The following is a 47,677-nucleotide window of genomic DNA, read 5'->3' as shown; positions in this document are numbered from 1 at the left end:
TCAACCTCCAAACTTTATTTTTAAAAATTTCTTCTTAAATATTAATCCGTTTTTCAGTATGTTTCTTAGAACGTTTTCGCTGTTGCGGGTGCAAAAGTAGCACCTTTATTCAATTACACAATACCTTTTACCAACTATTTTACTAACTATTTTTTAACAACCTGATAACAAAGCTTTTCTATTTTGAAGCTTTTTATGTTTGTAGGAATTTGGAAGGTTTTAAATCGATTTAGACACAAAGGACGCAAAGAAACCACGAAGCCTGATAGCTACCGAGATGCTTCTAACAAAAAAGAGACCAAAACAGTTTTCAACCATTAAAGTCTCTTAATCTATTTAAACAAAACTCACCTAATCGAAACGTATCGCTTTAACCGGAGTAATTTTAGTAATAATATAAGAAGGAATCAATAAAACCAGAAAACAAACAGCAACCGTCAACACATTCAACAATATTATATAAAAGACATTTATATAGACCGGTGCCTCGTTTACATAATAATTTTCAGGATTAAGATGAACAACTCCAAAATACTTTTGAATTAACAAAATACCTATACCTATTAAATTCCCCCAAAACAATCCGCGATAAATTAAATAAGACGCATTATACAAAAACGTTTTTCTAATAGACCAATTACTCGCACCCAAAGCTTTTAGAATCCCAATCATTTGTGTTCGTTCCAAAATAAGCACTAATAAAGCTACTACCATATTTATGGTTGCCACCAAAATCATCACAATAAGAATTACCACAATATTAAAGTCAAACAACTGAAGCCATTCGAATATATAACTATATCTTTCGACAATTGTTTGAGAATCCAAAGTTGAACCGGAATGTTGATAAACCTGCTCTCCAACCGTTTTTATATTATCAAAATCATTTACAAAAACCTCAAAAGCTCCTACCTGATCCGTTTTCCACTTATTAATCCTCTGAATATGCCTGATATCTCCCAAAACAAAAGAAGCATCAAATTCCTGGAAACCGGAATTAAAAATACCCACAATTTTAAATCGTCTAACATTTGGCAATTTACTTTGCCCCTCTTTCATAAAAAAGGTATTAAAACCATCTCCAACTTTTAATTTTAACCTATTAGCCAAATATTGAGAAATAACCACTTCAGGATTTAATTGCCCCGAAACATCTGGCAATCTTCCGGAAACCAAATACTCCTTAATATTATCCCACTTATAATCTGTCCCTACACCTTTAAAAACTATTCCTTCAAAAGCTTCGGCGGTTCTAATAATCCCAGCTTTACTGGCAACAGCCTGAATATGGCTTACCTCAGGGACCGAATTAAACTTAGGGTAAAATTTTTGATTTTTAGAAACAGGAACTAAAGTAGCATCGGACTGATTATTGTCATAATTAGCAATAATGATATGCCCGTTAAATGCCGATATTTTCTCTCTAATCTTTTGCTGCAGTCCAATTCCTGTTGCAACAGAAACAATCATCATAACCATACCGATAGAAATTGCCGATATAGCAATTTTTATAATAGGTGCCGAAATACTGCTTTTATTATTTTTAGCAGTAATGAGACGTTTCGCAATGAAGTATTCTAAATTCAAGTGATTTAATTTGAAAGTTGAAGCTCAAAAATACAGTTTTATTATTGCTTTTACCAACAAGCCTTTACTACTTATTCTAAAAAGACAACACACTATTTAATTACAAAGGTAATTTTCGTTTCATTTCCTCCACAATGTTATAAACAGCCGGACAAACAGGAATATTTTTTAATGTAATATCAGTAATCTGCTGAAACTTTTTTCTGTCAGTATGCGGAAACTCTCTACAGGCTTTTGGTCTGACGTCATAAATAAAACAAGTATTATCAGTATCTAAAAAAGTGCAGGGTAATTTTTGTAAAACACAATCATTATCCTCATCAATACGCAAATACTGATCAATAAATTGCTGTGGTTTTTGTCGCAAATGTTTTGAAATCCGTTCAATATCGGCAGAAGTAAACAACGGACCGGTCGTTTTACAACAATTTGCACATGATAAACAATCTGTTTTTTTAAATTCGGCATCATGCAAATCCTGCATGATATAATCTAAATTCTTAGGTGTTTTCTTTTTAAGCTTATCAAAATACTTTTTGTTTTCAACTTGCTTATCTTTGGCTAATTTTCCGAGTTCGTTTAAAGAAGGCTTGAGCATTTATGATTTTTGCTAATAATTAAAACAACAGCACAAAATTACTCAAATCAGGAAACAAATTATCATCAAAGCTAATAAACATTATGAAAGACCTATTTGGCAAAGCTATTCTTGATTATCAAACCAACAATAAACCCGAAAATCTTATTACTGAAACTAACATTTCAGAAGAAGATGAAATGAGTGTTGCTTATTTGTTTCGAACTTTTGAAGAAATGCCTTCTATAGAACAAAAAGCTCTGGAATTAGCTAAAGGAAAAACTTTAGATGTGGGTTGCGGTGCAGGAAGTCATAGTTTATATCTCCAAAATAAAAAGCTACTTGATATAACTGCGATTGATATTTCATCAAACGCAATCAAAGCATGTGAACTCAGAGGTATTCAGAAAGTAAAAGTTCAGGACATTTTAACTTTAGAAAACGAAAAATTCGATACCATTTTACTTCTTATGAATGGAACCGGAATTTTTGGCACGCTGAAAAACACCCCAAAATTTCTGCAAAAGCTAAAATCTCTATTAAATCCAGGAGGACAAATTTTAATTGACAGTTCCGATATCATTTATATGTTTGACGAAGATGAAGATGGCGCCTTTGAAGTTCCGGCAAATTCTTATTACGGAGAGTTAGAATTCACAATTCAGTACAAAGGTGAAACCGAAGACAGTTTTCCCTGGCTTTATTTAGATTACAACACTTTACAAAATGCTGCTATTGCCAATGGATTTCAATGCGAATTGATTCTAGAAGGAGAACATTATGATTATTTAGCCAAACTTAGCTTCTAAATAAAAACACAAAAACAAAACAATTCTAGTTTTTGCTTTTGTGTTTTTTTATTATACTCCCCCAATCGACAAAGGACAAGAATAAAGCACTTTAATTGGTTTACCATCTTTAATTCCAGCTTTCCATTTACCCTGAGTTGTCTTTAAAACTCTAATTAATTCTTCTGCTGCTCCATGCCCTATATCTTGAACAATATTAAAATCACCAATATTTCCGTTCTCATCAATGACAAAATTAACAACTACCTTACCTTTCAAACCTCGCACATCAGGAACACGATAGTTTCTCCCAATATATTCATATAACTTAGTTCCTTTGGTAGAAATAGGAACAACATCCATCTTTTCTTTATTAACTAAGAAATTATTATCTTGTTCTGTTTCTTGCCCTAAAGAAATTTGACTAAAACAAATAAAAACAATTAAAAATAATATTTTATTCATAACTAAGGAATATTTAAATACTTATGTGTTTGTAATGAAACCCTCCATTTTGGATTATTCATAACATAATCAACAATCAACGGAGTCATTTCTTCCTTTTTACTCCATTCCGGCTGTAAAAACAATTTAGCTTTTTTATTTACTTTTTCCGCTTGTTCTTCCGCAAAAATAAAATCATGCTTGTTATAAATAATCACTTTTAACTCATCCGCATTTGCATAAACGGTATCAGTAGGTAATTTATTCTTTTTAGGCGAAAGACAAATCCAATCCCAGGTTCCCGACAAAGGATAAGCTCCGGAAGTTTCAATGTGTACCTTTAAATTTTTCTCTTTCAAACTTGAAGTTAACAATCCCATATCCCACATCAAAGGCTCACCACCGGTAATCACAATCGTATCGGCATATTTAGCTGCATTATCAACAATCTGATTAATTTTTGTAGGAGGATGCAATTCGGCATTCCAGCTTTCTTTGACATCACACCAATGACATCCCACATCGCAACCTCCAATTCTAATAAAATAAGCAGCGGTTCCTGTATGAAAGCCTTCCCCCTGAATCGTATAAAACTCTTCCATCAAAGGCAACATAGCCCCTTTATTTACTTCTAATTGAATTTCTTTTGCTAACATTTTGATAATTTAGGCTGCAAAGATAACTAATTTGTAAAGAGATTACTCAATTTATCATTAGCTTAACAAAAGCCCATAAAAAAAAGCCGGCAAAAACCGGCTTTTTATTCTATTCTATCATTCAATTATTGAAGCGTTTTCAATGCCTGAATTGCATATTGATTGGCAGGATCGATAGCAAGAGCTTTATTAAAATGTTCAATCGCTTTTGCTTTATCAAAGTTAGCATAACCTGCCCCCATAGTGCTATAAGCCTCAACTAATTTAGCTTTTACAGTAGGCTTAGCCAACTCTTCAGCTCCTTTAGCAGTAACATGATCAATGTATTCCTGATAGTATTTAATCATTGCCTGATCATCTTCTAACAAACTATTTGTTCTTGCACGTGACACATAAGCATCAACTGTTTCAGGAGAAGCTTCTAATACATTTCCATAAGCAATATCAGCTTTTTTCAATGCAATAGTATCTCTTTCAGCTACAGGTTTACCAGCGTTATCAAAATAAATTGAATTCCCTAAATAATAGTTATCAATTAAGAATGTTCTGCTTTCTTTGTAAGAAGTTGCAATTTCTAAGATTGCTGCAGCCTCTTTGAACATTTTTTTCTCATAGTATTCTTTTCCTAAATCACCTAAACCATCAGCAACAGAAGGCTCTAATTCAACCGCTTTTTTAATAAGTGCAACCCCTTCAGCATACAAAACAGGGTCAATTGCAGTTCCATCGTCAATAGTTCCTTTTTTGATTTTAGCCTTACCTAAATACAAATAATCTAAAGAGATAACTTTATTCGCTGGATTATCGATAAATTTTTGCAAAGAAGCTATAGCATCCTCATTATGTCCATTTTCAAAAGCAGCATAACCTAAATAACGTAAAATTCTAGGATTAACATTATCCAATTCTTTCATTTTATTGGCCTCAATTTCTAATGCTTTATAATCTTTAGCCAAGATTAAGAAATCAGCATGACGCATACGGGAAGCTAAAGAATAATCAGTCTTTGACATGTATTTTTCATAATAAGACAAGGCTTCCTTGATATATTGATCATAACGTCCAGGAACATTTAATGCCCAGTAATAATAGGTTTCAGCTAATTCTCTATAAACCGGCGCATAATTTGGATTTAAAGCAATTACCTCATTGTAAGCATCAACAGCTTCTTTATAAGCTTTTGCTCCTTTCAATAAAACTCCTAACTGCACTTTCGCTCTAAGTAAAGAATTGTCAGCCTGAAATGCATTACGATATGAGATAAATGCCTGATTTTGATTTTTATCACCATAGTAAGCATCTCCAAAAGCTAAAAGCACCTGTGGTTCAGAACCATTCTTCTCTTTTGCTAATTCCAAAGTTGCCAAAGCTGCTTTGTAATCAGGATGGGAATTATTCATATAAGCTCTTGCAATATATACATACTCCTCGAAATCTTTCTTACGCATTTCACTTTTCACTGATTCAAACTTAGCCTTTGCAGCCGCTAAATCATTTTTCTCTAAATCAATTTGCCCTAATCCAATGTTATTAAAATAAGCATCGTCCTTAGCTTTCAAACCTTGGTCATATGTAATTTTAGCCGAATCGATTACACTTTGATTCAAATAAATATTACCTAAAAGAAAATAAGCTTTTCCCTCAGAAGGGTTTGATTTTATAATTGATTTTAAAGAAGTCTTAGCATTTTGAAATTGTTCTGCATCAATTTGCTTCTTAACTTCATCAATACTTTGCGCCTGCAAAACAGAAGCGGAAGCAAAAAATGCAACACTTAAAATTTTAAATTTGTTCATTGTAACTTTATTTAATTGATTCATTTTCATTAATTCGTTTCTCTTAACTATTTTATCCTACTTTTAATCATGATTTTTCTACTTGGCATTGTCGAAGGCAACATTCCCGATTTCAAAACAATTCTTTGACCAATTTCACCGGCTAAAAAAGAAGAGAATCCCATCCCTAAACCGGAAGACCCCTGACAATTTATAATAAACAAATCACGTGCCAAAGGGTATGTTCCCTCAGCCAGGTTGTTCTGAGTTGGCGCAAAATAAGCATTTTTATCCAAACCTTCAACGCTTAATACGTTAATATTAGTTAAATATTTTCTAATATTTTCTGTAGGTTGCAACAACCAATTAACACCTACTACCCCAATCATCCCTTCATTTTCCGAAACAAACTTGACCACTTCTTCATTCGATTTAAAAGAATAAACACCGGTTTGAGGCAGCTCATTAATTTTTGCAAGCTGTGTCAAATAACGAACCGTACTTGAATTAGGATTATCAAATACTAAAGCTTTTATTTTCGAATCAGCTCCTCCCTTTAAAAAAGAAATCACTTCTTTTAAAGCAACCAAAGTATCCGAATCTTTCTTGTTCGAAATAAAGGTTATTGCATCGGTAGCAAATTTTGTAGTTCGAGGCTTGATTTTAGATTGCTCAAAATATTTTGTCTCACTTTCATCTAATGGTCTTGACAAAACCACCACGCCCGAAGTATCTTTTAAAAACGATTGCAACAGCTCTTTTTCAGATTTTGCCACAAGGGTAATTTTAGCATTATAGGTACTTTCAAAAACAGCAATCTGATCTTCAATTAAAGGTTTTACGGTTTCATCTACTAAAAGAGTAACCTTTCCTTTAAGAATAGTCTCCTTATCTTTTTTTAGGCTTGAATCTTTGCAGGAAATAAAAAAAATAACCGCAAAAAAACTAAAGACAAACGAGAACAAAACTATTTTTTTCATAATTATTCTTTATTATCATTAATGATTCTAACACAACGAATGAAAGCATACACAATTAAAAGAATTCCAAAAGCAATTCTGTAATTCATTGGCATACGGATTGGGAAATTTTTCATAAAGATGACAATTAACCCCAAAACAAAATAAAGCATAAAAAACAATATGCCTATAAAAAGAAGAAATCGCTCTTTAAGCGATTTCTTCTGAATATTTGTAATAAATTTTCTTAGCATTAGTCTGCACTTTGAATTGAAATCGGTAAAGAGTAAAGTACCCTTACTGGTTTTCCGTTTTGAATACCCGGATTCCATTTTGGACATTTCTGTAATACTCTTATCGCTTCTTTTCCGGTTCCGTAACCAATATCTCTTAATACTTTAATATCAGTTAACGATCCGTCTTTTTCAACTACGAAGGTAACATATACTTTCCCTTTCAAACCTTCTTCTTCAGGTGTACGGTAGTTTTTACCCACAAATGAATAAAATTTCTCCATACCTCCAGGGAATTCCGGTTTTACTTCGATACCGGCAGTGTTGTAAACCTGATCATCAGATTCTTCAACTACCTGGCTGGTTTTAGGACCTGTTCCAGCTGGCGCTACAGTTAACACCGCATCCGGATCACCTTTGATAGTTTGAGCACCGATCTTTTTATCCTTGATTTCTTCAATCTTAGGCGGTTCTTCAACTACCTCTTCCGCTTTTGCTACCACCGGTTTTACAAATTTCACCTGATCCACTTTTGGAGGTGGTGGCGGTGGTGGCGGAGCATATTTTTTAGGCTCTTCCAGTTTCTTAGGAGGCAACTTAATTTTAGTAAGCTTTACTTCTCTAATAGCATTGTCTTCCTCGTTTTCTGCTTTAGGAATCAAACTGATTATCAGAGGAGCGCTAACTGCCAAACTAAAAAAGAAAGCACCAATAAGGAGCGCCTTAATTGTAGTTTTACGGTTAGATTTTCTCAACTCGTAAGCACCATATAGCTTATTACGACCTTCGAAAACAATATCAACCCATTGATTTTTTAATATGTCTAATTTCATTTCTCTTAATTATTAAGTTATTAAGAAAACAAGAATACTCTTATTTTCCTTCTAACAATTTCTCCTCTTCAGGCAAGAAATCATTAACGATTGTATAAGTAGGAATAGCATTAATCGCCATCTCATCTAATATATCAACTACGTTTTTATAATTAGACTTCTTACTTGGTTTGATAATTACAATCATTCCCTGATCAGGTCTCCCTTTTGCAGCAGTATAGGCAGCAACTTCTTTTTTTCTTTTCAATAGTTCTTTACGAATACCGTCTTTTCCGTAGGCAATCTTTTTAGGACCTGCAATAGGATTGTAAATCAATCCCATATAGAAAGTCAACTGATCATTGTCACCTAATATAATGGTCATAGTACGATTTTCATCTACCTTCAAATCCTCAGTTTTATCCTTAGGATCTTTATCTGGCAACCCCAAACTCATCGCTTGTGGCTTAGACAATGAAGTAGTAAGCATAAAGAAAGTAATCAAAAGGAAAGCTAAATCCACCATCGCAGTTAAATCTACTTTAGAATTCTGCTTCTTACTTCTTACCTTGCCGCCTTTGTCACCGCCACTGTCGGTATTTAATTCAGCCATTTTAGTATATTTTTTTTAATTAAAAATCTTTTCCTCTTAATCCGGTAACTAAACTAAAAGTATTAACATTTTGATCTTGCAAAATATCCATAACTTTTCTGATAACCGGATACTCTTCCTTAGCATCACCTTTAATTGCCACTTGTAATTCTCTATCGTTAACTTCGATATTTGCTTTACGGGCATTATAAATCCACTCTTTTAATTGATTATCAAGCGAATCCATTGGCACACCTGGCTGATCTGCTTTCACACGATCAGAAGCTTTCATGTCGATAATTTGTTTAAGACTTCCAATTGGCACACCAAAATCAGTCATTAAAGCAAACTTTTCTTTATCTTCATCTGAAAAGCTCACACCATATTTTTCTGCCATCAACTCAAGTGTTTTTTTACGAACCTCACGGCCTTTTAAGTCAAAAAACACTTTATTCACACCATCTTTCTTACCAATAGAAACAGTAGCCAAATCATTATCCGGCAATTTTACCTGTACTGTTGAAGCTGGCGTATCCACTGGCAATGCCTCAGGAATTTTAGCTGTAGCTGTCAAAATAAAGAAGGTAAGCAAAAGAAACGCAACATCACACATCGCAGTCATATCTGTCGATGTTGACTTCTTTTTCATTTTTATTTTAGCCATTCTTTTTGTTTTTTATTTTGATACCGTAATATCAAAAATGATTATTGTCTCAAACTTCCTCTGAATTTTCTGTATGTATTAACGATAGTTGTACCTGCCTCATCGATAGAGTAAGTCAAATCGTCAATTTTAGAAGTAAAGAAGTTGTAAGCAACAATAGCTAAGATAGAAGTAGAGATACCTGTTGCAGTATTGATAAGAGCCTCAGAGATACCTGTTGCAAGTGCAGCCTGGTCTGGAGTTCCAGCAGACGCTAACGCACCAAACGCTTTAATCATCCCCGATACAGTTCCTAATAACCCTCCAAGAGTTCCTAACGATACTAATGAAGAAATGATAGTCATGTTTTTCTCTAACATTGGCATTTCAAGAGAAGTTACCTCTTCGATTTCTTTATGAATAGTTTCAGAAGCTTCTTCACTGTTGAATCCTTCTTTTTTAACATCTTGATATTTCACTAAGGCTGATTTAATTGCATTTGCAACTGAACCTTGTTGTTTGTCGCAAGTAGCAATAGCTTCTTCAATGTGCCCACCTTTAATACTTGCCTGAACATTTGCCATAAAAGCATCTAAGTTCGCTTTTCCAGCAGCTTTAGAAATTACAAAAAATCTCTCAATAGAAAAAGTAATAACCATTAACAACATCCCTAACAAAATAGGCACGATAAATCCTCCTTTATAAACTTGTCCTAATGTATTGATTGGGTGTCCAGTTTCTGGATTTCCTCCCTCAAAGTTAGCAGGTGACCCCATGATGAATTTCCAAATCACAACTCCTACCGCCACGCATAATAAAATGATGATTCCTGAAATCATTCCTCCTCCTTTTGAACTGCTTTCTTTTTTAACGTTTGCCATTTTTTTTTAAATTTTAATAGTTTTAAATAATTTATATTAGTTATAATTTAACTTGTAGTCCCGCAAATTTATACGTTTCGTTCAAATAAAAAAATTTTTTTTCGTTATATTCAGATTAATCATTTGTAAATTGCCGTTTAAAAAACTTAAACATTGTTTTTTTATCAATAATGCTATAAAAAATCAAAGGTTTTGATAAAATAATTTATTCATTTGCCCTTTTAAACAGCAATATTTCAAGAACCAAAAATATTATTTTAAAAAGATTTTTTTTAGATATTTAACAAAAAAAAAGCACTAAAATTACAGTAAAAGCTATTTTAACCACATTAAAAAACAATAACAATATAATTTCCAACTTATAAAAACACTCTTTTTATGAACAGAAATGAAAAATTCATCGAAGAAATCAACCAGGGATATACCTCTAAAGGAGCAAGCATTTTACTTGGAGGAGCTATTTTAGACAAACAGCCCTTATCCGATGCACATGTAAAAATTCCATTAAAAACCTTGAACAGACATGGTCTTATTGCCGGTGCAACAGGAACTGGTAAAACCAAAACAATTCAGGTTCTTTCGGAACAATTATCCTCTTTTGGAATCCCGGTTTTAATGATGGATATCAAAGGAGATTTTAGCGGCATAGCCAAAGAAGGTGAAGAAAAATCTTTTATAACTGAAAGACATCAAAAAATCAACATTCCCTACCAAACCACAAGTTTCCCCGTTGAATTATTAAGTCTATCCGAACAAAGCGGAGTCCGTCTGCGGGCAACTGTTTCTGAATTTGGTCCCGTGTTATTTTCCCGTATACTGGATCTAAACGACACTCAGGCCGGAGTAGTATCTATTATCTTCAAATATTGTGATGACAATAAAATGCCGTTATTAGACCTAAAAGATTTCAAAAAAGTCATCAACTATATAAATGAAGAAGGAAAAGAAGAAATCACTGAAAATTACGGAAAAATATCAACTTCGACAACAGGAATTATTCTTCGAAAAATTATAGAATTAGAACAACAAGGCGGCGAACTCTTTTTTGGAGAAATGTCATTTGACATTAATGATTTAATGCGAATTGACGAAAACGGAAAAGGCTATGTAAACATTCTTCGTTTGACCGACATTCAGGACAAACCTAAATTATTCTCCACTTTTATGCTGAGCTTATTAGCCGAAGTTTACCAACAAATGCCCGAAAAAGGCGATGCCGAACAACCTGAGTTAGTAATCTTTATTGACGAAGCACATCTTATTTTTAAAGAAGCCAGCAAAACGCTTTTGGAACAAATTGAAACCATTGTAAAATTAATTCGTTCTAAAGGAATCGGAATTTATTTTATCACCCAAAACCCAATGGATGTTCCCAGCGGAATTTTAGCGCAGTTAGGTTTAAAAATCCAACACGCCTTGAGAGCTTTTACTGCCAAAGACCGTCAGGAAATAAAACAAACTGCCGACAACTACCCGACTTCTGAATTTTACAATACCAGCGAAGTTCTTACCAGCCTTGGGATTGGAGAAGCACTGGTTACAGCATTGAACGAAAAAGGTATTCCTACGCCTCTTGCCGCAACCATGCTAAGAGCCCCTATGAGCCGAATGGATGTTTTAACAGAAAGCGAAATTCAGGAAATTAACAACAAATCGAAGTTGGTAAAAAAATACAGCGAAAATATTGACCGCGAAAGTGCCTATGAAATGCTCAACAAAAAAATTGCCGACATAGAAGCTGAAAACAACAAAAAAGAAGCCGAACAACAAGAAAGCAAACAAGCCCGAACAACTCAAAGGCAAGGTCCGAGTACAACAGAAGTCGTTGGAAAATCGGTCCTAAAAGTGCTTACCAGTGCCACTTTTATCAGAGGTGCTTTTGGAATACTTTCTAAAATTCTAAAAAAATAAACCAATTACAATAATCAATGGCAATAACAATTTAAAATTGCAATTGTTATTACCATTGATTATTACGATTGAGATCGCAGAAGTTCTAAAATTTTATTTTCGACTTCGGGAAAATTCCAAATATTCTCGATATTATCCATTTTTAAAACTTTTTCCATAATTGCATTCTGAAAATCGCCCAAAGCCAAAGCTTCTACATAAGGACGATCACTAAAAGTTACCCGACTATATAATGGAATCCACTTATCAGGATGTTTGTCTGAAAACCACTTTTCAATTTTCTTTTGCAACAAAAATTTATCATCAGCCGTTTTAGTCCCCATTTCAATAAAATTTCGATATGAAAGTTCCGCGATAGCATCAGCATTGGGTTTTCTGGATTTTTGGTACTCCGAAAAAACACGTTCCCAATCATCACCAAACTCCAATATCATTTCATTTAAAACAGTAATATCTTCAAAACCGGCATTCATTCCCTGCCCGTAAAAAGGCACAATCGCATGACAGGCATCGCCTATTAAAGCAATTTTATCAGTATAAGTCCACGGAAAACATTTCATAGTCACCAAAGTACTGGTGGGATTTTTAAAAAAATCTTCGGCTAAATTGGGAATAACTTCCACTGAATCCGGAAAATTCTTTTCAAAGAAAGCCTCTACTTCTTTTCTGTCGGTCAATGAAGCAAATGAATTTTCTCCTTCAAAAGGCATGAACAAGGTACAGGTAAAACTTCCGTCCAAATTAGACAAAGCAATCAGCATATATTCGCCACGAGGCCAAATATGAAAAGAGTTTTTATCCAACTTATGAGAACCATCCGCATTAGCCGGAATGTTCAATTCTTTATAACCAATATTCAAAAACTCCTGCGAATAATTAAACATACTCTGACGTTGCATGCGATGACGAATTCTGGAAAATGCACCATCGGCACCAAAAACTAAATCATACTGTCGCTCTTCCCAGGCACCTCTTTCAGTTTCACCAATATGCAAAGTTGCTGTTGCCAAAGTGACATCCCAAATTTTTTGCTCAAAGAAAAACTCAGCACCTGCTTCTTCAGCCAAATCAATCATTTTACGGTTCAAAGTTCCGCGGGAAATCGAGTAAATACATTCGCCTTCCTGTCCGTAATTTTGAAATTTCAAATCGTCAACCAAATGAATTGCTCTTTTATCCATCGGAATTGCTATTTCACGAACAGCATCGCCTACTCCTACTCCATCCAAAGCTTTCCAACCCCGATTTGACATTGCCAAATTAATCGAACGTCCCGAAAATTGAATTTGTCGAATATCCGGGCTTCTGTCATAAATATGAACCGTGTGTCCCGCTTTTTTTAAATAAATAGCCAATAATGAACCTACTAATCCGGAACCTACTATTGCTATTTTTTTAGGAGTCTGCATGTTTTTTCTATAAAAGTGTTAACCAAAATTACTAATTTATTATTTGTCTCAGATTGTAATTCCCAAAAACCTCTATACAAAGACACAATTTACAGTTAATAAAAAAGCACCGAACACTTCGTTACCAACATGATATTTATCAGCTTTTAAGCAAATCCTTTTTACAAACTTTGCGCAAATTAAAAATGATTGTATGAACATGACAAAGATTCAAAAACCGCTACATAACTTCCATATTCCGGTAATGGGGCTTGCCTACACCATAGACAGCCCGATTCGCGTAGCGCAATATGGAATTTCCTCGGCAATATCGCTGGCTGATGATGAACTGATTGAAAAAATGAATGCTTTTTATCATCAAAAATTCAATGTACCTTATCAGGAAATTTCGAAAAAAGTTGCCGATTACAGAGCCAAACGCATTACTTCTTATTTAAACTTTGTTGACAAAATAGTAAAAGAAAAATTTGAAAATTTCAAAAATGAATTAGCCGAAAGCAAAGAAGCTTTAGAAAATTACATTGCTATTTTACCTAACAAATCCGAAATTAAAAAAGGGCTGCAAGCTTTTCTTGATGAAGGAACAAACTGGAAACAAAACATCCAAAACTATATTGAAAAACAACTTTCAGCCGGTTCGATTGATGTGAACATCATGACAAAATTAGACAAAGACAATTTCGACAAAAACGAACAATTGCCTGTAATTTACAATGATGCTCATGCTGCTTTGAGAGGTTTTGCTAATAGCACCGTGAATTCTTCTATTGTACTTTCGGCCGGAATGAATCCAAGATTATACAGCTATTTTGAAAATTTCGAAGATTTTTTCCCAGATGAAAACAACCATTTAAAAAAGAAAATTGTACTCAAAGTCAGTGATTTTCGCTCGGCTATGATACAGGGTAATTTCTTAGCCAAAAAAGGACTTTGGGTTTCTGAATACCGAATCGAATCCGGATTAAATTGCGGCGGACATGCGTTTGCAACCGAAGGTTTTTTATTAGGACCTATCTTAGAAGAATTCAAACAAAAGAAAACACAACTCATCGAATCGGCTCATGAATTGATGATAAAAGCATTAGAACAAAAAGGAAAAAGAATTCCGGACAAACCATTAGAATTAAAAATTACAGTTCAGGGAGGAGTTGGAACTTCAGAGGAACACGATTTTTTGTTAAATTATTATCAGGTTGACTCTGTAGGCTGGGGTTCACCGTTTCTATTAGTTCCCGAAGCTACTTCGGTAGATCAAAATACCCGTGATTTATTAATTGATGCCAAAGAAGAAGATTTATACTTAAGTCAGATTTCTCCTTTAGGCGTTCCGTTTAACACTTTGCGAGGAACAACCAATGAAAAAATAAAACAACGACGCATTGAAGAAAACAAAGCCGGTAGTTCCTGCCCTAAAAAGTTTCTTGCTCTGAATAAAGATAACCAAGGCAACGGAATTTGTACCGCTTCCAAAAAATATCAGGATTCAAAACTGAAAGAATTAGAAGCGAATAAAAATAATATCTCCTTAGAAAATTATGAAAAAGCCAAACAAAACATTACGGTAAAATCCTGTCTTTGTGTTGGCTTAGCCAATGCTTCCTATTTAGAAAACAACATTAAAATAAAAGGACAGGATCAGGGAGTGGTTATTTGTCCGGGACCTAATATTGCTTATTTTAATCAGGAAGTTTCTCTTGCTAAAATGATTCAGCATATTTATGGAAACGACTCGGTTTTACAAAATCCAAACCGCCCTCATTTTTTTATAAAGGAACTAAAAATGTACATCGATTATTTAAAAAATGACATCCAGACTATTGGAGAAGAAATCAATAATGCCAAAACTAAAAAACTGGAAGCTTTCAAATCCAATCTTTTAGAAGGAATTGGGTATTACCAAAATCTTTTTGCTGTCATTTCGAATTTTGAAACCATCAAAAAAGAAATTTCAAAACAATTTGAACTTTTAAAAAATGAAATCAACAACATTGAAATACCAAAACTACAAATAGCTTAACCACAAAAAAGTCCCTTGAAAATTAATTCTCATGGGACTTTTACTTTTTTATAAAACAGCTATTTCTCTAAAATTCCTCTTTTTAATATTTGTCCAAAATTGTACATGTCTTCAAAAGAACAATATAACGGAACCGGAGCCAGGCGAATTACATTTGGTTCACGCCAATCGACAATCACACCATTTTTCATTAAGTAGTCAAACAGGCTGCGTCCTTCACCATGCAGAAAAACAGACAACTGACAAGCTCTTTCGGACGGATTTGAAGGTGTAATTATTTCAAAATTCCCTTGCACTTCTTTGTCAATTTCGTGAAGAGTAAATTCTAAATAAGCTGTAAGCTGATCTCTTTTTTCAATTAAAGCGTCCATTCCTACTTCGTCAAACATTTCAACAGAAGCCAGATAAGGCGCTAAAGACAATACCGGCAAATTACTGATTTGCCAGCCATCAGCTCCATGAACCGGATCGAAATTAGGTTCCATTTTAAAACGACGTTCTTTATTATGTCCCCACCAGCCGGCAAATCTGGGCAAGTCGGCATTATGATGATGTTTTTCGTGCACAAAACAACCCGAAGCATTTCCAGGACCTGCATTCATATACTTATAACTGCACCAGGCCGCGAAATCAACATTCCAGTCATGCAATTCTAATTTTACATTTCCGGCAGCATGAGCTAAATCCCAACCCACATAAGCACCAACCTGATGACCGGCTGCAGTAATTGCTTTCATATTAAAAACCTGCCCGGTGTAATAATTGACTCCGCCAATTAACACCAAAGCCAATTCGTCACCTACTTCATTGATTTTTGCAATAACATCTTCGGTACAAATAGTATGTTCGCCCTCCCTTCTATTTATTTCAACAATGGCTTCTTCAGGCTTAAATCCATGAAATTGCACCTGACTTTGCAACATATACTGATCAGAAGGAAATGCTTTTTCTTCACAAATAATTTTGAATCGTTTGGCATCAGGCTGATAAAAAGAAACCATCAACAAATGTAAATTGACCGTTAGCGTATTCATCACCGTAACCTCGGCCGGCTTAGCACCTACAATTTTACTCAAAGGTTTCGAAAATCTTTCCTGATAATCCCACCAGGGTTTTTCGGCATAAAAATGACCTTCCACAGCCAGATTAGCCCAGTCATTCATAATTTCATCAACATAAGCCTTTGCTCGTTTGGGCTGCAAGCCTAATGAATTTCCAGTAAAATAAATAACTTGTTTATCATTCACTTTTGGAAAATGGAATTCATCTCTATATTTATGTAAGCTGTCCTGGGCGTCCAATTGTTGGGCAAAAGCTTTCGTGTTTTCGAAAATCATAATGCAGTTTTCTTTTGTCAGGTAAAAATAATTAAAAAAAGAAACAACTGAATTACGAAACACTTACAAATAAAAAAATGCAATCAAATTATTACATTTCAATCTTCATTTAATTATATTTGACTGAATTAAAAACATTTAGCTATGATTAAAAACAATTCAGGTGTCATTATTATTGCCTTGGCCGTTGTAATATCGGCTTACTTATTTTCAAATGCTTTCCAAAATCGTAATAAAAACACTGATACGATAAGCGTTACCGGATTAGGAAAAACTGATTTTGTTTCAGATTTAATTGTTTGGAGCGGATCTTTTTCACGAAAAAGCACCACTTTAAAAGAAGCCTACGCTTCACTGGATATTGACAGGGACAAAATCAAAAGTTATTTAGCCGGCAAAGGAATTAAATCAAGTGAAATTGTCTTTTCGGCAGTAAATTTCAATAAAGATTTTGAGACCACTTACAACGAAAACGGAACACTAAGACAAAGTACATTTACTGGTTTCACATTAACGCAAAGCGTAAGTATACAGTCTAAAGAGGTCAATAAAATTGAAGAAATATCCCGACAATCCAGCGAATTAATTAATTCGGGAATTGAATTTTATTCTAATGCTCCCGAATATTATTATACTAAACTGGCTGAATTAAAAATAAAAATGATAGCCGAAGCAACTAAAGATGCCAGCACCAGAGCCAAAAGTATTGCCGAGAATGCTGATGCTAAGCTGGGAAATCTAAAAAAATCAGACATGGGCGTTTTTCAAATAATTGGACAAAATTCTTCTGAGGATTATTCATACGGAGGTTCTTTCAACACCCAATCCAAAAACAAAACAGCTACCATTACAGTAAAGCTGGTTTATCAGGTAGACTAAAAACAACTTATATAACTACAAAAAAACCCGTCATTCCTGACGGGGTTTTTTTTATGAATTAACCTTTTATAGTGATTATAGAATTAACATTGCGTCACCATAAGAATAGAATTTATACTTTTCTTTGATGGCTTCTTCATAAGCTTTCTTCATTAAATCATGACCGCAAAATGCCGAAATCATCATTAACAAAGTTGACTTTGGTGTATGAAAGTTAGTCACCATACAGTTAGCCACACTAAAATCGTGTGGAGGAAAGATAAATTTATTAGTCCATCCCTCATACGGATTCAAGGTGTTTTGTGAAGAAACCGAACTTTCAATAGCACGCATAGAAGTGGTTCCTACCGCACAAACACGTTTTCTTTTGGCTTTAGCCTCATTTACAATATCACAGGCTTCCTGAGTAATTTTTAACTCTTCAGAATCCATTTTGTGTTTTGATAAATCTTCAACCTCAACCGGATTAAAAGTCCCTAAACCTACGTGAAGTGTAACTTCGGCAAAGTTCACGCCTTTAATTTCCAGTCTTTTCAATAAATGCTTAGAAAAATGCAAACCTGCCGTTGGCGCAGCCACAGCTCCTTCTTCTTTAGCATAAATCGTTTGATAACGTTCAGCGTCTTCAGGAGTTACCTCTCTGTTAATATATTTAGGGATTGGAGTTTCTCCAAGTTCAGTCAATTTATTTCTGAATTCCTCGTAAGAACCGTCATAAAGAAAACGTAAAGTTCTTCCGCGGGAAGTGGTATTATCAATAACCTCAGCCACTAACGAATCATCATCACCGAAATATAATTTATTTCCAATTCTGATTTTACGGGCAGGATCTACTAATACATCCCAAAGACGTTGTTCAGCATTTAATTCTCTTAGCAAAAACACTTCAATTCTTGCCCCTGTTTTTTCTTTGTTACCGTATAAACGAGCTGGAAAAACTTTGGTATTATTCAAAATCATTACATCTCCATCATCAAAATAATCGATAATGTCTTTGAACATTCGGTGTTCGATAGTTTGTTTTTTTCTATCAATTACCATTAAACGAGCTTCGTCTCTGTTTTCAGCCGGAAATTCAGCTAAAAGTTCTTTTGGTAAGTCAAAATTAAAATGTGATAATTTCATTCAAAAAAGTTATAAGTTATGAGTTATAAGTCTTAAGGTTTGATTCTTAATATTATAATCGGCTGCAAATATACGATTGTGAAATAGGCGATGTCAAGTATTTTGCTGTTTAATTTAAAATTAAAACAACAAACCTCCGAAGCATCAGTGTTTTATAAAAATAAAAGCTATGTTTAACCTATTAAATCGGAAACTTTATAACCTAATTTTTCCATATCTGTCCAAAAATCAGGGTAAGATTTAGAAACCACATCGGCATTTTCGATAATAATTGGCACTTTTAAAGCTAAAGGCGCAAATGCCATTGCCATTCTATGATCGTTGTAAGTTCCTATTCTTATATTCGGATTAATCTCTGAAGTAGCGACCAAAGTCAAACTGTCATTGGTTACAGAAATATTAGCTCCTAACTTGCTCAACTCAATTCGCAAGGCTTCCAATCGATCCGTTTCTTTAATTTTTAAAGTATGAAGTCCCGTCAAATGACATCCGATTCCTAAACCAAGACAGGTTACCACTATAGTTTGAGCTATATCCGGAGTATTATTCAAATCGAAAGTTACATCTTGAAATTTGAACTTTTTATTTTTAGTTAAGGTAATGCTATTGCCGTTGAATTGCGTTTCCACTCCCATTTCTTTATAAATAGAAACCAAGGCCGAATCTCCCTGTAAACTGGATTGTTTGTAACTGCTTAAGGTAATATTTGCCTCATCAGCAAGTGCCGCTAAACTAAAAAAGTAAGAAGCCGAACTCCAATCGGACTCAACGGTCATTTCTTTCGATTCTACTTCTTGTTTTGGATACACTTTAATCACATTGCCTTCAAAACTGGTTTGAATATTCAAATCATTTAGCAAAGCCAAAGTCATTTTGATATAAGGAATAGAAGTAATCTCTCCTTCTAAAGTCAACTCAATTCCGTTTTCTAATTTTGGTGCTACCAATAACAAAGCCGAAATATACTGACTGCTCACATTAGCTGCCATCGTTACTTTAGATTGAGTGATTTTTTGTCCTTTGATTTTAATCGGCGGGTAACCTTCTTCTTTCAGGAAAGAAATATCAGCGCCTAACTGACGTAAAGCTTCCACCAAAATTTTAACCGGACGTTCCTGCATACGACTGGAACCAGTTAAAATTACTTCGCGCCCTTCTTTTACAGCAAAAAATGCGGTAAGAAAACGCATTGCTGTTCCGGCGTGATGAATATCTACTACTTCTTCATTTCCACTCAAAGCCATTTGCATTACCTCACTATCGTCAGAATTAGAAGTATTGCTCAAAGTAATATTAGGAAATAATGCCTGTAACAACAACAATCTGTTGGTTTCACTTTTAGATCCTGTTACTTCTATTTGAGCATTTAGATTAGAATGGGTTGTTTGTAGTAGTAAATTCATTTTAGAAAATTATTAGGTATGAATTATAATTATTCCTGCGTTTTTAACATTCATAATTTTGAAGGCGCAATTTAGCACTCCCAATTCACAATTCATAATTCACAACTGATAATTATTTCAATTTTTCATTGTTTTTGTGACGGTCTTTATCACGTACCGATTTTAGATCCATTTTTTTATCAAAAGCCGCTTGTAAATCAATCCCTGTTTGATTCGCCAAACACAGAACCACAAAAACCACATCGGCCAGTTCTTCGCCTAAATCTTTATTCTTATCACTTTCTTTCTCAGATTGTTCCCCATAACGACGGGCAATAATTCGGGCTACCTCACCTACTTCTTCTGTAAGCTGAGCCATATTAGTCAATTCATTAAAATAACGAACACCGTGTTCTTTTATCCAGGTATCTACGTCTAATTGGGCGTTTTTAAGATTCATTTACTCTAAAATTTATTCTTTAATTAAACTATTATTTATTCGCAATCAACTCAATAATTGCTTTATAAAGTTCTTCTGCTTCAAAAGGTTTTGAAAGATATTTATTGATACCTACCGCTTTACAGGCTTCGGTAACTGAAGAAGTAACCACTGCCGAAAGAGCAAGAATAGGAATATTTTTTTTCGAATGATTTTTCAATGCACGAATGGCCGAAGCAGCTTCATAACCATTCATATCCGGCATCATTAAATCCATCAGAATCAAATCAAAATCCTGATGCAAAAGTGCTTCCAGTGCCAATTTCCCATTAGCTACCACCACACAATCAATATTGTATTTCGACAATACTTTTTGTACTAAAATCTGATTGATTCGATTATCCTCAGCCAGAAGTACTTTTATTTTTCTATCGATATCCAGTTCTGCTTTTCGGAATTCTTTTTTCTCAAAAACCGCTTTAGAGCCTGACAAATCATAATCATTTTTAAAAAAAGGTAAGGTCACAATAAATTTAGTCCCTACATCCGGCTTACTTTTTACTTTAATCTCACCATTCATAATATCGACAATTTTCCGAATAATGGCTAGCCCTAAACCTGTACCTCCATATTCTCTGGCCTCATCATTACTAAGCTGAACAAAAGGATTGAAAATATCTTCAATTTGATGAGAAGGAATACCAATGCCGGAATCTGCAACTATAATTTTCACCACATAAGCATCATCTTCTTCATCTTTGAATTTAATTTTTAAATGGATTTTGCCTTTAGCTGGTGTAAACTTCATGGCATTACCAATTAAATTAAAGAGAATTTGAGAAATTCTTACCGAGTCTCCATTCAAAACAACGGGTAATTCTTTATCAATAGTAATTTTGAAATCAATTTCTTTTTCGGCAGTTTTAATCGAAAAAGTATCTCTAATTAATCGAATTAACTGATTCAGATTAAAAGGTTTATTTAAAAGAGTAATTTGTCCCGATTCGATTTTGGCTAAATCCAAAATATCATTTACAATAACCAATAAAATATCTCCCGACATTTTAATGTATTCCAATTGTTTCTTCCTTTCCGAATCTAACTCAGGACTGTTGAGCAATAAATCGGTAAAGCCTAAAATACCATTAAGCGGCGTTCGGATTTCATGGCTCATATTGGACAAAAACTGATCTCTTGTCAGCGCTAATTGCTCCGTTTGCTCTTTTTCATCGACTAATTTTTCATTAATAGTTTCTGTTAATTTTTTAGAAACCATTGCTGCTTTTAATTCTTCGATGTAGGTATTAAATCCCATACAAAAAACATCCAACTCATCATGCGCCTCTGAAATGGGTAAATAATTAAAAAAATCACCGGCAAAACAGTTGGATATTTGCTCAATAATCACAGCTGTTCGTTTCTTTTTGGAATCAATTTTTTCAGCCAGAAATAATAATTCTTCATAAACATCATCCAAACTGTCTCCATGAGTAATTTGCTCCTGAAACTCGTCTTCGTTTATAGAGCGTACTAAAGCCAGTATTTGTTCCAGTTTAGATTTAGACATTTATTAATTTAAGATTTGAGGTTATTCTTATCTATTATCTCACTTTTATGTAGCCAAAATACATCGTTTTTTTTAAAACAACTATTTTTATAAGAACTTTTCGATAAAAAACATCATTTATTACAATAACATATAAATAACTTAATATTGACTGTAAAATTTTACAAAAAGTAAATTTCCTGCATTTATTTATTGTTAAATTGTTCTTTTTCCTTCAACTCTTTTAACCACTTCACTGCTTCACTTTTTCTGGTAAATCCTTTCAAGGGAACTAAAGGATTCTTCAAGACCATAAACGTGTTGAGAATAAACTTAGTAATATGAGAATTTAACACCACAGCGCAGGCAAATAAATAATCCTGACCGTGAGCATCGGCATAATCGCGGGCATCTTTATCATAAGATTTGAGTCCGTTGAAATCATAACACCAATATTGTTTTTCTCCAGCTGATATTTCGTGACGTAAATCTATTAAATCCTTTAATTTTTGTTTATCGCCTTCCGTTAATTTCTTGAATTGAGAATACATTATTCCGTCTTCTATCCAAAATTTAACAAAATCATTTTCAACCGTTCTCATGATATTACTTGAAATATTTCTATGTCTTTTTTATATATTTAAACAAAGAATTAATAATTTTAAAATTGTAACATATTGATTATCCAATCCAAAATTACAGATAATGCGCAATTAATTTATTCACGATTTAAATTGCTCGTTCTTCTTTTTTAATTCTTTTAACCAATTTACAGCATCCTCTTTTTTGGAAAAACCTTTCAAAGGGACAGCCGGTTTTTTTAATAATATAAAAGTATTAACAATGAATTTAGTAATATGTGAATTTAAAATTACTGCACAGGCATGTAAATAATCCTGACCATATTTATCAGCATAATCCCTGGCATCCTTATCAAAAGTCTTCATCCCACTAAAATCATAACACCAGTACTGCTTTTCTCCAGCCGATATCTCATGACGCAAATCAATTATTGCTTTTATATCTTCTAAAGTCCCAATACTCGTTGTTTTAAATTGAGAAAAAAGAATTCCATCCTCAATCATGAACTTAATAAAATCATTTTCTACTTCTTTGACAGCCATCACTTTTTTATTAAAATAGAAGTTAACTATTTTTAAAATTTTATATATTCTGATAAAATCAAAACCAAGACACCTTAAATAAAACCTTAGATTCTTAAGACAACCTCATTGTTAAAAATTCAATCACTTAGCGAAGATAACAAATCCAAGTTATATATATTATCAACTTTTAAATATCCGTAAAAAGGAGTTGATTTTGCTCCGTATTTTTGCTTCTCATAATCAGCTGTCAATCCAAGATAGATTTGAAACTTCCCTAATTCATTCCCTCTTTTAACCATCCGATACATAATTTGTTTATATAAATGATGTGATTCATTATACTCATAATTCAAACCTAAAATAAGAGGACAATAATAATCTTTTCCTAAAAAAGACCAAACACAAGCTATTAATTCATTGGAGCCTTTAATTCTAAATTCCATAAACTCCCAATCAGATGAGTATTTAGATAAAACTTTTACCGTTTTCTTTGGATAAGCAAAAAAATTAAACGCATAATTAGCTTCCTTTACATTTAAAAACAATTGATAGTGTTTTTCAGCTTCTGAATTTGTCAATGTCCTTTTTATAGTAACATCAAACTGATCTTCATGTCTAAAAACATAACGCTTAATATTTCTTATGCTATTTTTAGATTCCAAAAGAAGCAGTAATTCTTCTTTAGTATCCCATTTAGGAAGACTTACAACATTAGTATTGGGTAACTTAATTTTGGCATAGCCTTCATCTTCTAACATCTGATTTAAAAAACCATCTTCTTCAAAATCCCTAAAAAAGACAACTACAGCATCGATATCTTTTTTCACTTTAGAAACAAATTCAAACATATAACTAACCGAATTTCTCCATTCAGGATGCTCTAAATCATGATAAATAAAATCACCCTCACAAAACAAAGACCCCATAGCTAATGTTTTAGAACACAAATAATATGGATTATTCTTTCTAATTTCTTCAATTTGTCTGGAAACATTTTCCTGAGCAACGATATCATCTTTATAAATGGCTCCTGTAAAAAATGTCGCTAAAACAATCTTAGCATTTTCATCTCTAACGATAAGATAATGGAAACTCCAATTTTCCTCTGGCTTTTCATTATTGGAAAAAATTTCTTCCATACACTGCATACCTGTATGACTTAAATTTCTCCTGTTTCCAAACATCAAATTCCATTCTGCCGCATTGATATCATGAATACTCCTATATTCTTCAATCACTAAATTAGATTCTTTAATGGGTTCAATTGCTGAAGCTGTTTCCTTGTTTTTTAAACTACACCCAAAATCTTTATAAACTCTTTCTATTTTATCACCTTCTTCTTCTATTGCTTTGGGCAAATGATAAGCCATTACATCTGCTAATAAATCAATATCGGCTTTTGTATTATGTCTGGTTAGAGTAAAACGCAAACCTGATTTATCATTAGCCACAACAGGAAAAGTTGCTGTATTTACATAAATTCCTTCCTGTAAAACACGATGCACAAAATTGCGTGTCACTTTATTCAATCCGGATCCAATAAAATAAATAGGTGAATTTGGCGCAGAAATATTGGTTAGATTTTTCTCCTGTAACTTCTGATTCATATAACCCATTAAATCTTTTAATTCTGACTGATAGGTATAAATTTGATTAGACAAATGAATTTTAGCCGAAGCAATTGCCGCTCCAGCATTAGCTGGAGACAATGGGTGTGAATAACTTAATGGCCCTCCAAATATATCTGTCCTTCGATACATTTCCGGATCGGCAAAAATGGCTGTTCCGCCTACACAACCAAAACCTTTAGCTAAAGTTGATATGATAACAATACGCTCGCTAACTCCTAATCGATCGTAAATATAGCCTGCACCATTTTTCCCATCCCACCCCATACCGTGCGCATCATCAAAATACAAATGTAGTTTAGGATATTTATGAAGCAAATTTTTCAAAATAACCGTATCCGGTAAATCGCCGTGCATCGAGTATACACCATCAGCCATATACCAAATACGGCTGTATTTATTATAATTCTCCCGAATCATCTCCTCCAGCATCTGATAATTAGAATGCCGGATCATTTTTACTTCTGTCCCCTGTAATTTGGCATTTTTACATGGAAACTGCACACTAAAATGAACTTGTTGATCAAGAATAATTAAATCATCCGGTTTAATTATGGTAGCAATAACCGAAATATGCGCATTAGAAGTTGAAGTATAACAAATTACCTTATTGCCATCAAAGATTTGAGACATTAACTCCTCTAATTCCTGAATATAAGCGGGACGGATATAGGCTCGGGACATTGATAATTGTGTACCAAATTTCCTGGTTAACTCAATAGAACCGGCTATCAAATCCGGATGAGTTTCTAACCCCAAATACCCGCAGGTTCCAAAGTTTATTAAATCCCTGCCATTGATAGTAAATTTTTCTCCTGAAAAACTTTGCTCTTCAGAATTTATATGCATGATACCTCTTTCTTTGGCAGAAGTCCAGACAGCATCAATAATGTCTAAATAATTATTATGATTAATCTTTGCCAAAATGGAGGAATAATTGGATTTAAAAAAGGAAATAAATTTGTTGTAATGCCAAATTTAACAAATAAAACCCAAAAGCTATTCTTTATCTTTAGTATCAATAATTATCGTAACCGGACCATCGTTAATCAGGCTAACTTTCATATCAGCTCCAAATTGTCCGGTTTTCACTTTCTTCCCAATTTCTTGTTCTAATTTTTGAACAAAACTCTCATAAAGTGGAATGGCAATTTCAGGTTTGGAAGCTTTGATATACGAAGGACGATTTCCTTTCTTGGTAGCAGCATGCAACGTAAACTGACTCACCACAATTATATCGCCGTCAACCTCCTGAACCGACAAATTCATTACATTATTTTCATCGCCAAAAAGTCTAATTTTAGCAACTTTTGCCGCCAACCAATCAATATCTTCCTGAGAATCGGCGTCTTCAACACCAACTAAGACCAGCAACCCTTTATTTATTTGAGCTACTTTTACATCTTCGATTGTAACTGACGCTTCAGAAACTCTTTGAATTACAACTCTCATTAACTTCTGGATTTATCGCTGTTTTTTCGATCCTCGTCATAAATATCGGTGCGATAATTTTCTTCATCACCTTCCAATATTTTAAGGTAACTATTATAACGCGACCAGGAAATCTCTTCGTTTTCCAAAGCTTCTTTAACCGCACATTTAGGTTCTTCTTTGTGCAGGCAGTTATTGAACTTACATTGGTCTTTCAGTTTGAAAAATTCCGGAAAATAATCACTGATTTCTGCTTTTTCCATATCTACAACACCAAAACCGCGAATTCCCGGTGTATCGATAATTTGAGCTCCAAAAGAAAGGTCGAACATTTCGGCAAAAGTAGTAGTGTGTTGCCCCTGTGAATGAGAATCGGAAATTTGTTTAGTTTTCAAATTCAGCGAAGGTTCAATCGCATTGACCAAAGTAGATTTTCCCACTCCGGAATGTCCGGAAAACATACTCACTTTTCCTTTCATCAAATCGATTAACTTATCCAAACCTTTACGTTCCTGAGCCGAAACACGCAAACATTGGTAACCTATTTTCTCGTAAGTATATTGCAAAAACAGCTGTTCATCTAAGGCAGCCTCATCAAAAGTATCAATTTTGTTAAAAACCAAAACAGCTTCAATCCCATAAGCCTCAGCAGTCACTAAAAAACGATCGATAAAACTGGTAGTCGTAGGCGGATTATTGATGGTTACCAATAAAAAAACGATATCAATATTTGAAGCAATAATATGGGTTTGTTTCGAAAGATTGACCGACTTTCTCACAATGTAATTCTTACGGTCATGAATTGCATTAATAACCCCCGTAATTTGATTATTGGATTCTTCTAATTCATAATCAACATGGTCGCCCACAGCAATAGGGTTGGTACTTTTAATACCTTTCATTCTGAATTTTCCTTTTATTCTGCAGTCCACAAAATCCCCTGATTCAGATTTTACCGTGTACCAGCTTCCTGTTGATTTATAAACGATTCCTGTCATTTTTAGAATTTAGATTGCAGAATTTAGATTACAGATTTAAATCGAAATTCTTTGCAAAGATAAAGGGTTTTAATTTTAGAAGACTCTAAAACAAACAAAAAATCCCAAAACATAAGCTTTGGGATTTAATAAATTATCAATCAACAAAAATCTAAAATCAGAAATCGTTAATCTTCAATCTGGATTCAATTATCCGTTGATAATTTTTTCTTGGTGCTCAATACTTTCCTGGTGGATTGATTTGAACAATTTAGTAATAAATTCTTCTGACAATCCTTTTTTAGCACCTTCAGCAACCATTTTCTCCTGGATTTCGTTCCAACGGCTGTTTTGCAATACAGCTACGTTATTTTCTTTTTTCACCTGACCAATTTCGTCAGCAACTTTCATTCTTTTTCCTAAAAGTTCTAATAAATTAGCATCTAAAACGTCGATGTTAGCTCTTAATTTTGTCATTTTGTTTTCAAAATCACTATCACCGCTTACTTTTCTAATTTTCAAATCTTTCAAAATTTGTTTCAAAGCATCCGGAGTAACTTGTTGTGCAGCATCAGACCAAGCGTTATCAGGATCATTATGAGTCTCGATAATCATACCGTCATAATTCAAATCTAAAGCTTCCTGAGTTACTTCAAGAATCATATTACGGTTTCCTGTAATGTGAGATGGATCGATGATTAATGGTAAATCAGGGAATTTGTTTTGCAATTCGATAGCAATTTGCCACTCAGGAATGTTTCTGTATTTTGTTTTCTCATAAGTAGAGAAACCTCTGTGAATAACTCCTAAATTTTTAATTCCGGCCATGTGTAAACGCTCTACACCACCTAACCATAAAGCCATATCAGGGTTTACAGGGTTTTTAACCAAAACAATTTTATCAGTTCCAGCTAATGTATCCGCAATTTCCTGAACTGCAAACGGGTTAGCAGTTGTACGGGCTCCAACCCATAATACATCGATATCATATTCTAAAGCTAATTTACAGTGAGCAGCTGTAGCAACCTCAGTTCCCATCAACAATCCTGTTTCTTCTTTAGCTTTTTTCAACCATTTTAATCCTATTTCTCCAATTCCTTCAAATCCTCCCGGACGAGTTCTTGGTTTCCAAATTCCTGCTCTAAAAACGCTTACATCTGAATCTTTCAATTCGTGAGCAATTTTCAATACTTGCTCTTCAGTTTCAGCACTACAAGGTCCTGCTATCACAAATGGATGATTCAATTTGAAAGCATCCAACCAATTTCTCATTTCTTTGTTGTTTTCCATCTTTTAAAATTTATTTTGTATTGTGTTGTATATATTTATTCTTTTTACTCCTATTTTTTAACGCCCATACCGTTTAATATTTCTCTAATCTTATTGACACTCGCCATTTCTTCATAGATTGCATTGTAATCATCCTGAACAAGCAAATCTCTAAACTGGGTCAAATTAGAAATGTATTCTTCTAATGATTCTAAAACCTGCGCTTTATTCTGCTCAAAAATTGGCGTCCACATGGCTGGCGAACTTTTAGCTAAACGCACCGTACTTTCAAAACCGGAACCCGCCATATCAAAAATATCCTGCTCGTCTTTCTCTTTATTAATCACCGTTTTTCCTAACATAAAGGAACTGATGTGGGATAAATGAGAAACGTAAGCAATGTGTTTATCGTGCGATTTTGGATCCATATAACGAATACGCATCCCCATTTTACTGAAAACCTCTAATGCTTTTTCCTGCAATTTAAAAGCTGTTTTCTCTACTTCGCATATGATATTTGTTTTTCCTCTAAATAAATCTCTCAACGCTGCCGAAGGACCTGAAAATTCCGTTCCCGCAATAGGATGAGTCGCAATGAAATTTCTTCTTTTAGGATGATTTGCGATTGCTTCACAAATAGGATTTTTAGTAGAACCTACTTCAAAAACAATAGCATTATCACCAACTAAATCCAAAACTTGAGGCAATAATCCAAGTAAAACATTCACAGGAACCGAAACAATTACAAAATCTGCCTCAGACAAATCTTCCATTGTAGCAGCAACATCAATAACACCTAACTCTAATGCCTGTTGGATATGTTTTTCGTTATTATCAATTCCGTAAATAGTGGCATTCGGATACAGCGCTTTGATGTCTAAAACCATCGAACCGCCTATTAAACCAATACCTATTACAAATACTTTCATCTTATTTCTTTAAATTCCAAACTTTTAAAATTCCAAATTCCAAACTTTGATTAAACTAAAATCTGAGATCTAAAACCTAAAATCGGCTTATTGCTTCCTGTACTTTTTCTTCTTTTACGCATAATGCAAATCGAATATACCCTTCTCCATTAGAACCAAAAATAGTTCCTGGCGCAATAAAAATATATTTCTCGTGCAATATCTGATCGATGAACTTTTCAGCCGATTTGATTCCTTCCGGCAATTTTGCCCAAACAAATAAACCTACTCCTTCTTTATAAACTTTACATCCAAGTTTTTCTGCCAATTGCTCGGTTAAAACGCGACGTTTTTTATATATTTCATTCATGGAATCAAACCATGATTTGTCACTTTTTAATGCTTCGATAGCGCCTTTTTGAATTCCGTAAAACATTCCGCTATCCATATTACTTTTCACTCTTAAAACAGCATCAATCAAGTCAGCACTTCCGGAAACCATTCCTACTCTCCAGCCTGCCATATTAAAAGTCTTGCTCAAAGAGTTTAACTCTAAAGCTACTTCTTTAGCTCCTTCCACCTGTAACAAACTCATCGGATTGTCATTCAAAACAAAACTATACGGATTGTCATTCACCAATAGTATATTATGTTTTTTAGCAAAAACGACTAACTTTGCGAACAATCCCAAACTTCCTCTTGCTCCTGTAGGCATGTGCGGATAACCTATCCACATCAATTTTACTTTGGATAAATCTAATTTTTCTAAAGCTTCAAAATCAGGTTCCCAATTATTAGCTTCTGCCAAATCATAATAAACAGCCTCCGCTCCCACTAAATTCGTCACCGAAGTATAAGTAGGATATCCCGGATTAGGAATTAAAACCTGATCACCTTCATTCAAAAATGCCATCGAAATATGCATGATTCCTTCTTTCGAACCCATCAAAGGCAAAATTTCCGTATTTGGATTTAACTCTACCTGAAAATTGTTCTGATAAAAATCAGCCATGCTTTTTCTCAACTCAGGAATTCCCTGATAACTTTGATAACCATGTGCATTAACATCCTGCATAGCCAAAGTTACCGCGTCAATCACAGCCTGTGCCGGAGCCAAATCTGGGCTTCCAATTCCCATATTGATAATAGGTTTTCCCTCTGCTGCTAATTGTCTTACTTCTCTCAATTTTGATGAGAAGTAGTATTCTTCAACTGTATTTAATCTGTTTGCTGTTGTAATCATTTTTATTCTTTGGCTTTTGAACTTGGTTCAAATTGACAATCCTTCTTTTACTTTTATTTAAATCAAACTAGGTTTTGTATTGGTATACTCGCCTAAAACTTTGAAATATTCTGCCATAATTTCTAACAAAGATTTTGCTTTAGCGTAATCTTCATATTTTTCGAAAGTAACATCCACAAAAAAAGAATATTTCCAAGGGGTTTCTATTTTTGGCAAGGATTGAATTTTAGTCAAATTCATTTTACAATCGCTCATTACATTCAAAACTGCCGCCAAACTTCCTCGTTTATGATCCAATTCAAATTTCAAAGAAGCTCTGTTTATCTCATCTTCCGAAACAAATGAATCCTCCTTTTGAATAATCACAAAACGGGTCATATTATTTTTTATCGTTTGAATTTCGGGAGCTAAAATTTCTAAATCATACATTTCTGCCGCTGTTTTACTTGCAATTGCAGCAATACCTGTTAATTGTTTCTCCTGAATTCTTCTTGCTGTTTCAGCCGTATCTTTATCTTCAACTAATTTAATATGCGGGTATTTTTTTAAAAAATCCATACACTGCAACAAAGCCATTGGATGCGAATATACTTCGGTAATATCTTCAATCTTCTGACCTTTTAAAGCCATTAAATTTTGATGAATACTTAAATAATGCTCCCCAATGATGTGCAATTTATTCTTATCAATCAAAGCATAATTAGGAATAATAGGACCAGCGATAGAATTTTCAATAGCCATCACCGCCTGAGTTGACTTCCCTGACAAAAGACTATCTACTAATTCTTCAAAAGACATACATTCATCAACAACCACTTGCTGACCATAATACTCCTGAGCCACCTGATGATGAAAAGAACCTATTATACCTTGTATTGCAATTTTTGCTTCCATTTATTCAAAAAAAAATCCTGATTTTCATCAGGATTGTATATTAGTTTTATTTGTTTTATTCGTTTTTCAAATTACCATAGCACAATCCTTATCTCTCGCTAAAGAAATAAAAAGAAAAGCTAAAATAGAAACGGTTATTTGACATCTTAATTAAATATTATTCTCTACGAATTATTATTTTTAACGCTGGCAAATATATGACTAATTTCCAATTACACAAAAAATATTCTGGTTTTTTTTCAAAAAAAACAAAGCAAAACTTTTTCTGTTTACTTTTGCATACAAATAAAAGTATATGTCAATAGAGGTCAAAAATATTTCCAAAAGTTACGGTAGTCAAAAAGCTTTGGACAACATTTCATTTTCAATACAAAAAGGAGAAATCGTTGGTTTTTTAGGTCCAAACGGAGCCGGAAAATCTACCTTAATGAAAATATTAACCACTTACCTCGCCTCTGACGAAGGAACAGCAACAGTTAACGATGAAGATGTAAGCCAAAACCCCAAAGCCGTCCAGCGATCCATTGGCTATTTACCGGAACACAATCCATTATATTTAGATTTGTACGTTAGAGAATACCTCGCCTTTAATGCTGATGTATATAAAGTTCCTAAATCACGCATCAATGAAGTTATTGAACTCACCGGTTTAAATCCTGAAAGTCATAAAAAAATAGGCCAACTTTCCAAAGGCTATCGCCAAAGAGTAGGACTGGCTAATGCATTGCTGCACAATCCCAATGTTTTAATTTTAGATGAACCTACAACAGGTTTAGATCCAAATCAGCTTTTAGAAATCCGAAACCTGATTAAAAATGCCGGAAAAGACAAAACTGTTTTTCTTTCTACACACATCATGCAGGAAGTAGAAGCCATTTGTGATCGTGTCATTATCATCAACAAAGGAAAAATTGTTACCGATAAAAAATTGGACAATCTGGTTTCGGAACAAAACGAACAAATCATCGAAGTGGAATTTGACTATAAAATCGAAGAACAGCTTATTGCTAAAATTGAAAACTTAATTTCTTTCAAAAACATTCACGACATGACCTGGGAACTGGTTTTTAAAACCGACAAAGATATGCGCCCGGCAGTTTTTGATTTTGCCAATGAAAACGGATTAAAAACTCTTCAACTGAATCAAAAGAATAAAAATCTGGAAGCAGTATTTAGAGAAATTACTAAATAAGTATTCAGAATTTAGTATTCAGTTTACAGTAACAAAAAAGCATCGTCTCTATGGAAACGATGCTTTTTATATTATTAAAATACCTATCTAAATTATTTTTTTAAAATACCTGACTGGCAATTTTTTGAATATTATCTGATTTACCCATAGAATAATAATGTACACATGGAGCACCAAACCCAATTAATTCTTTAGATTGTTGTACCGCAAAATCAATCCCTATCTGACGAACAGCCGCATTATCTTTAGCATTCTCAATATCCGAAATCAATTCCTGAGGCATATCCAGCCAAAACACCTGTGGCAATAACTGTAAATGTCGTTTTACTGAAACCGGCTTAATCCCTGGAATAATTGGCACATCAATTCCAATGGATCTCGCTGCTTCTACAAATTTAAAATAACGCTGATTATCAAAAAACATTTGGGTCACAATGTAATCAGCTCCGGCATCTACTTTTTCTTTCAGTCTTTTCAAATCAGCTTCCAAACTAGGTGCTTCAATATGTTTTTCCGGATAACCGGCAACTCCTACACAAAAATCAGGAGCATTTTCCAATGGCAATTCGCCATGTAAAAACTTCCCATTATTCATTGCTTTGATTTGCTTAACCAAATCAACAGCATAAGCATTTCCTCCTACTGTAGGTTCAAAATACTTCTCCCCTTTCATTGGGTCACCTCGTAAGGCTACTAAATTTTCTATTCCTAAATAATGACAATCTACCAATAAATATTCAGTTTCTTCCCTTGTAAATCCGCCACACAAAACGTGAGGAATGGCATCAACACCATATTTATGTTGAATAGAAGCACAAATCCCAACTGTACCTGGACGCATACGAGTGATACGACGATCAAAAAGTCCGTCTTTCTCAATATAAACATATTCTTCTCTCGAAGTCGTTACATCAATAAAAGGAGGCTTAAATTCCATTAAAGGATCTATATTAGCATATAAATCTTTAATATTACTTCCTTTTTGAGGCGGTACAATTTCAAAGGAAAACAAAGGTTTACCTTTTGCTGCTTCTAAATGTTGTGTTACTTTCATTTCAAGTCTTAAAGTTTGAATGTCAAAAGTCAGCCCTTTGGACTATATGACTATTATTTTAATCTGCAATATTAGGACTCAGCCATTTTGAGGCTAAATCTGTTGAAATACTTCTACGTTTGGCGTAATCAATTACCTGATCTTCTTTTATTTTCCCAAGACCAAAATACCTGCTGTCAGGATTTGCAAAATAATATCCGGATACCGATGCAGCCGGCCACATCGCCATACTTTCAGTCAAAGTTACTCCAATTTCTTCTTCGACTTTTAAAAGTTTCCAAATCGTTGGTTTTTCCAAATGATCCGGACAAGCTGGATATCCAGGAGCTGGACGAATTCCTTTATAATTTTCTTTGATTAATTCTTCGTTTGTCAAAGTTTCTTCGGCATCATAACCCCAGAATTCTTTACGCACTTTTTCATGCAAATATTCTGCAAAAGCTTCAGCCAAACGATCGGCCAGAGCTTTTACCATAATCGAATTATAATCATCCAAATTATCACGGTATTCATCAGCCCATTCATCAACACCAAAACCAGTTGTCACACAAAAAGCTCCCATGTAATCCGTAACTCCATTATCTTTTGGCGCAATAAAATCGGCCAAGGCAATATTTGGCGCCCCTTTGGTTTTTTGTGATTGTTGACGTAGGGTTAAGAATTTCTCCAATTCTTTTCCATTTTCGTCATATAACTGAATATCATCATCGTTCACTTGGTTAGCCGGATAAATTCCGTAAATACCTTTGGCGACAAATTTCTTCTCTTTCAAAATTACTTGCAGCATTGCCTGCGCATCTTTGAAAACAGCTGATGCCTGTTCGCCCACTACTTCATCCGTTAATATTGCCGGATATTTTCCGTACAATTCCCATGTTTGAAAAAACGGAGTCCAGTCGATATAAGAAACCAAAACATCCAAATCTACCTCTAAGCTTTTAGACCCAATAAAATTTGGTTGCTTTGGAGCATAATTTGCCCAATCCAATTGCATTTTATTCTTACGGGCATCTTCAATCGTCAGGAAATTTTTATCTCGGGAACGATTTAAGAATGACTCTCTAAAAGCATCGTATTCTTCACGGATAGAAGCTTTATAAGCCTCTTGATTTTGATCCAATAAATTCCCTGCTACGGTTACCGCTCTTGATGCATCATTCACATGCACTACGGTTGACTTATATTGAGGAGCAATTTTCACAGCCGTATGCGCTCTTGAAGTAGTTGCCCCACCAATCATGACAGGAGTTTGCATGTTACGCTTTTCTAATTCTTTTGCCAAGAAAACCATCTCATCCAATGAAGGCGTAATCAAACCACTCAAACCAATAATATCTACATTATGCTCCTGAGCAGCTGCAATAATCTTTTCTGGAGCAACCATTACTCCTAAATCGATAATTTCGTAATTATTACAAGCCAAAACAACTCCAACAATATTTTTACCAATATCGTGAACGTCACCTTTTACAGTGGCTAATAATATTTTTCCGTTTCCTTCTTTATCTCCTTGTTGTTTGGAAGCTTCAATAAACGGCAACAAATAAGCCACCGCTTTTTTCATCACACGTGCAGATTTTACTACCTGTGGCAAGAACATTTTCCCGGAACCGAACAAATCTCCAACAACATTCATCCCCGCCATTAAGTTGATTTCGATTACTTCGATAGGTTTTGTTGCTGCTAAACGGGCTTCTTCCACATCTTCTTCAATAAAAGTATCAATTCCCTTCACTAAGGAATGCGTGATTCTTTCCTGGAAAGTTCCTAAACGCCATTCCTGTACTTCTTTTTCCTGAGTTTTCTCACCACCTCTTACACTCTCAGCAAATTCTAACAAACGCTCCGTAGCATCGTCACGTCTGTCCAGAATTACATCCTCAACATGCTCTAATAAATCCTTAGGAATATCGTCATAAATGGTCAACATTTCCGGATTTACAATTCCCATCGTCATTCCGTTTTTGATGGCATGATACAAGAAAACCGAGTGCATCGCTTCACGAACCACATCATTTCCACGGAAAGAGAACGAAACATTACTCACACCACCACTGATGTGTGCGTGTGGTAAATTTTCACGAACCCATTTGGTTCCTCTGAAAAAATCCAAAGCATTCAAACGGTGTTCCTCCATTCCAGTCGCGACTGGAAATATATTCAAATCAAAAATAATATCCTGAGGCGGGAAGTTTACTTTATTCACTAAAATATCATAAGATCGCTTACAAATTTCCACACGACGATCGTAATTATCCGCCTGACCTACTTCGTCAAAAGCCATGACGATTACCGCCGCTCCATAGCGTTTGATTAATTGGGCGTGATGGATAAATTGCTCTTCTCCTTCTTTCAAAGAAATTGAGTTTACCACACATTTTCCCTGTACTACTTTCAATCCGGCTTCGATAATAGGCCATTTCGAACTGTCAATCATAATCGGAACACGGGCAATATCCGGCTCGGCCGCAATCAGATTTAAGAATTTCACCATTGCCTGTTCTCCGTCAAGCATTCCCTCATCCATATTGATATCGATGATTTGGGCGCCACCTTCTACCTGCTGTCTGGCGATATCTAAGGCTTCATCGTATTTTTCTTCTTTGATTAATCGAAGAAATTTACGTGAACCTGTTACATTGGTACGCTCACCTACGTTTACAAAAACGCTTTCCGGCGTAATAATCAACGGTTCTAATCCTGATAAAACTAAATTTCTTCTTGCTTCTACTTCTGCCATTTTATTTATCTTATTTTATTCGTCCAAGTCATTGCGAGTTCCGATAACTATCGGAACGAAGCAATCTCACTATCTGTATTCTCATTTTGTCATTCCGACGAAGGAGGAATCTCATCCTTTGCTCTCGTTATGTAATTCCTTCGTTCCTCGGACTCGAGCGCCAGCGAACAGGCGAAGCAATGACACAAACTGAACTTTTTTTATTCTCTGTGTGGGCACGAGCGGGACGCTCGCGCTAGCTGGTGCAAGGTTTTACAAACCTTGGCTGTTTAGTATTTTTATTTTTACGCAGATTTTGCAGATACAGCAGATTTTTTATCTGCTAAAATCAGCCGAATCTGCATGAATTTTATTATATAAATTTTATAGTGTTGCAGTCGAAACTCTTGGTTTGTACTTTGCTGCAACCTCAGCAATCAATCTAATATGATCTGGCGTTGTGCCACAACATCCTCCAATGATATTCACTAAATTATCATCCAGATAACTCTTAATTTGCGCCTGCATTTCCTGTGGTGTTTCATCATATTCTCCAAAGGCGTTTGGCAATCCAGCGTTAGGATGCGCAGAAACGTTGAAAGAAGTATGCGAAGACAATGTTTGCAAATAGGGTTTTAACAAATCGGCTCCCAAAGCGCAATTGAATCCTACACTCAACAACGGAATATGCGAAACTGAAATCAGGAAAGCTTCTACCGTTTGTCCTGAAAGTGTTCTTCCGGAAGCATCGGTAATCGTTCCTGAAACCATGATTGGAATATCAATATTACGTTCTTCTTTTACTTCTTCGATTGCAAAAAGAGCAGCTTTGGCATTTAGCGTATCAAAAATAGTTTCTACCAACAACAAATCGCATCCGCCATCCATCAAAGCCTCTACCTGCTGTTTGTAGGCAATACGTAGATCATCAAAAGTTACCGCTCTGTATCCCGGATCATTTACATCAGGAGACATCGATGCCGTACGGTTTGTTGGCCCGATTGATCCGGCAACAAAACGAGGTTTTTCCGGGTTTTTGGCTGTAAATTCATCGGCTACTTGGCGGGCAATTTTTGCCGACTCGTAGTTCAATTCGTAAACCAAGTCTTCCATGTGATAATCGGCCATACCAATTGTAGTTCCTGAAAACGTATTGGTTTCTACAATATCAGCTCCTGCTTCAAAATAAGCAGCATGCACCTCAGCAATTGCTTTAGGTTGGGTCAGCGACAACAAATCGTTATTTCCTTTTAACGGATGTGGAAAATCCTTGAAGCGTTCACCTCTAAAATCTTCTTCCGAAAAATTGTAACGTTGCAACATGGTTCCCATGGCGCCGTCTAAAACGAGTATTCTTTTTTTGATTTCTTCCTGAATGCTTGGCATAATTTATCTTTTGTTTTCCTGCAAGGTCATTTTTGACCTTGTAGGTATCTAATTTATTCTAATACCTACAAGGTTTTTAAAACCTTGCAGGAGACATGCTTCCTAACCAAAACAATTGTGGCTCATTAGCCCCGATAGAGCCGATATCTCCCGATTTAGAAAAACAAGGCTCTCAGCCGTAGTTTTTATTTATCGGGAATAAAGGCGAAAGCGGGAATCCATAATAGCTGAATTTCCAATTGTTTCGCTCCAAATTATTTTCCAAATTTGGAAATGCAAAGTAAAGCAATAGCCTTACCACTTGCAAGTGATAAGGCTATTTATAATTGTAAACAACTAGGTGTTTTTAGTTTATCGCTTTTACAACTGCTTTAGGTGCTTCTTTACGGGTTCCGTCAAATCCGTCAACTCCAGATACCGTAGTATATTTCAACACATAACGTTTTCCAGGATTCACGATTTGGTATGCCGCCTGACACATTAAAGTAGCTTCGTGGAAACCACAAAGAATCAACTTCAATTTACCCGGATAGGTATTGATATCTCCAATAGCGAAGATTCCGGGAATATTGGTTTGATAATCCAAAGCATTGTTTACTTTGATGGCGTTTTTCTCGATTTCTAATCCCCAGTTTCCGATAGGTCCTAATTTAGGTGTCAATCCGAAAAGTGGAATGAAATAATCACAAGGAATGTTACGGTGCGCTCCGTTTTCTTCTAAATCTACTGATTCCACGTGCTCTGCACCGTTAATTCCAACAACTTCTGCAGGAGTAATCAAGTGAATTTTACCTTTATCTTTCAATTCCTGAACTTTTTCAACAGAATCCAATGCCCCACGGAATTCGTTACGACGGTGCACTAAAGTCACTTCAGAAGCTACATCAGCTAAGAAGATACTCCAGTCTAAAGCTGAATCTCCTCCTCCGGCGATAACCACACGTTTGTCTCTGAATTCTTCCGGATTCTTGATGAAGTATTTTACTCCTTTATTTTCATAGAATTCGATATCCTCGATTAACGGTTTACGAGGTTCAAAACTTCCTAAACCACCCGCAATAGCAATTACTTTAGCGTGGAATTCAGTACCTTCATTTGAAGTTACGATAAACGAACCGTCTTCTTGTTTAACAATAGTTTCAGCACGTTCTCCCAAAGTAAAACCTGGTTCAAACTGCTTAATTTGTTCCATTAAGTTATCTACTAAATCTCCTGCTAAAACCTCTGGAAATCCAGGAATATCATAGATTGGTTTTTTAGGATACAACTCAGCCAACTGACCTCCGGGTTGTGGCAAAGCATCCAGGATATGACATTTTAATTTCAATAATCCTGCTTCAAAAACGGCAAATAAACCAGTTGGACCGGCTCCTATTATAAGGATATCTGTTTCAATCATTTTTCAAATTATTTATAATCATTCTCGATAACAGCAAAGAAACGAATTTTATTAGACTTAATAAATGACAATAATCATTAGTTTCTAAGAAATTATCTTTTTTTATTTATTTTTTAAACTAGCGGTGATTTCATTCATTTTTTGAACTTTGTCTTCAAAATCACCTTTTAAGGTTTTTCGATATTCGTTGAGATTTTGCACCATTTCATTGATATCCTCCGGAATTACTTCTTCAAAAAACTCTCTCAAACGCTTGGCCGTTGTAGGCGATTTTCCATTGGTTGAGATGGCAATTTTTACATTTCCTTTGGTTACAATACCTCCTAAATAATAATCACATAAATCAGGTGTGTCGGCAATATTGCAAATCAAATATCTTTTTCGCGACAATGTATAGACGCGTCTATTGACCTTTAAATCATTGGTACAGGCAATGACCATATGGCGCTTTTTGAGCATTTTTTTCTTGAACTTTTTCCCGGTAAGCTTGACCCCAGGATGTGCTTCGGCAAGAGAAACCAATTCAGGAATAAACGTTGGAGCTACCACTTCGACCTTTGCATTAGGACTCGATTTAAGCAAAAAAGATAACTTTTCTAAACCCACATTTCCACCGCCTACTATCAGCACGCTTAGGTTATGCAGTTTCAAAAATATCGGATACAACTCGTTGCGTTCCTGCTCCTGAGATTGTAAATCGGCCTGATTGTTATCTATTTTCTCGCTCATGATTTTTCAGGATTATGCTTTTGCTAAATCTTCAGCACGATAAGCTTCAATAGCTTCAAAAAACGAAGCAGCACTTTGAATATATTGTTTTGCAAAAGCTTCTGTTGGCTCATTTTTATTGATTTGGTACACCAATTCTCTGAAAGTAGTTCCCAATTCAATTTTATTTGATTCAACAAAAACGCTATCAAAAGAATCTACGATTCCGGCATGCGTATTTGTTTTTTGTTTTTCTGCCAACAATAAAGCTTTAGCTCCGTTTACAAAACCTGCATAAGCCAAATAAATCGCATCTGCCCATTTTTGTTCGTTGAATGCTTCGTTAGCAAAATCGATTTTTTCTTTAGCTTCGAATAACAAAGTAGCTACTAAGTCGATTACTACTCCCGCACATTCTCCAACTCCTACTGCTTTTACATAATTATCAGCATTACCCCAATCCACAAAATCAGCTTCAGTAAGGTTAGTAACATCTGCAAGAGGTTTCAAGAATTCGTAGAAATACTTTTCACCTTTAGCATCATAATAGTCTAAGAACTTAGCTCCGTTAGCATTGGCTTCAAAATCATTTAAGATTAAACGCAAAGCTTCAGGACCACGGCGACTAGGAATTTTGATTACTTTATCTGCAAAACGACCGTTTCCGTTTTCTAAGTTTCCTCCGCCTAACAACACTTGTAAAGCCGGCGCAACTAATTTTCCTGAGTTGATTGACATTCCCTGGAAACCAATTTCAGCCATATTATGTTGTCCACAGGCATTCATACATCCACTAATTTTGATAGCAATGTCAGTATTATTAAGGTATTGTGGATATTCTGTTTTCAACACTCTTTCTAACTCATCAGCGATACCCGTACTACTTGCAATACCTAAATTACAAGTATCTGTACCCGGACAAGCCGTAATATCTCCGATAGAGTTGTATCCTAAATTAACCATATCTAACTTAGCTAATTCTTGGTAAAAGAATGGTAAATTTTCTTCTTTAATATTACGGATTACAATGTTTTGACGTAATGAAAAACGCAATTCATTAGCTCCGTAGTTTTTAATCAAATCAGCCAATAATCTCGCTTTGTCAATATAAAAATCACCTAAAAGTATTTTTACACCTATCGCCACATAACCCGCTTGTTTTTGAGCAATCACATTCGATTTTTTCCAAGCTTCATAAGCCGCTACATCTTCGATAGTAACTGTTGGCACTTCTAATAAAGGTTCCGTAATTGGTCCTTCGAAAGCAGTAGTGTCAATTTCGTAACTATGGAAAGGCAATGCTTTTTTCTCTTCTTCTACCAAACGTAAAAATTCGTCACGACCTAAATCTTTTATTAAGAATTTCAAACGTGCTTTTAAACGTTTTGCTCTTTCACCATAACGGTCAAAAATACGAATTACACCTTCAGCAGTTGGAATAATTTGGTTTACAGGAACAAACTCAGAAAGCAATTCAGCGTGAGAAGGCTGAGAACCTAATCCACCACCTAACATTACTTTGAAACCTTTTTGTCCGTCAACAATTTTAGGAATAAATCCTAAATCGTGTAAATAACTCAAAGCAGAATCTTTCTCAGATGAAGAGAACGAAATTTTGAATTTACGTCCCATTTCCTGACAGATAGGGTTACGCAATAAATATTGGAACAAAGCGTGCGCATAAGGAGTCACATCAAATGGTTCATCAACATCTACACCTGCTAATTCACTTCCTGTAATATTACGAACGGTGTTTCCACAAGCTTCTCTCAAAGTAATATCATCTTTAGCCAAATCTGCCCAAAGTTCCGGAGTTCTGTCTAAACTCACGTAGTGAATTTGAATATCCTGACGGGTTGTAATGTGTAAACGACCTGTAGAATATTTTTCTGAAACATCCGTAATTCTTCTTAATTGCTCACTCGTAACTTTTCCGTAAGGCAATTTGATACGAATCATTTGCACCCCTTCCTGACGTTGCCCGTAAATTCCACGAGCCAGACGAAGACTACGAAAACGCTCGTCATCAATTTTTCCACCACGGAATGCGTGAATTTTTTTCTCTAAATCGATAATCTCTTTTTGGACAATCGGATTTTCTATTTCTGTTCTAAAACTTTCCATTTCTTTTTCTTTTACCATTTACTGCTCATACCTTCAGCGCATGGTTATTAATTTTACCTGCTAAAATTATCTAATAAAACCTACTCCCGCAGTTGTATTAGTTGTTGGATCAATTAAGATAAAAGCTCCGTTTGATTTGTTTACATCATAAGCATCAAAATACAAAGCTTTGCTTAATTTAATACTTACTTCTCCAATTTCATTAATAGCTAATTGTGAAGCTGGAGTAGTTCCTGAATAATCAGTAGCAATTACATTATTGATACTGTCCACCTTCGCCAACACTCTATTTGTATTATGTTGTACCAAATATTTAGTTCCGGGAACTAATTTTTTGCTGTCCATCCAGCAAACTGTTGTCGTGATTTCTTTCTCTACTCTTGGCAATTCGTTTGATTTTACAATCATATCACCACGAGTTACATTGATATCATTTTCTAATTCGATAATAATTGAAGAACCAGCAGCTGCTTCATCAAATTGTTGATCAAAGAAATGAATGTTACTCACCTTAGATTCTGTCAAAGAAGGTAAAACAGTTACTGCATCACCCACTTTAATATTGTTTCCGTATAATTTTCCGGCATAACCTCTAAAGTCATGGTATTCTTCCGTTTTAGGACGAATCACTGTTTGAACAGGGAAACGAGTTTTTCCGGTATCATAAATATCTTTTGATTCTAAAGCTTCTAAGTGTTGCAAAATAGTTTGTCCAGTGTACCAAGGCATTTTCCCTAATGAATCCACCACGTTATCTCCTGTTAAAGCACTTAAAGGAATATAGCTAACGTTTTGCTCTTTGTAATCACTTTTTGCATTCAATGCCTGAAAGTCGGCTTTGATTTTGTTGAACACTTCTTCCGAATAGTCCACTAAATCCATTTTGTTTACCGCAACAATCACATCTTTTACTCTCAATAAATTATTGATAAAAAAGTGACGGTACGTTTGCTCAATTACTCCTTTACGGGCATCAATCAAAATGATAGACACCTGAGAAGTAGAAGCTCCTGTAACCATGTTACGGGTATATTCTACGTGTCCCGGAGTATCAGCGATAATATAACTTTTCTTGGCTGTAGAAAAATAAATATGTGCTACATCAATTGTAATTCCTTGCTCTCTCTCTGCCACCAATCCGTCAGTAGCCAAAGAAAAATCTAAATAATCATATCCTTTTTGCTTACTGCTTCTTTCGATTGCTTCTAATTTATCTGTAGTTAACGATTGTGTATCGTATAATAATCTTCCGATTAACGTACTCTTTCCGTCATCTACACTTCCTGCTGTTGCTATTTTTAAAACTTCCATCTTACTTTTTTGTTTCAGGTTTAAAGTTTCAGGTTATTTGAAAACTTAAATCTGTATATTTTTTTGATTCTTCTAACTTCTAACTCTTAACTTCTAACTTATTAAAAGTAACCTTGTTGTTTTCTTTTCTCCATCGCTGCTTCTGAACGTTTGTCATCAATACGTGCTCCACGCTCCGAAATAGTAGATTGTCTGATTTCACCAACAACCTCTGCGATAGTTCCTGCATAAGATTCAACAGCAGCAGTACAACTCATATCTCCAACAGTTCTAAAACGAACCACTCTTTCTTCTACCACTTCATCTTCATCTTGGTAAACAAATGGTGAGTGAGACCAAATCATTCCGTCTCTTACGAATACTTTACGTTTGTGAGAGAAATAAATAGAAGGAATTTCAATTTGCTCCTGCTCGATATAACTCCAAACGTCTAATTCTGTCCAGTTAGAAATTGGGAATACACGAACGTTTTGTCCCAATTCAATTTTTCCGTTTAACAAATCAAATAACTCCGGACGTTGATTTTTCTCATCCCATTGACCAAAATCGTCACGAACCGAGAAAATACGTTCTTTAGCTCTTGCTTTTTCCTCATCACGACGCGCTCCACCAATACAGGCATCAAATTTAAATTCTTCGATAGCATCTAAAAGTGTTGTAGTTTGCAAGCTGTTTCTACTTGCGTAACGCCCAGTTTCTTCTACCACCTTACCTTGATCGATAGCATCCTGAACATTACGAACGATTAACTCTAATCCTAATTCTTCAACTAATTTATCTCTAAAAGCAATAGTTTCAGGGAAGTTGTGTCCTGTATCTACGTGCAACAATGGAAAAGGAATTTTTGCAGGAAAAAAGGCTTTTTGTGCCAATCTTACCAAAGTAATCGAATCTTTTCCTCCTGAAAAAAGCAATACCGGCTTCTCAAATTGAGAAACTACTTCTCTAAATATGTAAATCGCTTCACTTTCTAAAGCATTTGTTTTTAAAACTGAACTTATCATTATGTTTATTTGGTAATTTGTTTATTTGTTTATTCGCATTTGATTTTAAACGATTAAACACACAAACGATTAAACTTCTATTTTTGGTGTAACCCGCATTCTTTATGGCTTTGTTCCCAATACCATCTTCCGGCTCTGATATCTTCTCCTTCTACGATGGCTCTGGTACATGGCGCACAACCGATACTTACAAAACCTTTTTTGTGCAAACTGTTTTGAGGGACATTATGGTCATCAATATATTTTTGAACTTCCTCCAATGTCCATTTTAATAACGGATTGAATTTTAAGATTTCAAAATTAGCATCATATTCGAACAAATGCAAATTACTTCTGTTTTCTGATTGCTCGGCTCTCAAACCTGTTATCCACATTTTGTTACCAGCCAAAGCTTTTTTCAAAGGCACTACTTTACGGATATAACAACATTCTTTTCTGTTTTCTACAGATTCAAAGAAACTATTAGGACCTTTTTTCTCCAGCAATTCCTCTACCGCTTTTGCCTCAGGAAAATACACTTTAATAGGCGTTTTGTATTTTTTTTGTGTTCTGTGAAAAACATCATAAGTCTCCTGAAACAAACGTCCTGTATCTAAAGTAAAGATCTTTACAGCAGCCCCGCTTTTTTCAATCAAATCAGTAATTACCTGATCTTCCTGACCAAAAGAGGTTGAAAAAACCACCTCATCTTTATATTCGTTTGCCAAAAAAACCAAAGTCTCTTCTATTGAAAAGTCTTTTGTTTTTTCTGTCAATATTTTAACTACATCTTCGCTCATCGCTTCTCTTTCTTTTTAATAAAACTTATTACCCTATCGGTTTAGTAGATTACTCCGCAAAAGTAATACATTTTTTCAAATTACAAAACTTATTTTGATTTTTTTCACAAGCCAAAGATCAGGATTCTAAAACATAAAACACTACATACCAACACAAAAGAGCAAATAATAAATTCACCCCAAAAGCAAAACCACGGAAACCTTAAAAACAACTCTAACAAAATTAAATCACATTAAAAGAAGACCCGTAAAATCAGTAAAACCTATTTCAACCCGAAGCCAAAAAATATTTTTTCTTATAATTTTTATAAATTCTACTAAATCCATAGGATTATTATAAAATAATTGTACTTTTGCATCAAATAAATTTTATCATGGATATTGAAATAGGTTTTGTAATCGCCGGATTAGTAGTAGGTTTTATTGTTGGAATGACAGGTGTAGGCGGAGGTTCCTTAATGACTCCCATTTTATTATGGTTTGGTATTTCACCCACAACTGCCGTTGGAACCGATTTACTGTACGCAGCATTTACAAAAATAGGTGGTGTTTTTGTACATCATAAAAAAAACAACATCAACTGGCAAATTACAGGATGGCTTTCACTAGGAAGTGTACCAGCCGCTTTCCTTACATTATGGATTCTTGAAAGCGTAAAGACAGACATTTCACAAATCAACACCATCATTAAATTTAGTTTAGGCTGGGCTTTACTTTTTACTTCTGTTGCTGTTTTATTTAAAAAGAAACTTTTAGTTCTTTCGCAAAAACATGCCGGCGACAAATTTCACAGTCAAAGCAGAACCCAAAACCTTTTAACTATTGCCATTGGAGTTTTACTGGGCTCAACGGTAACACTTACCTCTATTGGAGCAGGAGCTTTAGGAACGGTAACTTTATTTTTCTTATATCCACTTTTACCAACTCCAAGGCTTGTAGGAACTGAAATTGCTCACGCCGTACCCTTAACTCTTGTTGCCGGACTGGGACATGCTTCAATGGGAAATTTAGACCTTACTTTACTAAGTCAATTATTAATGGGGTCACTTCCGGGAATTTTCATCGGAAGTATGTTAAGTGGAAAAGTTCCCGACTTATTACTTAGAAATGCAATTGCAGTAATGTTATTTTTTGTAGGATACAAACTGGTTTTCTAAAATTCCATACTATCATAAAAAAAGAGCGGATTTCTCAATGCAAAGAAATCCGCTCTTTTTTTTTATAGCTACTCCATTTAGAAAGCAATATCTGCCAGACTGTTATTTTCTAAAATCATCAGTGTATTATCACGTACTTCGGTCATCAGCCTTCTTACCGCACAAGTTGCTTCGTCAGTACAATCATCGCATGGTTCGTAAAAATTATGACTGGCACAAGGCAATAGCGCAATAGGTCCTTCCAGAATGCGATACACCTTTGCCATATTAATATCCTTAGGCTCTTTGATTAAATAATAACCGCCGCCTTTTCCTTTTTTAGCCCCTAAAAAACCCGAATGACGCAACAACAATAAAATACTTTCTAAAAACTTAATCGAAATATTTTCAGACTTAGCTATATCAGCAATAGCCACAGGCGTTTGATCTTCCTGGCGTGCCAAAAAGGTCAAAGCTTTAATACCGTATTTTGTTTTCTTTGAAAGCACTTTTAATGATTTTAAATTATTGAATTAAGTCCAATTAATTATTCTCTACTTGTGATATGTTTTTATAAAACAAATCTACATTAAAAATAAGACGAATCAAAAACCTACATTTTTTTCTTACTTTTATTCTGAAAACAAAAATAATCTTACATATATTTGCAATAAATTTTAACCTCATAAAAATGAAAAAAATATTTTTAGCATTATCATTAAGTTTTATAGGAATTTTATCAGCCCAAACAGAAAAAGGTTCTTTTATTATCAGTGGACAAACTAATTTAGGTTTCATTTCTAACACTATTAAATACAAAGCTCAAGGGCAAACAATTGACGGACCAAAAACAAACACTTTTACTATTTCACCGGGTGCAGACTATTTTATAGTGGATAATTTTGCGTTAGGATTATCCTTGGACTTTAAATCTACTACAACAAAAATTAAACAAAATACAAATATTAACGATCCTTACGACCCAATCTATACCGCAGGAGAAAATAAAGAAACTCAAACCACTCTTTCTATTATTCCAAATGCCACCTATTTCTTTTCAGAAGGAAAAACAAGACCTTTTTTGAACGCCGGAGTAGGTTTCGGAAATAATAAATACAAAAGTGATTCAAATGGAACATCTAGTACAAATGGAGTTGTATGGACAGCGAATGGAGGATTCATTTATTTAATAACTCCAACTGTGAGTATTGATTTTGGATTGGGCTATGCTAATTACTCCTTCAAAAACGAGGGTGTCACCATAAAATCAGGTGCATTAGGCGTACAGACAGGAATTAGTGTGTTTTTAAAATAAAACAAAAAAAAGAAGCCGTCTCAAAACATAATTTGAGGCGGTTTTTTCATTTCAGTCTATTTGGTTTGATTTTTACTTCTGCTGAAAAAAACTAAAATTGTC

42 protein-coding genes are annotated in these 47,677 nt (G+C 34.6%); 7 read left to right on the top strand and 35 right to left on the bottom strand.

All coding sequences use genetic code 11. The features are described 5' to 3' along the window. Positions 1 to 351: 351 nt before the first annotated feature. Both B6A10_RS14585 and B6A10_RS14580 read right to left on the bottom strand, forming a co-directional pair. Positions 352 to 1,587 carry an ABC transporter permease gene (locus B6A10_RS14585; protein WP_188221445.1) on the bottom strand — a complete coding sequence of 412 codons (1,236 nt, stop codon included), beginning with the start codon at positions 1,585 to 1,587 and terminating at the stop codon, positions 352 to 354. Between the two features lie 100 nt (positions 1,588 to 1,687). Beyond that, entirely contained in the window at positions 1,688 to 2,185 is a 498-nt protein-coding gene (locus B6A10_RS14580) for a YkgJ family cysteine cluster protein (protein ID WP_188221444.1), read from the bottom strand. Positions 2,186 to 2,268: 83 nt separating this feature from the next. On the opposite strand from B6A10_RS14580, the gene B6A10_RS14575 reads away from it, so the two are divergent. Continuing rightward, positions 2,269 to 2,973 carry a class I SAM-dependent methyltransferase gene (locus tag B6A10_RS14575; protein ID WP_188221443.1) on the top strand — a complete coding sequence of 235 codons (705 nt, stop codon included), beginning with the start codon at positions 2,269 to 2,271 and terminating at the stop codon, positions 2,971 to 2,973. A 51-nt stretch (positions 2,974 to 3,024) separates the two neighbouring features. Here the strand turns inward: B6A10_RS14575 and B6A10_RS14570 are convergent, their stop codons facing one another. From B6A10_RS14570 to B6A10_RS14530, 8 genes are all read right to left on the bottom strand, one after another. Continuing rightward, a complete protein-coding gene (locus tag B6A10_RS14570) occupies positions 3,025 to 3,417 on the bottom strand; it encodes an energy transducer TonB (RefSeq protein ID WP_188221442.1) in 393 nt (130 codons plus the stop codon). A gap of 2 nt (positions 3,418 to 3,419) precedes the next feature. After that, entirely contained in the window at positions 3,420 to 4,052 is a 633-nt protein-coding gene (locus B6A10_RS14565; protein WP_188221441.1) for a 7-carboxy-7-deazaguanine synthase QueE, read from the bottom strand. A gap of 125 nt (positions 4,053 to 4,177) precedes the next feature. After that, a complete protein-coding gene (locus B6A10_RS14560; protein WP_188221440.1) occupies positions 4,178 to 5,848 on the bottom strand; it encodes a tetratricopeptide repeat protein in 1,671 nt (556 codons plus the stop codon). A 47-nt stretch (positions 5,849 to 5,895) separates the two neighbouring features. Next, a complete protein-coding gene (locus B6A10_RS14555; protein ID WP_188221439.1) occupies positions 5,896 to 6,807 on the bottom strand; it encodes a PstS family phosphate ABC transporter substrate-binding protein in 912 nt (303 codons plus the stop codon). A gap of 232 nt (positions 6,808 to 7,039) precedes the next feature. Then, on the bottom strand, positions 7,040 to 7,852 hold the full coding sequence (locus B6A10_RS14545; RefSeq protein ID WP_026715084.1) for an energy transducer TonB: 813 nt from the start codon (positions 7,850 to 7,852) through the stop codon (positions 7,040 to 7,042). 40 nt (positions 7,853 to 7,892) lie between these two features. Next, a complete protein-coding gene (locus tag B6A10_RS14540) occupies positions 7,893 to 8,444 on the bottom strand; it encodes an ExbD/TolR family protein (protein ID WP_026715083.1) in 552 nt (183 codons plus the stop codon). A 19-nt stretch (positions 8,445 to 8,463) separates the two neighbouring features. Beyond that, positions 8,464 to 9,087, bottom strand: a complete 624-nt coding sequence (locus tag B6A10_RS14535) for an ExbD/TolR family protein (protein ID WP_026715082.1) — start codon at positions 9,085 to 9,087, stop codon at positions 8,464 to 8,466. 41 nt (positions 9,088 to 9,128) lie between these two features. After that, a complete protein-coding gene (locus B6A10_RS14530; protein ID WP_188221438.1) occupies positions 9,129 to 9,947 on the bottom strand; it encodes a MotA/TolQ/ExbB proton channel family protein in 819 nt (272 codons plus the stop codon). Positions 9,948 to 10,325: 378 nt separating this feature from the next. Between B6A10_RS14530 and B6A10_RS14525 the strand changes: the two genes are divergently transcribed. Then, a complete protein-coding gene (locus B6A10_RS14525) occupies positions 10,326 to 11,858 on the top strand; it encodes a helicase HerA-like domain-containing protein (protein ID WP_188221437.1) in 1,533 nt (510 codons plus the stop codon). A gap of 62 nt (positions 11,859 to 11,920) precedes the next feature. Here B6A10_RS14525 and B6A10_RS14520 read toward each other — a convergent pair whose 3' ends face one another. Continuing rightward, complete coding sequence (locus B6A10_RS14520; RefSeq protein ID WP_188221436.1) at positions 11,921 to 13,267, bottom strand: FAD-dependent oxidoreductase; 1,347 nt, start codon at positions 13,265 to 13,267, stop codon at positions 11,921 to 11,923. A gap of 199 nt (positions 13,268 to 13,466) precedes the next feature. Here B6A10_RS14520 and B6A10_RS14515 point away from each other — a divergent pair, with 199 nt between their 5' ends. After that, entirely contained in the window at positions 13,467 to 15,284 is a 1,818-nt protein-coding gene (locus B6A10_RS14515; RefSeq protein WP_188221446.1) for a hypothetical protein, read from the top strand. A 59-nt stretch (positions 15,285 to 15,343) separates the two neighbouring features. Here the strand turns inward: B6A10_RS14515 and kynU are convergent, their stop codons facing one another. Next, positions 15,344 to 16,621 (bottom strand): kynureninase, encoded by a 1,278-nt coding sequence (gene kynU / locus B6A10_RS14510; protein ID WP_188221435.1) that lies wholly within the window; start codon positions 16,619 to 16,621, stop codon positions 15,344 to 15,346. Positions 16,622 to 16,765: 144 nt separating this feature from the next. Between kynU and B6A10_RS14505 the strand changes: the two genes are divergently transcribed. Next, positions 16,766 to 17,500, top strand: coding sequence for an SIMPL domain-containing protein (locus B6A10_RS14505; protein WP_188221434.1), 735 nt, complete (start codon positions 16,766 to 16,768; stop codon positions 17,498 to 17,500). 75 nt (positions 17,501 to 17,575) lie between these two features. On the opposite strand, the gene queA is transcribed toward B6A10_RS14505, so the two are convergent. The 13 genes from queA to B6A10_RS14440 form a co-directional block, all read right to left on the bottom strand. Beyond that, complete coding sequence (gene queA / locus B6A10_RS14500) at positions 17,576 to 18,625, bottom strand: tRNA preQ1(34) S-adenosylmethionine ribosyltransferase-isomerase QueA (protein ID WP_026715075.1); 1,050 nt, start codon at positions 18,623 to 18,625, stop codon at positions 17,576 to 17,578. A gap of 173 nt (positions 18,626 to 18,798) precedes the next feature. Then, positions 18,799 to 20,028: a 3-phosphoshikimate 1-carboxyvinyltransferase gene (gene aroA / locus B6A10_RS14495; RefSeq protein WP_188221433.1), complete on the bottom strand. Its 1,230-nt coding sequence runs from the start codon at positions 20,026 to 20,028 to the stop codon at positions 18,799 to 18,801. A 112-nt stretch (positions 20,029 to 20,140) separates the two neighbouring features. After that, on the bottom strand, positions 20,141 to 20,467 hold the full coding sequence (locus B6A10_RS14490; RefSeq protein ID WP_035661076.1) for a nucleotide pyrophosphohydrolase: 327 nt from the start codon (positions 20,465 to 20,467) through the stop codon (positions 20,141 to 20,143). Between the two features lie 31 nt (positions 20,468 to 20,498). Continuing rightward, complete coding sequence (locus B6A10_RS14485) at positions 20,499 to 22,013, bottom strand: ATP-binding protein (protein ID WP_188221432.1); 1,515 nt, start codon at positions 22,011 to 22,013, stop codon at positions 20,499 to 20,501. 185 nt (positions 22,014 to 22,198) lie between these two features. Continuing rightward, on the bottom strand, positions 22,199 to 22,594 hold the full coding sequence (locus B6A10_RS14480; protein ID WP_055094619.1) for a DUF7793 family protein: 396 nt from the start codon (positions 22,592 to 22,594) through the stop codon (positions 22,199 to 22,201). A gap of 120 nt (positions 22,595 to 22,714) precedes the next feature. Further along, complete coding sequence (locus B6A10_RS14475) at positions 22,715 to 23,116, bottom strand: DUF7793 family protein (protein ID WP_055094617.1); 402 nt, start codon at positions 23,114 to 23,116, stop codon at positions 22,715 to 22,717. Between the two features lie 119 nt (positions 23,117 to 23,235). After that, complete coding sequence (locus B6A10_RS14470; RefSeq protein WP_188221431.1) at positions 23,236 to 25,650, bottom strand: aminotransferase class I/II-fold pyridoxal phosphate-dependent enzyme; 2,415 nt, start codon at positions 25,648 to 25,650, stop codon at positions 23,236 to 23,238. A gap of 75 nt (positions 25,651 to 25,725) precedes the next feature. Continuing rightward, the gene (dtd, locus tag B6A10_RS14465) at positions 25,726 to 26,178 is read right to left on the bottom strand and encodes a D-aminoacyl-tRNA deacylase (RefSeq protein ID WP_188221430.1); all 453 of its coding nucleotides are present in this window, start codon (positions 26,176 to 26,178) and stop codon (positions 25,726 to 25,728) included. Further along, on the bottom strand, positions 26,178 to 27,155 hold the full coding sequence (gene rsgA, locus B6A10_RS14460; RefSeq protein ID WP_055094611.1) for a ribosome small subunit-dependent GTPase A: 978 nt from the start codon (positions 27,153 to 27,155) through the stop codon (positions 26,178 to 26,180). The genes dtd and rsgA overlap by 1 nt, the downstream gene beginning before the upstream one ends. Before the next feature lie 189 nt (positions 27,156 to 27,344). After that, positions 27,345 to 28,424 (bottom strand): bifunctional 3-deoxy-7-phosphoheptulonate synthase/chorismate mutase type II, encoded by a 1,080-nt coding sequence (locus B6A10_RS14455; RefSeq protein WP_188221429.1) that lies wholly within the window; start codon positions 28,422 to 28,424, stop codon positions 27,345 to 27,347. Positions 28,425 to 28,474: 50 nt separating this feature from the next. Then, the gene (locus tag B6A10_RS14450) at positions 28,475 to 29,332 is read right to left on the bottom strand and encodes a prephenate dehydrogenase (protein WP_188221428.1); all 858 of its coding nucleotides are present in this window, start codon (positions 29,330 to 29,332) and stop codon (positions 28,475 to 28,477) included. Between the two features lie 76 nt (positions 29,333 to 29,408). Then, on the bottom strand, positions 29,409 to 30,554 hold the full coding sequence (locus B6A10_RS14445; RefSeq protein ID WP_188221427.1) for a pyridoxal phosphate-dependent aminotransferase: 1,146 nt from the start codon (positions 30,552 to 30,554) through the stop codon (positions 29,409 to 29,411). Positions 30,555 to 30,611: 57 nt separating this feature from the next. Continuing rightward, entirely contained in the window at positions 30,612 to 31,448 is an 837-nt protein-coding gene (locus B6A10_RS14440; protein ID WP_188221426.1) for a prephenate dehydratase, read from the bottom strand. Between the two features lie 295 nt (positions 31,449 to 31,743). On the opposite strand from B6A10_RS14440, the gene gldA reads away from it, so the two are divergent. Further along, the gene (gene gldA, locus B6A10_RS14435) at positions 31,744 to 32,640 is read left to right on the top strand and encodes a gliding motility-associated ABC transporter ATP-binding subunit GldA (protein WP_188221425.1); all 897 of its coding nucleotides are present in this window, start codon (positions 31,744 to 31,746) and stop codon (positions 32,638 to 32,640) included. A gap of 100 nt (positions 32,641 to 32,740) precedes the next feature. Here gldA and metF read toward each other — a convergent pair whose 3' ends face one another. From metF to B6A10_RS14390, 9 genes are all read right to left on the bottom strand, one after another. Further along, on the bottom strand, positions 32,741 to 33,694 hold the full coding sequence (metF, locus tag B6A10_RS14430) for a methylenetetrahydrofolate reductase [NAD(P)H] (RefSeq protein WP_188221424.1): 954 nt from the start codon (positions 33,692 to 33,694) through the stop codon (positions 32,741 to 32,743). A gap of 58 nt (positions 33,695 to 33,752) precedes the next feature. Next, the gene (gene metH / locus B6A10_RS14425; protein ID WP_188221423.1) at positions 33,753 to 36,434 is read right to left on the bottom strand and encodes a methionine synthase; all 2,682 of its coding nucleotides are present in this window, start codon (positions 36,432 to 36,434) and stop codon (positions 33,753 to 33,755) included. Between the two features lie 363 nt (positions 36,435 to 36,797). Beyond that, a complete protein-coding gene (locus B6A10_RS14420; RefSeq protein ID WP_188221422.1) occupies positions 36,798 to 37,799 on the bottom strand; it encodes a homocysteine S-methyltransferase family protein in 1,002 nt (333 codons plus the stop codon). A 346-nt stretch (positions 37,800 to 38,145) separates the two neighbouring features. After that, positions 38,146 to 39,198 carry an NAD(P)/FAD-dependent oxidoreductase gene (locus tag B6A10_RS14415; RefSeq protein WP_055094593.1) on the bottom strand — a complete coding sequence of 351 codons (1,053 nt, stop codon included), beginning with the start codon at positions 39,196 to 39,198 and terminating at the stop codon, positions 38,146 to 38,148. Between the two features lie 102 nt (positions 39,199 to 39,300). Next, positions 39,301 to 39,927, bottom strand: coding sequence for a precorrin-2 dehydrogenase/sirohydrochlorin ferrochelatase family protein (locus B6A10_RS14410; RefSeq protein WP_188221421.1), 627 nt, complete (start codon positions 39,925 to 39,927; stop codon positions 39,301 to 39,303). Between the two features lie 12 nt (positions 39,928 to 39,939). Then, positions 39,940 to 42,030: a HEPN domain-containing protein gene (locus B6A10_RS14405; RefSeq protein ID WP_188221420.1), complete on the bottom strand. Its 2,091-nt coding sequence runs from the start codon at positions 42,028 to 42,030 to the stop codon at positions 39,940 to 39,942. A 66-nt stretch (positions 42,031 to 42,096) separates the two neighbouring features. Further along, the gene (locus B6A10_RS14400) at positions 42,097 to 43,341 is read right to left on the bottom strand and encodes a sulfate adenylyltransferase subunit 1 (RefSeq protein ID WP_026715053.1); all 1,245 of its coding nucleotides are present in this window, start codon (positions 43,339 to 43,341) and stop codon (positions 42,097 to 42,099) included. 101 nt (positions 43,342 to 43,442) lie between these two features. Continuing rightward, the gene (cysD, locus tag B6A10_RS14395) at positions 43,443 to 44,342 is read right to left on the bottom strand and encodes a sulfate adenylyltransferase subunit CysD (RefSeq protein ID WP_026715052.1); all 900 of its coding nucleotides are present in this window, start codon (positions 44,340 to 44,342) and stop codon (positions 43,443 to 43,445) included. Positions 44,343 to 44,422: 80 nt separating this feature from the next. Beyond that, positions 44,423 to 45,124, bottom strand: a complete 702-nt coding sequence (locus tag B6A10_RS14390; protein ID WP_188221419.1) for a phosphoadenylyl-sulfate reductase — start codon at positions 45,122 to 45,124, stop codon at positions 44,423 to 44,425. A 374-nt stretch (positions 45,125 to 45,498) separates the two neighbouring features. On the opposite strand from B6A10_RS14390, the gene B6A10_RS14385 reads away from it, so the two are divergent. Beyond that, positions 45,499 to 46,281 carry a sulfite exporter TauE/SafE family protein gene (locus tag B6A10_RS14385; RefSeq protein ID WP_026715050.1) on the top strand — a complete coding sequence of 261 codons (783 nt, stop codon included), beginning with the start codon at positions 45,499 to 45,501 and terminating at the stop codon, positions 46,279 to 46,281. Positions 46,282 to 46,358: 77 nt separating this feature from the next. Here the strand turns inward: B6A10_RS14385 and B6A10_RS14380 are convergent, their stop codons facing one another. Next, positions 46,359 to 46,769, bottom strand: a complete 411-nt coding sequence (locus B6A10_RS14380; RefSeq protein ID WP_188221418.1) for an RrF2 family transcriptional regulator — start codon at positions 46,767 to 46,769, stop codon at positions 46,359 to 46,361. A gap of 182 nt (positions 46,770 to 46,951) precedes the next feature. Between B6A10_RS14380 and B6A10_RS14375 the strand changes: the two genes are divergently transcribed. Further along, positions 46,952 to 47,575, top strand: a complete 624-nt coding sequence (locus B6A10_RS14375) for an outer membrane beta-barrel protein (protein ID WP_188221417.1) — start codon at positions 46,952 to 46,954, stop codon at positions 47,573 to 47,575. Positions 47,576 to 47,677: the final 102 nt, after the last annotated feature.

This window comes from Flavobacterium pokkalii (genome assembly GCF_014596575.1).
Taxonomy (GTDB): Bacteria; Bacteroidota; Bacteroidia; order Flavobacteriales; family Flavobacteriaceae; genus Flavobacterium; species Flavobacterium pokkalii.
This window is presented reverse-complemented; position numbering and strand designations above follow the sequence as displayed.

Excerpts from the sequence above, each read along its gene's own strand:
- B6A10_RS14440 (WP_188221426.1), bottom strand. The coding sequence starts at position 31,448 with ATGGAAGCAAAAATTGCAATACAAGGTATAATAGGTTCTTTTCATCAT.
- B6A10_RS14565 (WP_188221441.1), bottom strand. The coding sequence starts at position 4,052 with ATGTTAGCAAAAGAAATTCAATTAGAAGTAAATAAAGGGGCTATGTTG.
- B6A10_RS14450 (WP_188221428.1), bottom strand. The coding sequence starts at position 29,332 with ATGAAAGTATTTGTAATAGGTATTGGTTTAATAGGCGGTTCGATGGTT.
- B6A10_RS14375 (WP_188221417.1), top strand. The coding sequence starts at position 46,952 with ATGAAAAAAATATTTTTAGCATTATCATTAAGTTTTATAGGAATTTTA.
- B6A10_RS14570 (WP_188221442.1), bottom strand. The coding sequence starts at position 3,417 with ATGAATAAAATATTATTTTTAATTGTTTTTATTTGTTTTAGTCAAATT.
- B6A10_RS14555 (WP_188221439.1), bottom strand. The coding sequence starts at position 6,807 with ATGAAAAAAATAGTTTTGTTCTCGTTTGTCTTTAGTTTTTTTGCGGTT.
- B6A10_RS14575 (WP_188221443.1), top strand. The coding sequence starts at position 2,269 with ATGAAAGACCTATTTGGCAAAGCTATTCTTGATTATCAAACCAACAAT.
- dtd (WP_188221430.1), bottom strand. The coding sequence starts at position 26,178 with ATGAGAGTTGTAATTCAAAGAGTTTCTGAAGCGTCAGTTACAATCGAA.
- metF (WP_188221424.1), bottom strand. The coding sequence starts at position 33,694 with ATGAAAGTAACACAACATTTAGAAGCAGCAAAAGGTAAACCTTTGTTT.
- B6A10_RS14445 (WP_188221427.1), bottom strand. The coding sequence starts at position 30,554 with ATGATTACAACAGCAAACAGATTAAATACAGTTGAAGAATACTACTTC.
- gldA (WP_188221425.1), top strand. The coding sequence starts at position 31,744 with ATGTCAATAGAGGTCAAAAATATTTCCAAAAGTTACGGTAGTCAAAAA.
- B6A10_RS14475 (WP_055094617.1), bottom strand. The coding sequence starts at position 23,116 with ATGGCTGTCAAAGAAGTAGAAAATGATTTTATTAAGTTCATGATTGAG.
- B6A10_RS14490 (WP_035661076.1), bottom strand. The coding sequence starts at position 20,467 with ATGAATCTTAAAAACGCCCAATTAGACGTAGATACCTGGATAAAAGAA.
- B6A10_RS14400 (WP_026715053.1), bottom strand. The coding sequence starts at position 43,341 with ATGGAAGTTTTAAAAATAGCAACAGCAGGAAGTGTAGATGACGGAAAG.
- B6A10_RS14545 (WP_026715084.1), bottom strand. The coding sequence starts at position 7,852 with ATGAAATTAGACATATTAAAAAATCAATGGGTTGATATTGTTTTCGAA.
- queA (WP_026715075.1), bottom strand. The coding sequence starts at position 18,625 with ATGAAATTATCACATTTTAATTTTGACTTACCAAAAGAACTTTTAGCT.
- B6A10_RS14420 (WP_188221422.1), bottom strand. The coding sequence starts at position 37,799 with ATGCCAAGCATTCAGGAAGAAATCAAAAAAAGAATACTCGTTTTAGAC.
- B6A10_RS14515 (WP_188221446.1), top strand. The coding sequence starts at position 13,467 with ATGACAAAGATTCAAAAACCGCTACATAACTTCCATATTCCGGTAATG.
- B6A10_RS14580 (WP_188221444.1), bottom strand. The coding sequence starts at position 2,185 with ATGCTCAAGCCTTCTTTAAACGAACTCGGAAAATTAGCCAAAGATAAG.
- aroA (WP_188221433.1), bottom strand. The coding sequence starts at position 20,028 with ATGAATTTACTACTACAAACAACCCATTCTAATCTAAATGCTCAAATA.
- metH (WP_188221423.1), bottom strand. The coding sequence starts at position 36,434 with ATGGCAGAAGTAGAAGCAAGAAGAAATTTAGTTTTATCAGGATTAGAA.
- B6A10_RS14485 (WP_188221432.1), bottom strand. The coding sequence starts at position 22,013 with ATGTCTAAATCTAAACTGGAACAAATACTGGCTTTAGTACGCTCTATA.
- B6A10_RS14540 (WP_026715083.1), bottom strand. The coding sequence starts at position 8,444 with ATGGCTGAATTAAATACCGACAGTGGCGGTGACAAAGGCGGCAAGGTA.
- B6A10_RS14480 (WP_055094619.1), bottom strand. The coding sequence starts at position 22,594 with ATGAGAACGGTTGAAAATGATTTTGTTAAATTTTGGATAGAAGACGGA.
- B6A10_RS14520 (WP_188221436.1), bottom strand. The coding sequence starts at position 13,267 with ATGCAGACTCCTAAAAAAATAGCAATAGTAGGTTCCGGATTAGTAGGT.
- B6A10_RS14530 (WP_188221438.1), bottom strand. The coding sequence starts at position 9,947 with ATGGCAAACGTTAAAAAAGAAAGCAGTTCAAAAGGAGGAGGAATGATT.
- kynU (WP_188221435.1), bottom strand. The coding sequence starts at position 16,621 with ATGATTTTCGAAAACACGAAAGCTTTTGCCCAACAATTGGACGCCCAG.
- B6A10_RS14535 (WP_026715082.1), bottom strand. The coding sequence starts at position 9,087 with ATGGCTAAAATAAAAATGAAAAAGAAGTCAACATCGACAGATATGACT.
- B6A10_RS14410 (WP_188221421.1), bottom strand. The coding sequence starts at position 39,927 with ATGAGCGAGAAAATAGATAACAATCAGGCCGATTTACAATCTCAGGAG.
- B6A10_RS14405 (WP_188221420.1), bottom strand. The coding sequence starts at position 42,030 with ATGGAAAGTTTTAGAACAGAAATAGAAAATCCGATTGTCCAAAAAGAG.
- B6A10_RS14455 (WP_188221429.1), bottom strand. The coding sequence starts at position 28,424 with ATGGAAAACAACAAAGAAATGAGAAATTGGTTGGATGCTTTCAAATTG.
- B6A10_RS14560 (WP_188221440.1), bottom strand. The coding sequence starts at position 5,848 with ATGAACAAATTTAAAATTTTAAGTGTTGCATTTTTTGCTTCCGCTTCT.
- B6A10_RS14525 (WP_188221437.1), top strand. The coding sequence starts at position 10,326 with ATGAACAGAAATGAAAAATTCATCGAAGAAATCAACCAGGGATATACC.
- B6A10_RS14505 (WP_188221434.1), top strand. The coding sequence starts at position 16,766 with ATGATTAAAAACAATTCAGGTGTCATTATTATTGCCTTGGCCGTTGTA.
- B6A10_RS14415 (WP_055094593.1), bottom strand. The coding sequence starts at position 39,198 with ATGATTGAAACAGATATCCTTATAATAGGAGCCGGTCCAACTGGTTTA.
- B6A10_RS14390 (WP_188221419.1), bottom strand. The coding sequence starts at position 45,124 with ATGAGCGAAGATGTAGTTAAAATATTGACAGAAAAAACAAAAGACTTT.
- rsgA (WP_055094611.1), bottom strand. The coding sequence starts at position 27,155 with ATGACAGGAATCGTTTATAAATCAACAGGAAGCTGGTACACGGTAAAA.
- B6A10_RS14385 (WP_026715050.1), top strand. The coding sequence starts at position 45,499 with ATGGATATTGAAATAGGTTTTGTAATCGCCGGATTAGTAGTAGGTTTT.